Source organism: Streptomyces sp. NPDC048182, assembly GCF_043202555.1.
Lineage (GTDB): Bacteria > Actinomycetota > Actinomycetes > Streptomycetales > Streptomycetaceae > Streptomyces.
Genome location: NZ_JBIDAQ010000005.1, coordinates 397254 through 450237 on the forward strand (window position 1 = coordinate 397254; position 52984 = coordinate 450237).

The 52984-nt window shown below is 73.1% G+C and carries 56 protein-coding genes and 4 pseudogenes (1 of these 60 running past the window's edge); 25 read left to right on the forward strand and 35 right to left on the reverse strand.

The annotated features are described in order from the left end of the window. The 6 genes from ACGFZL_RS13090 to ACGFZL_RS13115 all read right to left on the reverse strand — a co-directional run. Nucleotides 1–252 carry the beginning of an amino acid adenylation domain-containing protein gene (locus tag ACGFZL_RS13090; RefSeq protein WP_393691121.1) on the reverse strand. The gene continues 7812 nt to the left of window position 1, outside the view, so only the first 252 of its 8064 coding nucleotides appear in the window; it begins with the start codon at nucleotides 250–252; the stop codon falls past the left edge of the window. A gap of 120 nt (nucleotides 253–372) precedes the next feature. After that, nucleotides 373–576, reverse strand: a complete 204-nt coding sequence (locus ACGFZL_RS13095) for an MbtH family NRPS accessory protein (RefSeq protein ID WP_355171313.1) — start codon at nucleotides 574–576, stop codon at nucleotides 373–375. A gap of 80 nt (nucleotides 577–656) precedes the next feature. Next, nucleotides 657–2180 carry an amino acid adenylation domain-containing protein gene (locus tag ACGFZL_RS13100; protein ID WP_393691124.1) on the reverse strand — a complete coding sequence of 508 codons (1524 nt, stop codon included), beginning with the start codon at nucleotides 2178–2180 and terminating at the stop codon, nucleotides 657–659. A gap of 127 nt (nucleotides 2181–2307) precedes the next feature. Then, a complete protein-coding gene (ispF, locus tag ACGFZL_RS13105; RefSeq protein WP_393691126.1) occupies nucleotides 2308–2841 on the reverse strand; it encodes a 2-C-methyl-D-erythritol 2,4-cyclodiphosphate synthase in 534 nt (177 codons plus the stop codon). Beyond that, the gene (gene ispD, locus ACGFZL_RS13110; protein ID WP_393691128.1) at nucleotides 2831–3592 is read right to left on the reverse strand and encodes a 2-C-methyl-D-erythritol 4-phosphate cytidylyltransferase; all 762 of its coding nucleotides are present in this window, start codon (nucleotides 3590–3592) and stop codon (nucleotides 2831–2833) included. The genes ispF and ispD overlap by 11 nt, the downstream gene beginning before the upstream one ends. A gap of 264 nt (nucleotides 3593–3856) precedes the next feature. Next, the gene (locus ACGFZL_RS13115; RefSeq protein ID WP_003953493.1) at nucleotides 3857–4339 is read right to left on the reverse strand and encodes a CarD family transcriptional regulator; all 483 of its coding nucleotides are present in this window, start codon (nucleotides 4337–4339) and stop codon (nucleotides 3857–3859) included. A gap of 619 nt (nucleotides 4340–4958) precedes the next feature. On the opposite strand from ACGFZL_RS13115, the gene ACGFZL_RS13120 reads away from it, so the two are divergent. After that, nucleotides 4959–5594 (forward strand): DUF461 domain-containing protein, encoded by a 636-nt coding sequence (locus ACGFZL_RS13120; protein ID WP_393691130.1) that lies wholly within the window; start codon nucleotides 4959–4961, stop codon nucleotides 5592–5594. Between the two features lie 97 nt (nucleotides 5595–5691). On the opposite strand, the gene ACGFZL_RS13125 is transcribed toward ACGFZL_RS13120, so the two are convergent. Both ACGFZL_RS13125 and ACGFZL_RS13130 read right to left on the reverse strand, forming a co-directional pair. Continuing rightward, complete coding sequence (locus ACGFZL_RS13125) at nucleotides 5692–6372, reverse strand: response regulator transcription factor (RefSeq protein WP_004929857.1); 681 nt, start codon at nucleotides 6370–6372, stop codon at nucleotides 5692–5694. Then, a complete protein-coding gene (locus ACGFZL_RS13130) occupies nucleotides 6369–7613 on the reverse strand; it encodes a sensor histidine kinase (protein WP_393691133.1) in 1245 nt (414 codons plus the stop codon). The genes ACGFZL_RS13125 and ACGFZL_RS13130 overlap by 4 nt, the downstream gene beginning before the upstream one ends. A 227-nt stretch (nucleotides 7614–7840) precedes the next feature. On the opposite strand from ACGFZL_RS13130, the gene phoU reads away from it, so the two are divergent. From phoU to ACGFZL_RS13145, 3 genes are all read left to right on the forward strand, one after another. Then, on the forward strand, nucleotides 7841–8533 hold the full coding sequence (gene phoU / locus ACGFZL_RS13135; protein WP_355172450.1) for a phosphate signaling complex protein PhoU: 693 nt from the start codon (nucleotides 7841–7843) through the stop codon (nucleotides 8531–8533). An 83-nt stretch (nucleotides 8534–8616) separates the two neighbouring features. Then, nucleotides 8617–9090 carry a hypothetical protein gene (locus ACGFZL_RS13140; RefSeq protein WP_393691136.1) on the forward strand — a complete coding sequence of 158 codons (474 nt, stop codon included), beginning with the start codon at nucleotides 8617–8619 and terminating at the stop codon, nucleotides 9088–9090. Nucleotides 9091–9104: 14 nt separating this feature from the next. Further along, on the forward strand, nucleotides 9105–9449 hold the full coding sequence (locus ACGFZL_RS13145) for a hypothetical protein (protein WP_393691138.1): 345 nt from the start codon (nucleotides 9105–9107) through the stop codon (nucleotides 9447–9449). On the opposite strand, the gene ACGFZL_RS13150 is transcribed toward ACGFZL_RS13145, so the two are convergent. Together ACGFZL_RS13150 and ACGFZL_RS13155 are read right to left on the reverse strand one after the other, a co-directional pair. Beyond that, a complete protein-coding gene (locus tag ACGFZL_RS13150; RefSeq protein ID WP_393691140.1) occupies nucleotides 9443–9904 on the reverse strand; it encodes a hypothetical protein in 462 nt (153 codons plus the stop codon). The genes ACGFZL_RS13145 and ACGFZL_RS13150 overlap by 7 nt on opposite strands. A gap of 19 nt (nucleotides 9905–9923) precedes the next feature. Beyond that, on the reverse strand, nucleotides 9924–11915 hold the full coding sequence (locus ACGFZL_RS13155; RefSeq protein ID WP_393691142.1) for a TerD family protein: 1992 nt from the start codon (nucleotides 11913–11915) through the stop codon (nucleotides 9924–9926). A 117-nt stretch (nucleotides 11916–12032) separates the two neighbouring features. Here ACGFZL_RS13155 and ACGFZL_RS13160 point away from each other — a divergent pair, with 117 nt between their 5' ends. Then, a complete protein-coding gene (locus ACGFZL_RS13160) occupies nucleotides 12033–12674 on the forward strand; it encodes an HAD family hydrolase (RefSeq protein ID WP_393691144.1) in 642 nt (213 codons plus the stop codon). A gap of 19 nt (nucleotides 12675–12693) precedes the next feature. On the opposite strand, the gene ACGFZL_RS13165 is transcribed toward ACGFZL_RS13160, so the two are convergent. Further along, nucleotides 12694–13458, reverse strand: coding sequence for a helix-turn-helix domain-containing protein (locus tag ACGFZL_RS13165; RefSeq protein WP_393691146.1), 765 nt, complete (start codon nucleotides 13456–13458; stop codon nucleotides 12694–12696). A 175-nt stretch (nucleotides 13459–13633) separates the two neighbouring features. On the opposite strand from ACGFZL_RS13165, the gene ACGFZL_RS13170 reads away from it, so the two are divergent. Continuing rightward, complete coding sequence (locus tag ACGFZL_RS13170) at nucleotides 13634–13963, forward strand: hypothetical protein (protein WP_393691148.1); 330 nt, start codon at nucleotides 13634–13636, stop codon at nucleotides 13961–13963. 2105 nt (nucleotides 13964–16068) lie between these two features. Here the strand turns inward: ACGFZL_RS13170 and ACGFZL_RS13175 are convergent. Next, nucleotides 16069–16260 (reverse strand): annotated as a pseudogene (locus tag ACGFZL_RS13175) (ATP-binding protein); the annotation flags it as partial. A gap of 54 nt (nucleotides 16261–16314) precedes the next feature. Further along, nucleotides 16315–16722, reverse strand: a complete 408-nt coding sequence (locus ACGFZL_RS13180) for an NUDIX hydrolase (protein WP_393691238.1) — start codon at nucleotides 16720–16722, stop codon at nucleotides 16315–16317. 108 nt (nucleotides 16723–16830) lie between these two features. Between ACGFZL_RS13180 and ACGFZL_RS13185 the strand changes: the two genes are divergently transcribed. Then, nucleotides 16831–17616 carry a GntR family transcriptional regulator gene (locus ACGFZL_RS13185; RefSeq protein ID WP_393691150.1) on the forward strand — a complete coding sequence of 262 codons (786 nt, stop codon included), beginning with the start codon at nucleotides 16831–16833 and terminating at the stop codon, nucleotides 17614–17616. Nucleotides 17617–17702: 86 nt separating this feature from the next. On the opposite strand, the gene ACGFZL_RS13190 is transcribed toward ACGFZL_RS13185, so the two are convergent. After that, entirely contained in the window at nucleotides 17703–18464 is a 762-nt protein-coding gene (locus ACGFZL_RS13190; protein ID WP_393691152.1) for a phosphoglyceromutase, read from the reverse strand. A 154-nt stretch (nucleotides 18465–18618) separates the two neighbouring features. Between ACGFZL_RS13190 and ACGFZL_RS13195 the strand changes: the two genes are divergently transcribed. After that, nucleotides 18619–19878 carry an MDR family MFS transporter gene (locus tag ACGFZL_RS13195; protein ID WP_393691154.1) on the forward strand — a complete coding sequence of 420 codons (1260 nt, stop codon included), beginning with the start codon at nucleotides 18619–18621 and terminating at the stop codon, nucleotides 19876–19878. Between the two features lie 8 nt (nucleotides 19879–19886). On the opposite strand, the gene ACGFZL_RS13200 is transcribed toward ACGFZL_RS13195, so the two are convergent. Then, nucleotides 19887–20354, reverse strand: a complete 468-nt coding sequence (locus tag ACGFZL_RS13200; RefSeq protein WP_393691156.1) for a DUF2000 family protein — start codon at nucleotides 20352–20354, stop codon at nucleotides 19887–19889. Nucleotides 20355–20403: 49 nt separating this feature from the next. On the opposite strand from ACGFZL_RS13200, the gene ACGFZL_RS13205 reads away from it, so the two are divergent. After that, nucleotides 20404–21219, forward strand: coding sequence for an AraC family transcriptional regulator (locus ACGFZL_RS13205; protein ID WP_393691158.1), 816 nt, complete (start codon nucleotides 20404–20406; stop codon nucleotides 21217–21219). Between the two features lie 48 nt (nucleotides 21220–21267). Here ACGFZL_RS13205 and ACGFZL_RS13210 read toward each other — a convergent pair whose 3' ends face one another. After that, nucleotides 21268–21780 carry a YbjN domain-containing protein gene (locus ACGFZL_RS13210; RefSeq protein ID WP_393691160.1) on the reverse strand — a complete coding sequence of 171 codons (513 nt, stop codon included), beginning with the start codon at nucleotides 21778–21780 and terminating at the stop codon, nucleotides 21268–21270. Then, nucleotides 21773–23110, reverse strand: a complete 1338-nt coding sequence (mshA, locus tag ACGFZL_RS13215) for a D-inositol-3-phosphate glycosyltransferase (RefSeq protein ID WP_393691162.1) — start codon at nucleotides 23108–23110, stop codon at nucleotides 21773–21775. The genes ACGFZL_RS13210 and mshA overlap by 8 nt, the downstream gene beginning before the upstream one ends. A 203-nt stretch (nucleotides 23111–23313) precedes the next feature. Here mshA and ACGFZL_RS13220 point away from each other — a divergent pair, with 203 nt between their 5' ends. The 3 genes from ACGFZL_RS13220 to ACGFZL_RS13230 all read left to right on the forward strand — a co-directional run bounded on the left by ACGFZL_RS13220 (nucleotide 23314) and on the right by ACGFZL_RS13230 (nucleotide 27389). Then, entirely contained in the window at nucleotides 23314–24129 is an 816-nt protein-coding gene (locus ACGFZL_RS13220; RefSeq protein ID WP_393691164.1) for a class I SAM-dependent methyltransferase, read from the forward strand. A gap of 139 nt (nucleotides 24130–24268) precedes the next feature. Continuing rightward, nucleotides 24269–25402, forward strand: a complete 1134-nt coding sequence (locus ACGFZL_RS13225; protein ID WP_393691166.1) for an NlpC/P60 family protein — start codon at nucleotides 24269–24271, stop codon at nucleotides 25400–25402. A gap of 622 nt (nucleotides 25403–26024) precedes the next feature. Further along, nucleotides 26025–27389 carry a PP2C family protein-serine/threonine phosphatase gene (locus tag ACGFZL_RS13230; protein WP_393691168.1) on the forward strand — a complete coding sequence of 455 codons (1365 nt, stop codon included), beginning with the start codon at nucleotides 26025–26027 and terminating at the stop codon, nucleotides 27387–27389. Between the two features lie 16 nt (nucleotides 27390–27405). Here the strand turns inward: ACGFZL_RS13230 and ACGFZL_RS13235 are convergent, their stop codons facing one another. From ACGFZL_RS13235 to ACGFZL_RS13250, 4 genes and pseudogenes are all read right to left on the reverse strand, one after another. Continuing rightward, a complete protein-coding gene (locus tag ACGFZL_RS13235; RefSeq protein WP_355172493.1) occupies nucleotides 27406–27741 on the reverse strand; it encodes a DUF2516 family protein in 336 nt (111 codons plus the stop codon). A gap of 106 nt (nucleotides 27742–27847) precedes the next feature. Beyond that, on the reverse strand, nucleotides 27848–28474 hold the full coding sequence (locus tag ACGFZL_RS13240) for a hypothetical protein (protein ID WP_393691170.1): 627 nt from the start codon (nucleotides 28472–28474) through the stop codon (nucleotides 27848–27850). 25 nt (nucleotides 28475–28499) lie between these two features. Then, nucleotides 28500–28898 carry a helix-turn-helix transcriptional regulator gene (locus tag ACGFZL_RS13245; RefSeq protein ID WP_355172497.1) on the reverse strand — a complete coding sequence of 133 codons (399 nt, stop codon included), beginning with the start codon at nucleotides 28896–28898 and terminating at the stop codon, nucleotides 28500–28502. Between the two features lie 95 nt (nucleotides 28899–28993). Further along, nucleotides 28994–29847 (reverse strand): annotated as a pseudogene (locus ACGFZL_RS13250) (transposase); the annotation flags it as partial. Nucleotides 29848–30171: 324 nt separating this feature from the next. On the opposite strand from ACGFZL_RS13250, the gene ACGFZL_RS13255 reads away from it, so the two are divergent. The 4 genes and pseudogenes from ACGFZL_RS13255 (at nucleotide 30172) to ACGFZL_RS13270 (ending at nucleotide 32416) form a co-directional block, all read left to right on the forward strand. Further along, on the forward strand, nucleotides 30172–30405 hold the full coding sequence (locus ACGFZL_RS13255) for a hypothetical protein (protein ID WP_393691172.1): 234 nt from the start codon (nucleotides 30172–30174) through the stop codon (nucleotides 30403–30405). 56 nt (nucleotides 30406–30461) lie between these two features. Next, a pseudogene (locus ACGFZL_RS13260) lies at nucleotides 30462–31103 on the forward strand (DUF6228 family protein). Nucleotides 31104–31172: 69 nt separating this feature from the next. Beyond that, nucleotides 31173–31685, forward strand: a complete 513-nt coding sequence (locus tag ACGFZL_RS13265; RefSeq protein WP_393691240.1) for an NUDIX domain-containing protein — start codon at nucleotides 31173–31175, stop codon at nucleotides 31683–31685. 125 nt (nucleotides 31686–31810) lie between these two features. Further along, the gene (locus tag ACGFZL_RS13270) at nucleotides 31811–32416 is read left to right on the forward strand and encodes a dihydrofolate reductase family protein (protein WP_393691174.1); all 606 of its coding nucleotides are present in this window, start codon (nucleotides 31811–31813) and stop codon (nucleotides 32414–32416) included. A gap of 325 nt (nucleotides 32417–32741) precedes the next feature. Here ACGFZL_RS13270 and ACGFZL_RS13275 read toward each other — a convergent pair. Together ACGFZL_RS13275 and ACGFZL_RS13280 are read right to left on the reverse strand one after the other, a co-directional pair. Beyond that, nucleotides 32742–33071 (reverse strand): annotated as a pseudogene (locus ACGFZL_RS13275) (hypothetical protein); the annotation flags it as partial. Continuing rightward, a complete protein-coding gene (locus tag ACGFZL_RS13280) occupies nucleotides 33068–34399 on the reverse strand; it encodes an MFS transporter (RefSeq protein ID WP_393691176.1) in 1332 nt (443 codons plus the stop codon). The pseudogene ACGFZL_RS13275 and the gene ACGFZL_RS13280, both read right to left, overlap by 4 nt. 59 nt (nucleotides 34400–34458) lie before the next feature. Here ACGFZL_RS13280 and ACGFZL_RS13285 point away from each other — a divergent pair, with 59 nt between their 5' ends. Continuing rightward, a complete protein-coding gene (locus ACGFZL_RS13285; RefSeq protein WP_393691178.1) occupies nucleotides 34459–35310 on the forward strand; it encodes a GNAT family N-acetyltransferase in 852 nt (283 codons plus the stop codon). 94 nt (nucleotides 35311–35404) lie between these two features. Continuing rightward, on the forward strand, nucleotides 35405–36478 hold the full coding sequence (locus tag ACGFZL_RS13290) for a MerR family transcriptional regulator (protein ID WP_393691180.1): 1074 nt from the start codon (nucleotides 35405–35407) through the stop codon (nucleotides 36476–36478). A gap of 19 nt (nucleotides 36479–36497) precedes the next feature. Here ACGFZL_RS13290 and ACGFZL_RS13295 read toward each other — a convergent pair whose 3' ends face one another. After that, the gene (locus ACGFZL_RS13295; RefSeq protein ID WP_393691182.1) at nucleotides 36498–38057 is read right to left on the reverse strand and encodes a toll/interleukin-1 receptor domain-containing protein; all 1560 of its coding nucleotides are present in this window, start codon (nucleotides 38055–38057) and stop codon (nucleotides 36498–36500) included. A 183-nt stretch (nucleotides 38058–38240) separates the two neighbouring features. Between ACGFZL_RS13295 and ACGFZL_RS13300 the strand changes: the two genes are divergently transcribed. Together ACGFZL_RS13300 and ACGFZL_RS13305 are read left to right on the forward strand one after the other, a co-directional pair. After that, a complete protein-coding gene (locus ACGFZL_RS13300) occupies nucleotides 38241–39071 on the forward strand; it encodes an inositol monophosphatase family protein (RefSeq protein WP_393691184.1) in 831 nt (276 codons plus the stop codon). Next, the gene (locus tag ACGFZL_RS13305; protein ID WP_393691186.1) at nucleotides 39068–39736 is read left to right on the forward strand and encodes a hypothetical protein; all 669 of its coding nucleotides are present in this window, start codon (nucleotides 39068–39070) and stop codon (nucleotides 39734–39736) included. Before ACGFZL_RS13300 ends, ACGFZL_RS13305 begins: the two co-directional genes overlap by 4 nt. Before the next feature lie 22 nt (nucleotides 39737–39758). Here the strand turns inward: ACGFZL_RS13305 and ACGFZL_RS13310 are convergent, their stop codons facing one another. After that, nucleotides 39759–40316 carry a YciI family protein gene (locus ACGFZL_RS13310; RefSeq protein ID WP_393691188.1) on the reverse strand — a complete coding sequence of 186 codons (558 nt, stop codon included), beginning with the start codon at nucleotides 40314–40316 and terminating at the stop codon, nucleotides 39759–39761. A gap of 147 nt (nucleotides 40317–40463) precedes the next feature. Here ACGFZL_RS13310 and ACGFZL_RS13315 point away from each other — a divergent pair, with 147 nt between their 5' ends. Continuing rightward, on the forward strand, nucleotides 40464–40847 hold the full coding sequence (locus ACGFZL_RS13315; protein ID WP_355172521.1) for a DoxX family protein: 384 nt from the start codon (nucleotides 40464–40466) through the stop codon (nucleotides 40845–40847). A gap of 114 nt (nucleotides 40848–40961) precedes the next feature. Here ACGFZL_RS13315 and ACGFZL_RS13320 read toward each other — a convergent pair whose 3' ends face one another. Then, nucleotides 40962–41303: a helix-turn-helix domain-containing protein gene (locus ACGFZL_RS13320; RefSeq protein WP_355172523.1), complete on the reverse strand. Its 342-nt coding sequence runs from the start codon at nucleotides 41301–41303 to the stop codon at nucleotides 40962–40964. A 57-nt stretch (nucleotides 41304–41360) separates the two neighbouring features. Here ACGFZL_RS13320 and ACGFZL_RS13325 point away from each other — a divergent pair, with 57 nt between their 5' ends. Next, nucleotides 41361–42248 carry an NAD(P)-dependent oxidoreductase gene (locus ACGFZL_RS13325; protein WP_393691191.1) on the forward strand — a complete coding sequence of 296 codons (888 nt, stop codon included), beginning with the start codon at nucleotides 41361–41363 and terminating at the stop codon, nucleotides 42246–42248. A gap of 7 nt (nucleotides 42249–42255) precedes the next feature. Here ACGFZL_RS13325 and ACGFZL_RS13330 read toward each other — a convergent pair whose 3' ends face one another. From ACGFZL_RS13330 to ACGFZL_RS13350, 5 genes are all read right to left on the reverse strand, one after another. Continuing rightward, complete coding sequence (locus ACGFZL_RS13330; RefSeq protein ID WP_393691193.1) at nucleotides 42256–44298, reverse strand: HelD family protein; 2043 nt, start codon at nucleotides 44296–44298, stop codon at nucleotides 42256–42258. A gap of 91 nt (nucleotides 44299–44389) precedes the next feature. Further along, nucleotides 44390–45043 (reverse strand): TetR/AcrR family transcriptional regulator, encoded by a 654-nt coding sequence (locus ACGFZL_RS13335; RefSeq protein ID WP_393691242.1) that lies wholly within the window; start codon nucleotides 45041–45043, stop codon nucleotides 44390–44392. Between the two features lie 40 nt (nucleotides 45044–45083). After that, nucleotides 45084–45692 carry a GNAT family N-acetyltransferase gene (locus ACGFZL_RS13340; RefSeq protein ID WP_355172531.1) on the reverse strand — a complete coding sequence of 203 codons (609 nt, stop codon included), beginning with the start codon at nucleotides 45690–45692 and terminating at the stop codon, nucleotides 45084–45086. A 93-nt stretch (nucleotides 45693–45785) separates the two neighbouring features. Beyond that, the gene (locus ACGFZL_RS13345) at nucleotides 45786–46079 is read right to left on the reverse strand and encodes a cupin domain-containing protein (RefSeq protein WP_393691195.1); all 294 of its coding nucleotides are present in this window, start codon (nucleotides 46077–46079) and stop codon (nucleotides 45786–45788) included. A gap of 93 nt (nucleotides 46080–46172) precedes the next feature. Next, nucleotides 46173–47213: a phosphotransferase gene (locus tag ACGFZL_RS13350; protein WP_393691197.1), complete on the reverse strand. Its 1041-nt coding sequence runs from the start codon at nucleotides 47211–47213 to the stop codon at nucleotides 46173–46175. 222 nt (nucleotides 47214–47435) lie between these two features. On the opposite strand from ACGFZL_RS13350, the gene ACGFZL_RS13355 reads away from it, so the two are divergent. After that, entirely contained in the window at nucleotides 47436–48041 is a 606-nt protein-coding gene (locus tag ACGFZL_RS13355) for an alpha/beta fold hydrolase (protein WP_393691199.1), read from the forward strand. A 6-nt stretch (nucleotides 48042–48047) separates the two neighbouring features. Here ACGFZL_RS13355 and ACGFZL_RS13360 read toward each other — a convergent pair whose 3' ends face one another. Together ACGFZL_RS13360 and ACGFZL_RS13365 are read right to left on the reverse strand one after the other, a co-directional pair. Continuing rightward, nucleotides 48048–48743 (reverse strand): HAD family hydrolase, encoded by a 696-nt coding sequence (locus ACGFZL_RS13360; protein WP_393691201.1) that lies wholly within the window; start codon nucleotides 48741–48743, stop codon nucleotides 48048–48050. Continuing rightward, a complete protein-coding gene (locus ACGFZL_RS13365; protein ID WP_393691203.1) occupies nucleotides 48743–49657 on the reverse strand; it encodes a GntR family transcriptional regulator in 915 nt (304 codons plus the stop codon). Before ACGFZL_RS13365 ends, ACGFZL_RS13360 begins: the two co-directional genes overlap by 1 nt. 144 nt (nucleotides 49658–49801) lie before the next feature. Here ACGFZL_RS13365 and ACGFZL_RS13370 point away from each other — a divergent pair, with 144 nt between their 5' ends. Next, nucleotides 49802–49996 (forward strand): hypothetical protein, encoded by a 195-nt coding sequence (locus ACGFZL_RS13370; RefSeq protein ID WP_355172543.1) that lies wholly within the window; start codon nucleotides 49802–49804, stop codon nucleotides 49994–49996. On the opposite strand, the gene ACGFZL_RS13375 is transcribed toward ACGFZL_RS13370, so the two are convergent. After that, nucleotides 49986–50921, reverse strand: coding sequence for a GntR family transcriptional regulator (locus tag ACGFZL_RS13375; RefSeq protein ID WP_393691206.1), 936 nt, complete (start codon nucleotides 50919–50921; stop codon nucleotides 49986–49988). The two genes, ACGFZL_RS13370 and ACGFZL_RS13375, sit on opposite strands and share 11 nt — an antisense overlap. A gap of 171 nt (nucleotides 50922–51092) precedes the next feature. On the opposite strand from ACGFZL_RS13375, the gene ACGFZL_RS13380 reads away from it, so the two are divergent. Beyond that, nucleotides 51093–51278, forward strand: a complete 186-nt coding sequence (locus ACGFZL_RS13380) for a hypothetical protein (RefSeq protein ID WP_355172547.1) — start codon at nucleotides 51093–51095, stop codon at nucleotides 51276–51278. Nucleotides 51279–51408: 130 nt separating this feature from the next. Here ACGFZL_RS13380 and ACGFZL_RS13385 read toward each other — a convergent pair whose 3' ends face one another. Then, nucleotides 51409–52668 (reverse strand): GNAT family N-acetyltransferase, encoded by a 1260-nt coding sequence (locus ACGFZL_RS13385; protein WP_393691209.1) that lies wholly within the window; start codon nucleotides 52666–52668, stop codon nucleotides 51409–51411. Nucleotides 52669–52984 lie beyond the last annotated feature (316 nt).

Sequence of the window (52984 nt, forward strand, 5' to 3'; positions counted from 1 at the left end):
CTCGAACACGGTGCGCAGCGCCTCGTGGCGTACGACGAGGTCCCGCAGCGCGTCCCGGAGCGCGCCCGGGTCGATCCGGCCGGAGAGCCGGGTCGCCCAGGGCAGGTTGTACGTCGCCCCGGCGCCCTCCACCTGGGACAGGAACCACAGGCGGCGCTGGGCGTACGACACCGGAAGGCGCACCGGACGGGCCCCGGAGGGCCGCGTGGTGTCGTGCGGGGGGTGGGCGAGGGAAGCGGTGTCGCGTGGCAAGGGTCGTCCTCCACACATCCGGACGGCAGCGGGCCGTCGTCTTTCGGGGCGGTGGCTTCTGTCGGGGGCTTGCGCCGGGGGCCCGGGGCGGGGCGGGATGCAGCGGGCGGGGCGGGGCGGCTAGGCGTCCATCGCCTCGCGCAGGCTGCGCGGGCGCATGTCCGTCCAGGTGGCCTCGATCCACTGGAGGCAGTCGGACTTGGGACCCCGCTGACCGGCCTCGTGCCATCCGGCCGGGCTCTCGCGGTCGGCGGGCCAGATCGAGTACTGCTCCTCGTCGTTGAGGACGACCTTGTACTCCAGGTCGAGCGCGTCGTCGAACATGTCGGCCTTCTCCTTGGTGTCGGCGTACGTGGTGTGTTCCGTGTGCGGGGTGTGCCCGGTGGACGTGGTGCGTCCGGGGCTCAGGTCCGGTCCCGGGGCCCGGCCAGGCCGGCCAGCTCCGCGACGGTGGGGTGGAGCTGGACGTCGACCGGCCTGAGGGTGAGCCCCAGCTCCCGCTGGGCGCGGAAGGCGATCTGGACCGCCCGCAGGGAGTCCCCGCCCAGGTCGAAGAAGTCGTCCTCCGTGCCCACCCGGTCGACCTTGAGGACCTCGGCCCAGATCCGGGCGAGGGTGCGTTCCGTCTCGGTGGCGGGCGGCCGGTCCGCGTCGGCGGCCGGCGGCGGGGCGTCGGCCGGGGCGGTGTGCCGGGCGGATCCGGCCAGGTCCGGCAGGGCCGCGCGGTCGGTCTTGCCGCTGGCGGTGATCGGCAGGGCCGCCAGCGGCACGAACGCCGACGGCACCATGTACGCCGGCAGCCGGGCGCCGAGCCGGGCACGGAGGTCGTCGGGCCTGGGCGCCGGGCGACCGGGGGCCGGGACCACGAAGGCGACCAGGCGCCGCTCGGCGCCCTCGCCGACGGCCGCCACCGCGCAGGCGGCGACCTCCGGGTGCTCGGTGAGGCGGGCTTCGACCTCGCCGGTCTCGATGCGGTGGCCGTGCACCTTGACCTGCTGGTCGGCGCGGCCCAGGTAGTCGAGGACGCCGTCGGGGCGGCGCCGGGCCAGGTCGCCGGTGCGGTACAGCCGCGCCCCGGGGCGGCCGTCGAACGGGTCGGGCACGAACCGGTCGGCGGTGAGGCCGGGGCGGCCCAGGTAGCCGCGGGCCACCCCGGCGCCGCCGACGCAGAGTTCGCCGCGTTCGCCGTCGGGGACGGGCCGGCCGTGCTCGTCGAGGACGTACGCCGTCGTGCCGGGCACGGCCCGGCCGATGGGGGCCTCGTCCGCGCGGTCGCAGCGGTGGCTGGTGGCGTAGACGGTGTCCTCGGTGGGCCCGTAGGCGTTGACGACCTCGGCCGTCCGGCTCCAGCGGGCCGCGAGGGCGGGCGGGAGTGCCTCACCCGCCGCGACCACCCGGCGCAGGTGCGGCAGGGCGGCGGGGTCGAGTCCGGCGAGGACGCTGGGCGGCACGGACAGCACGGTGGGGGCCAGGGCGTCCATGGCCTCGCGCAGCCCGTCGCCGACCCGGCGTTCCCCGCCCGGGGAGATCAGCAGGGTGGCGCCGCCGGTGAGGGCCGCCACCAGGTCGCCGACGGAGACGTCGAAGCCGAAGGACGCGAACTGCCACAGCCGGTCGCCGGGGCGCAGGTCCATGACCTGCCGGACGACGTCGACGAGGTTGTCCAGCGAGCGGTGTTCGACCTCGACGCCCTTGGGGGTGCCGGTGGAACCGGACGTGTAGATGACGTACGCGAGATCCTCCGGCGCCGGAGACACCGCGGCCGGCACCTCCCCCACCGCCTCGGGCCGGTCCCCCAACTCCACACACGCCCAGTCCCCCGCGGGCAGCCCCGCAAGAGCACCCGCGTCACCCAGCACCACCCGCACACCCGCGTCCCGCAGCACGAACTCCACCCGGTCCGACGGATACGACGGATCGACCGGCACATACGCCGCCCCCCCCCCCCCCCCCCCCCCCCCCCCCCCCCCCCCCCCCCCCCCCCCCCCCCCCCCCCCCCCCCCCCCCCCCCCCCCCCCCCCCCCCCAACGGCGCCGCACCCCGCCCGACCCACCGTCACCCCACCCGCACCACCAACGCCGTGGCCACCGCCATCAGCCCCTCCCCCCGCCCCGGAAACCCCAGCCCATCCGTCGTGGCCCCCGAAACGGACACCGGCGCCCCCACGGCCTCGGACAGCACCGCCTCCGCCTCGTCCCGCCGCTTCCCGACCTTGGGCCGAGCCCCGACGACCTGCACCGCGACGTTCCCCACCCGGAACCCCGCCGCCCGCACGATCCGCGCCGCCTCCGCCAGCAGCACGACACCGGGCGCCCCGGCCCACTCGGCCCGCCCCGTCCCGAAGTGCTGCCCCAGATCCCCCAGCCCCGCCGCCGAGAACAGGGCGTTGCACGCCGCGTGCGCGACGACGTCCGCGTCGGAGTGCCCGGCGAGCCCGGGCCCCTCCCCCTCCCACTTCAGCCCCCCGCACCACAGCTCCCGCCCGTCCTCGAAGGCGTGGATGTCCGTCCCGATCCCGACCCGCGGCAACAAGACCTCACCACCGGCCCCCGAAAAGCCCCCAGAACCCTCAGAACCCTCAGAACCCATCGTTCAACCTCCGCCGCGCCAGAACCGCCTCCGCCAGCACCAGGTCGAGAGGCCGCGTCACCTTGAACGCCTCCTCGTGCCCCGGCACCACCACCACCGTCACCCCGAGCCGCTCCACCATGCTCGCGTCGTCCGTGACCTCGTCCGTCACCTCCGCGTGCGCCCGCACGAGCAGCTCCCGGTCGAACCCCTGCGGCGTCTGCACCGCCCGCAGCACCGCCCGCGAGGGCGTGGCGACGACCGGCTCCGGCTCCCCGGGCACCCCGGCCGGCGCGACCTGCTTGACCGTGTCGGCCAGCGGCACCGCCGGTACGACGGCCGGCGCCCCGCCCCGTACCGCCTCGATCACCGCGTCCACCGTGTCCACCGGCACCAGCGGCCGGGCGGCGTCGTGCACGAGGACGACGCCGTACTCGGGGGGCAGCGCGTCCAGACCGAGCCGTACGGACTCCTGCCGGGTCTCGCCCCCGGGCACGACGCGGACGTCCGTCCGCTCGGGCAGCGCGTGGGCGTCGAGGATCCCCTGGACCTCGCCGGCCCCGTCGGGCGGCGCGACCACGACGACGAGGGAGACCGCGCGCGAGGCGGCCATCGACCGCACCGCGTGGACCAGCATGGGCGTGCCCCCCAGCGCGCGCAGCGCCTTGGGCGCGCCGGGTCCGAGGCGCACGCCCCGACCGGCGGCCGGGATCACCGCGGCGGTGGGCGCGGGGGTGTGGGGCGCTGGGGCGGGACGCGATTCGTCAGACATCGGTTCCTGTCAGGTTTGTGTGCTCGGCCTGGGTGGGTAGGGCATCACCGTGCCGGGCGCGACGCCCCGACCGGACCCTTCCGTGACACCGGTCGAGCCGGCAGCCCGGGCCCGGCACGCCAGGACGACGACGCGGTCAGGGCGACAAGAGCGTACGACGAAATGCCGCGGCGCCCGGCGACAGGGATGCTGTCATCGGGCACCGCGGCATTCAGTGCGCTGAACCGAGCGCCGGACCGAGAGGTTCCGGCGGCTCCGGCGGCCTCAGGAGGCGAGTACCTCGTCGAGCAGGGCCTCCGCCTTGTCCTCGTTGGTGTTCTCCGCGAGGGCCAGCTCGCTCACCAGGATCTGCCGGGCCTTGGCGAGCATGCGCTTCTCACCTGCGGAGAGTCCACGCTCACGCTCCCGGCGCCACAGGTCGCGCACCACTTCCGCGACCTTGATGACGTCGCCGGAGGCGAGCTTCTCCAGGTTTGCCTTGTAACGACGCGACCAGTTCGTGGGCTCCTCGGCATACGGCGCGCGCAGCACCTCGAAGACCCGGTCCAGCCCGTCCTGACCGACCACATCACGCACGCCGACGAACTCCGCATTGTCCGCTGGCACACGTACCGTCAGGTCGCCCTGGGCGACCTTCAGCACCAAGTAGGTCTTGTCCACGCCTTTGATCTGGCGAGTTTCGATAGCCTCGATCAGCGCGGCCCCGTGATGGGGATAGACCACGGTGTCGCCAACCTTGAACGTCATGTGACAGGTACCCCTTCCGTGGCTATCCAGGGTAACACGGATACGGCGTCTTCTGAATGGCGTTTTCGCAGGTCAGGGCATATCTCGGGGCTTGACAACAGCAACAGGAACGTGCTGCGCCGGGCGACCGCGCGACGGTATCCGCAGGTGGGAGCGGCTGTCCGGGCGGACTGAAACACGCACGTCACAGGCGCCCGACGACTACCGCGATCGGTGAAACATCCCGGTATGTCCGCTTCCGGATGTGCGACTTACGTTACTCCGTTCGATGACCGCGTCACAGTTACGGCCGAATCCGCAATTGATCACCGCTCACCCGCCCGGACGGTCGGGACCGGTCTCCGATGATCAATTTTCGCCGGGCCTCGATTTCCTTCGCGCAGAATTCGCGCATCGACGGTTCACCGGCGAGCGACGAGTTATATGAATGGCGGACCACCGTCCTCCGCCACCGCCCGGCCACCACCCCGCTACCGCCTGCCGGGCGAAGCCGGGCGGCTCGGAGGAGGGTCGGGTGCGGCGCCCCGGGAACGGCTCGGTAACCTGAGGCCGCTGACAGTCACTTAGGGCGGCTTTATCCGGCCGCCGCCTCGCTCGAGTCCTAGGAGTTGCCGCCGCCGTGAGCAGCAGCCTTCGACGCGGCGCACTCGCCGCCGCCGCCATCGCGTTCTCGATCGCCTCGCTCGCCGCGTGCGGCGCCGGTCACAACGCGGAGACCTTGGAGATCAAGCCGGACAACGCGGCGACGACGGTCGGTGACATCAAGGTCCAGAACGCGATCGTCGTCACCCAGCCCGACCTGAAGTCGACCGGCCCGGCGGTGGTCTCCGCCACCCTGTACAACAACGGCCGCACCGCCCAGACGCTGGAGGGCATCCGCGTCGACGGCATCGACAAGACCGCCGAGCTGAAGCCCGCCAAGGGCCAGCAGGGCGTCACCGTCCCGGCCGGCGGCTACCTGACGCTCGGCGGCAAGGACAACGCCGCCGCGGTGCTGCCCAGCAGCCGCATGGCCGTCAACGACGGCAACGCCCAGCGGATCACCTTCAGCTTCAGCGAGACCGGCGACGTGAGCCTGCGCGCGTTCGTCGTCCCCGCCGAGAGCTACTTCTCCTCCTGGGGCCCGAGCGAGACCCCGGCGGCGCCGGGCGCGGGCGCCCCGAAGCCGTCCGGGAAGCCGTCGGAGGAGCCCTCGGGCCAGCCGTCGGACAAGCCGTCCGAGAACGCCTCCGGCGAGGCCGCGACCGGCGAGTGAGCGCGTAGCGCACGCAGCCCACGCCGAAGGGCGGGACCTCTCTCTCGAGGTCCCGCCCTTCGGCTCGTCGTCACCGGCGTGCGGCGCCGGTCTCGGCCTACGGCTCGAACTTGTAGCCGAGACCCCGCACCGTCACCAGGTACCGCGGCGCGCCCGGGTCCGGCTCGATCTTGGCGCGCAGCCGCTTCACGTGCACGTCGAGGGTCTTGGTGTCACCGACGTAGTCGGCGCCCCACACCCGGTCGATGAGCTGCATGCGGGTCAGCACCCGGCCGGCGTTGCGCAGCAGCATCTCCAGCAGGTCGAACTCCTTCAGCGGCAGGTCGACCTTGGTGCCGCCGACGGTCACCACGTGCCGGTCGACGTCCATCCGCACCGGCCCCGCCTCCAGGGCGGCGGGCGTGACCTCCTCCGGCTCGCCGCGGCGGCGCAGTACGGCGCGGATGCGGGCGACCAGCTCGCGGGAGGAGAACGGCTTGGTGACGTAGTCGTCGGCCCCTATCTCCAGGCCCACCACCTTGTCGATCTCGCTGTCCTTGGCCGTCACCATGATGACGGGGACGTTCGACCGGCCGCGCAGCTGGCGGCAGACCTCGGTGCCCGGCAGGCCGGGCAGCATCAGGTCGAGGAGGACGAGGTCGGCGCCGTTGCGCTCGAACTCGTCGAGCCCGTCGGGCCCGGTGGTCGCGACGGCGACCTCGAAGCCCTCCTTGCGGAGCATGTACGACAGGGCGTCGGAGAAGGACTCCTCGTCCTCGACGACGAGCACACGGGTCACGGAAGGACCTCCGGAGCGGGAAGCGAAGCGTACGGGGATTCGATGGTTACGGCGGGAGGGGTGTCGGCGCCGCGTGCCGCGCGCTCGCGCGAGGCGCTGGACTCCGGCAGCCGCAGGGTGAAGGTGGAGCCCTGGTTCTCGGCGCTCCAGACGGTGACCTCGCCGCCGTGCGAGGCGACGACGTGTTTGACGATGGCGAGGCCGAGGCCGGTGCCGCCGGTGGCGCGGGAGCGGGCCGGGTCGACGCGGTAGAAGCGCTCGAAGACGCGCTCCCGGTCCTTCTCGGAGATGCCGATGCCCTGGTCGGTGACGGCGATCTCGATCGAGTCGCCCCCCGCGACGTTGATGCGGCGGGCCGCGATGCCGACGCGGGTGCGGGCGGGTGAGTAGTTGACGGCGTTCTCGACCAGGTTGCCCAGGGCGGCGGCGAGCTGGCCGCGGTTTCCGTGCACGTACAGGTCGGCGGTGCCCCCGCTGGCCATGGTGATCTGCTTGGTCCCGGCCGCGTGCCGGCACCGGTCGATGGCCTCGGCGACCAGCTCGTCCACCCGGACGGGCTCGGCGTCGTCGAGCGGGTCGTCGTTCTGTACGCGCGAGAGGTCGATCAGCTCCTGCACGAGGTTGGTGAGCCGGGTCGCCTCGATCTGCATGCGCCCGGCGAACCGCTCCACCGCCTCGGGGTCGTCGGAGGCGTCCATGACGGCCTCGGAGAGCAGGGAGAGCGCGCCGACCGGGGTCTTCAGCTCGTGGCTCACGTTGGCGACGAAGTCGCGGCGCACCGCCTCGATGCGCCGGGCCTCGGTCAGGTCCTCCACCAGGAGCAGCACCAGGCGCGACCCGAGGGGCGCGACGCGCGCGGAGACCGCCAGGGCCTCCCCGCGTCCCGTCCCCTTCCTCGGCAGGTCCAGCTCGACCTGCCGTATCTCGCCGTCCCGCCGGGTGTCCCGGGCCATCTGGAGCATCGGCTCCACGGCGAGCCGGCCGCCCCGGACCAGGCCGAGGGCGTACGCCGCCGAGCTGGCCTTGACCACGGCGTCGGCCTCGTCGAGGACGACCGCGGAGGAGCGGAGCACCGACAGGACGGTGTCCACGCCGGGTGGGAGCACCGGGTCGGTGTGCAGGGAGGTGCGGGTGGGGCGTTTCTGGTCGCGTTCGCTCCAGCGGAACGCCAGCATGGCGATGACACCGGTCAGTACCCCGGCGATCGCGGCCGATGCGGCGAGCGCCGCGTTCACGTCCATGCGACCAGGTTAGGCACGGGGCGCGGTCCCGCCCCAGCCATCCGGGTGCGACCTCGAACACTCGTCGCCCAGAGTTCACCTGGGAGCCAGGGATGGTTCATTTCGGATGCCGGAAACGGACGCGTACGAGCCGGAACGTGGCAGCGTGGGCAGCGCCCGGCTCCGGGGACCTCCCGGCACCGGCTTCCCGGCACCGCTGCCGCTCCGAACGTACGAGAGGGAACCTGATGCGGGACGCGTACCACGAGGAACTGGACTCGATCGGCGACGGTCTGGTGGAGATGGCCCGGCTGGTCGGGTCGGCGATCGGACGCGCCACGACCGCGATCCTGGACGCCGACCTGAAGCTCGCCGAGAACGTGATCGAGGCCGACCGGAAGGTGGACGAGCTCCACCACGACCTGGAGGCCCGGGCGATAGCCCTGCTGGCCCGGCAGCAGCCGGTCGCCACCGACCTGCGGATCGTCGTCACCTCGCTGCGGATGTCCGCCGACCTGGAGCGCTCGGGCGACCTGGCCCAGCACGTGGCCAAGCTGGCCCGGCTGCGCTACCCGGAGCGCGCGGTCCCCGGCGACCTGCACGCCACGATCCTGGAGATGGGCCAGCTCGCGCAGCGCCTGATGGCGAAGGCGGCGGAGGTCATCATCACCAAGGACGTCGACCTCGCCCTCCAGCTGGAGCAGGACGACGACGCGATGGACCTCCTGCACCGCGCCCTCTTCCAGCACCTGATGGACGACCGCTGGAAGCACGGCATCGAGACGGCGGTCGACGTCACCCTGCTCGGCCGCTACTACGAGCGCTACGCGGACCACGCGGTCGCGGTCGCGAAGCGCGTCGTCTACCTGGTCACCGGCGAACACGCGGACACCCTCCAGGCGGCGGACATCCAGCCGGTGTCCCCGCCGGAGGCGGGTTGACCTCACCGGCACCACCGGTACGGTGGCCGTCCTGACGCCGGTGCCGGCGTCGCGACGACCCGGGGGGACCGGTGCGCTCTTCCATGGCGCGTGGTGGGGTTCGGACGGCGCTCGCCGTCGTGCTGCTCGCGGCGGGAGGGGTCGCGTGCGGGAGCGGCACCTCCGCGCACGACTCCCCGCGACCGCCTGGGGAGACCCCCGAGGCGGCGGTGGCCGGGGCGGAGCGGTACGCCCGGGGCATCACCTCGCTGCGCTACCGGGTCACCGGCACGGTGCCCGGACAGGGAGCCGTGGCGGCGGAGGTGTCCCTGCGCACGCGGCCGTCGGCCATGGTGATGCGGCTGACCGCCCTCGGCGGGCGGGGACCGGGCGAGGTGCGGTTCGTCGACGGGGCGATGTACGCCGACGCGGGTGCCCTCGCCCCCGGGAAGGCGGCCGGCCGGACGTGGGTCCGCGCCGAGCCGGGGGTGTGGGGCCGGGGCAGCCTGGACAACAGGTCCTACGGGGTGCTGCCACGCAGCTCGAAGCGAGTCCCGTCCTCCAGTCCACGTTCCTGACCGCCTCCCGGGACGTGCGCGGGACGGGCCGGGAGACGATCGACGGCACCGGCACCTTCCACTACCGGGGGACGGTCACCGGAGACGGGCTGCGGGCCCTGAAGGGCCCCACCGTCGAAGGGGCGGCCGAGGAACACCTGGTCGATCTCCTCGACCAGCTGATCCTGCTGCGCGTGGACGAGCGACTCACCGTGGACCTCTGGACGGACGACGAGCACCGCACCAGGCGCCTGCGCCTGCGCGCCGCCACCGGCCCCCTCGATCTGACCATCACCTTCCTGGAGGTGAACCGGCCGGTGACCGTGCAGCCGCCACCGCCCGCGGACACCACCGACCTCGCCGGGGGGCGACTTCAGTAGTGGCTGAGGATCTGCCGCACCGGATGCCCCAAAACTTCCGCCACGGCGGCCAGTTCCGCGTCCGTCAGCCACGCCCGGCCGGGGTACAGCACCTCGACGCGGAAGCGCGCGAAGCCCATCGGCCAGGCGTGGGCGAGGTCGTTGAGCGAGGTGTCGACGCCGCAGCAGGGGACGGTGGCGAGGAGCGTGGGGAAGTCCCGCTCGTAGCGCTCCGAGACGGCCTCGCCCCACCAGTCGAAGGCGAGGTCCGCCTTGCAGTGCGGGCAGCGGACCCGCTCCAGGTTGGACCCGCAGTCCACCACCTGGACCACGTCGTGCCACCGCGCCTCCAGGCCGCGACGGGCGTCGTCGTCGGGAAGCATCCCGCCCAGCACACCCGCGGCACGCTCCCCCGCCTCCTCGCCGGGCTGCCAGTGGGGGTCGGTCGGTATCACCGTCAGGTAGTTGTCACTCATCGCCCGGTCCCACCAGCCGTCATCTCGCTCCGGCCTCCCTCAGCGCCTCCGCTCCCCGAGGTGCCCCCGGCCCCTCCAGGTGCGTCACCACCGACCCGTAGAACCGGTGCACCGCCTCGTCCACGCTGCGGATGAAGCCCGACTCCGCGTTGCCCCGGCTGCTGCCCATGCCCTTGAGGAGGGTGAGGCGGAAGCCGGTGATCCGGGCGCCGTTCTTGGGGAGGAGGTCGGCGGGTTCGGGGCGCAGGCGTTCCAGGGTGCCGCGGGGGCCGCCCGCCTCGTCGTCCACCAGGGTCTCGATGTGCAGGTCGGCGGGGGCCTCGGCGAGGCGGCGGACGAGGCGTTTGGCGCGGGTGAGGGGGTAGCCCTGCTCGGTGGAGGGGACCTCGATGGAGGTGCGGAGCCGCCCGGTGCGCAGGTCGGCCGTGACGGTGAGGACGCCCGGGGTGCCGTCGATGCGCAGCTCGGCCTGGAGGCGGCCCTCGTGGCAGAGCCGGTCGGCGAGGGCGGTGCGGCGGACCGCCGGCTCGGTGCCGCGCTTGGCGCGCTGCACGGGGAGCACTCGCTGGCCCAGCTCGCCGCCGAGGCGCAGGCAGACCTGGCGGATCAGGCGCTCCCAGCTCTCCACGACCTCCAGGGTGCGCGGGTCGCCCTGGCAGAGGGTCTCGTCGTCGATGCCGTTGCGTACGGGGACCCAGGCGGCGCCCATGTTCTGGAAGCCGTGGCAGCCGGAGTTCTCGTGCTGGAGGTAGTGCAGGAGTTCCTTCAGGAGCCAGGCGTGGGCGGCGTTGCCGACACCCTCGTGCCGGATGAGGAGCTGCGCCTGGTGGGCGACCTCCGCCCAGGACAGGTGCCACAGCGCGACCTTGTGCTTGCGGCGGCCGTCGGTCTTGACGTCGACCAGCGGGGTGCCCTCCAGGGCGACGTCGTTGGAGAGCGTGATGACCGCCTCGTAGCCGCGCCGGGCGGCGATGTCCATGTAGGCCTGGACCTGGTCGGGGCGCAGGGCGTTGCCGTTGGTCTTCGTCTCGACCAGGGCCGTCCACAGCTTGCCGGCCCGCTCGACGCGGATGACTCCGTCGGGGCGGCGCGGGGTGTCGCCGTGCGGGAGGGAGACCTCGGTGAAGGTCTCCGTCCGCCCGGCGGGCGCGCCGAACGCCGCGGTGAGGCGGCGGCCGAACTCCGGGACCTGCGTCATGACGGACAGCAGGACGGAGGTGGCCCGCGTCTCGCGGTCCCGGTCGCTCTTGAGCGCGGAGACGGGGAAGAGGCGGGCCTCGCGCCAGGACTCGTTCTCGGCCAGCGACTTCTTGGCGGTCTTGGGGAGGGTGACCTTCTTCTTGGCGGTACGGGGGCGGGCGGGCCGTTTCGGCACGGCCGGTTGCTCGACGGGCGGCCGGGGCGCCGGTACGGCGTCCAGCAAGGGCTCCTCGACCCGTTGGCCGGCGGTCTCCTCGGGCTCGGCGGCGTCGTCCACGTCCACGCCGAAGTCGGTGGCGAGGCCGGCCAGGCCGTTGCCGTAACCCTGCCCGACGGCCCGCAGCTTCCACTCCCCGCCCCGGCGGTACAGCTCCCCGAAGACGAGCGCGCTCACCGTCCCGGCCCCGTCGACCGCGAACCGCAGCAGCGTCTCGCCGGAGGCGTCCGCCAACGTCAGCTCCAGGTCGTCCAGTTCGCCGAAGTGAGCGTCCCCGTACCGGCTGGCGGCGATCACGACGCGGGTGATGTCCTCGGGCACGGCGGTGAGATCGAACCCGATCCGGTCCTCGTTGCCGCTGCCCGTGGGCGTCTTGCCCAGCAACTGCACGCTGCCGTCGGCGGCGACGGGGTTGTTGTAGAAGTAGAAGTCCCCGTCCCCCCGGACCTTCCCGTCCCCCGTCAGCAGCAGGACGGACACATCGGCATCCCCCTCACCACTCTGACTGCCCCACCGCAGACTCACGATGACGCTGTCGACACTCTCGCTGAGGCTCGCCAGCCCGACGTTGGCGCCCTTGCTCAGCTCGTGCATATCCCACCCCCCGGTGTGACGTGCCGCACATTCCCGGCACAGGCGGCACTCTAGCCCCTGGGTACATGGCGAGCACACGCGCTCCACGAACTCGCCCGCGCGGATACCGTCGCTCCCATGCTGCGCACCGTCGTCCTCGACATCGGCGAGACCCTGGTCCGCGACGACCGCTACTGGGCGTCGTGGGCCGACTGGCTCGACATCCCACGCCACACCGTGTCGGCGCTCGTCGGCGCGGTGGTCGCCCGGGGCCAGGACAACGCCGCCGCCCTCCACCTCGCCCGCCCCGGCATCGACATCGCCGCGGAGTACCGCGCCCGGGAGGCGGCGGGCCGCGGCGAGCACCTCAACGAGAGCGACCTGTACGACGACGTACGCCCCGCCCTGACGGAGCTGCGCGCCCTCGGGGCCCGCGTGATCGTCGCCGGAAACCAGACGGCCCGCGCGGGCGAACTCCTCCGGGCCCTCGACCTACCGGCGGACCTGGTGGCGACCTCCGGCGAGTGGGGCGTGGCGAAGCCGCAGCCGGAGTTCTTCCGAAAGGTGATCGAGGCGGCTCAGTCGACTCCGGCGGAGACCCTCTACGTAGGCGACCACCCGGCGAACGACATCTTCCCCGCAGCGGCGGCGGGCCTCCGGACGGCACACCTCCGCCGGGGCCCATGGGGGTACCTCTGGGCCGACGCACCGGACGTCACCGCGACCGCGGACTGGCGAATCGACCGGCTGACAGATCTCCCCCGCCTGCTCCGCGCATAGCCGGCACACCACCTGGGCCTCACTCAGGCGGCCGGTCGTACTCGGCAAGCGTCGCCTTCGCCGTGGAGGTGTCCATCAGGCGCAGCTCCCACGGCCCGGTGTTCACGTCGAACTCCTTCCCGAAGCCGACCCACTTGCCCGCCATACGACGGCCGGTCGGCTCGGCCAGCAACTGGAGGGCGCCGAAGTAACGGGCGCCGCGGTAGTAGCCGTCGGGGGCGGTCTGCTCCGTCCAGGTGCCGGTCACCGTGCTGCCCTCCACCTGGAGGTCGAGAGTGAGAGGGCTGTCCGGGTTCAGCGAGGCACCCGGCAGGCTGCGCCCGGTGAGCCGGTTGCCGTGCTGGAGCAGCACGACGTAGTGCTTGCCGGTGAAGACCTGGTCCCCGCGCCCGCTGGAGACGTACTCGTAGGTGGACAGCCAGACCCCGGTGTGATTGCCGCGCGGCGCGGTCTGCGGGTTGGGCGACGTGCCACCGGTGGGTGTGCCGACGGGCGAGCCCACGAGGTCGTGGCCGCCGCGTCCGTCCCCGGAGACCCGGGCGAGCGGCTGCGGCGGGAAGCCAAGGCTCTCGATCGGAAGACCGGTCACGGTCTCCAGCGCACGGGCGTAGACCGGTCGGGGCGCGGCCGTGGTGCCGGACTCCCAGCGCTGCACGAGCCGCTTCGACGCGTCGTTCGGCTGCCCGGCGCGCTGCCCGGCGTCGCGGAGCGCGCGGGCGAAGTCGTCCTGCGACATGAGCAGGCCCATGCGGACCGCTCGAAGGTTGCCGTTCGGAGTTGCCATGTGATCGACGGTAGCCGTCGCGAGCGGGGAATGACACCGAAATGACGCCCAGAGGGTCGCCCCAGCGACGCCCGAAAGGACATCGCGTGACGGTGAGCGACGGGGGGAGTGTGATCCGTAGCGGAATGTCGTGCGCTCGAAGCCTCGACAACCGCACACACGCGAGGAGTCGACGGTGACCGCAGGAGTACCACCCAGCAAAGCGACCGAGGTCAGGGCCCTCACCCTCCCGCCCTTCCCGCGCCTCACTTCGGATCAGATCCGGGGCGCCGTGTGCGTCTGGGGAACGGAGCAACTGACCAACGAGGACGCCGTCGACCTCGGCGAGCGAACCGGCCCCGCCGGCCGCTGGTGGCCGCGAGCCTGCCGCCGCCACGCCGCCGAGCACGCCCACCGCGCCCTCTTCGACCACGCCCCGCTCTGCGAGCAGTGCGCGGACGCCCCCGAGCTCTGCGAGACCAGCCGGGCCCTGTACCGACTCGTACGGGGAGGGCGCCGCGCGTGAGGTGCGACTGCTGCGGCGAGCTCATCGAGGGCGAGCCGAAGACGTACGACATCCACTCCGCCTCCGGCCCCGGGGCAACGGTGCGCGTGTGTCCCGAGCCGTGCCGATCCACTCCGGAGAGGCGGACTGCGCGGGCATACTGCCGTGGTGCTGTTGACCTGGATCGCCGAAGTGGCGGACGAACCCCTGGTACTGGAACCGGCTGACCGCCCGAAGGAATGTGAGACGAATACCCGGCGGCTGGTGCGGCGGAGGAGGGCCGACGGTCGCTGTCCTGTCCGTCTCCGACGTGGTGGCCACCCTTTGAAGGAACCGCCTCGGCCATGCGGGGCTGCATCCACACGCTGGGCTTCACCGGGGTAGCCATGTTCTACGTGTGGCACGACCCGGAGGTCGGCCAATTCCGCTGCCCCACGGGGTCGGTGACCCGCGACACGCTGCCGTTTGACGGTGCCATGCACTGTCCGACGAACTGGCGCCGGTCGTCGAAGGATTCCTGACCAGCGATGAGACAGACGCCGCCGACCGGCACGTGCTGCCCTCCCCCGGTCTGGGCGGTCAGCGTCGAGGCATCCGCGACGCCGGGTGGATGCGACCAGACCCCCTACCGGCGGCGAACCGCCGGTAGGGGGTCTGGTCGTGCAGGCTTACTTCTTCTTGCCCTGGGTCTTGCCTGGGATCTTGGAGAGCTCGGTTTATTGCTGGTCAGGGGCGGTTGGCTCGTGCGCCTGGTGGTCGTCGTTGGTCGTCATTGGCCACTGGCGAACGACCTCGGACGGCCCACGGGCGCCCGGGCGAACCAATCTCGCGCGCGTCTGCCAGAAGCCGGTCACTACTGCCCGGTACTTCCCTACTCTGTGACCACCACGCGGGGTTGGGGAGCCCACGCAACTGCAGGGGGAAAAGTGCTGATAGTTCTCGTTGGGCTGGCAGTGGGCGCCGCATATGTGTGTCACGGCACGCCACTCTTCATCCCAGCCGTCATCGTCGCGACCTGCGCCTTCTGGTCTAACGGCAATAATGTCCAACTTCCGTCGAACTGGCGAGGTCCCCCATCTTGCGACGGCAGTGAGTCTGATTTGCTTCGTCCTCACACTCGCCTTCGGCATCACAGGGCTGGTCATCAGCTAGGTGCGGGGCGCCGGCATCCGAGCTCGCGCCCTCAGCTTGGGAAGCTGCAGGCATTTGAGGGCACGCTCGCCGGCAATGTGGCACGGGAGTAGCGTCAGGCGGTTTGTTTATCATCCGGTCACAGACTGGTCAGGTTGTGATTTATGGATCAGCCCAGAGACCTCGTCGATGCGGCGTTCCCACTCATCCAATACAGCTTGACCATCCACGACCGCCTGCAGGGATGCTCGCATCTTCTTTACTAGTGCACGCATAGACTTACTCAGGCTTGACATTCCATCGAGCGATTCAGAAAATTCCCGCACACTTCGCACCATATTGCGGATTTGCCTGGCAGTGGTTTTTACCGTATCGAAGAATTCCCGCACCTGATCAGCATTCTCGGCCGTTATCCCCTCAGCCTCCACAAGTCGAATGATGCCCAGAACTCCTGGGTCGACGGCCAAGAGGTCGGCAGAGTATTGACGGCCGAGCTCCCCCATCTTGTCTACCGGTTCCTCTAATTCTTCAGCCAGTGCCTGAGCGATATGGAGTCGGCCGGCGAAGCCTGCCTCCCTGGCATCCGCCTCAGTCATCTCGTCATGTGCGAGGATAACCCGTTCGCCAATCTCCTGCGCAGTTTCCCCGAACTGCTCCATCACATTCGCCCAGCTGGGCAAAGCCGTTTCTGCGTTGGCCATCAACTCCAACATTCCTGGTTCATCATCTGGATCCGCATCTTCGGTCAGGGTGACTGGAGGGGGCTCAACGTCTGCGGTCCTTTCGAGAATTTCGACAAGGCGGACCGCTAGTCGATTCACCGCCTTCCTATAGGCCGGTGAATCCTCGTCCTCAAGTCGGAGCTTTGTCCAGTCTTCATACTGACGCTGGGCCACCAGAGCCACTACCTCGTCTGCACCGTCCGCTTCTTTGAGTTCTGGCACATTGAAGTAAAGAATTGGCAGCAGAAGTTCTTCGAGCCCCAAACTTTTCGCATGGAAGCTGCCGGACGCCTGGCCGCTTGCCGTGTGGAGGATCGCGTTCGCGCTCAGTTCGCTCACGATCAGCTCGGCGTCCTCGGCCAGGGGCGAGCCTCGCAGGACGTCGCGGGTCCAGCGGCGGGCCCGGCTCACCTCTTCCGGTAGTCCCGGGCAACTGAGACCCCAGACCGAGGTCCACTCATACACTCGTCCATACAACTACCTCCATGCTGGTGGGCCGCCATGTGCAGCGGGTTCGGGCTAGACGAGCTTCACGCCGTCGTGGGCGCGGACGGCCGGCGGGGTCGTCGCGTCGAGGGCGTCCAGGACGCGGATCGCGTAAGCCTCGTCGGCGAGTTGGGTGATCTCCTCGCGGGTGGCCCAGCGCAGGGCGCGGGTCTCGTCACCGGTGGTGGGGGTGCCGTCGACGGCTTCGCAGCGGAAGACCAGCGAGACGATCAGGCCCGTCATGTTCTTGTAGACGCCGGTCAGGGTCGCCGGGAGGGCGATCTTGAGGCCGGTTTCTTCGAGGACCTCGCGCTGGAGGGCCTCGGGGATGGTCTCCTCGCGTTCGAGGACGCCGCCCGGGGGCTCCCACTTGCCGTTGTCGCGGCGCTTGATCAGCAGGGCACGGCCGTCGTCGTCCACGATGACTCCGGCGACGCTCACGGAGTGCGGGCGTTCACTGCTCACGTTCCTCGTGACCTCTCGGCTGGCTAGGCTCTCCACCCTAGCGACAACACTCACCCACTCGTCTAGATATCTAAAGGAGTCATCGTGGGCTCTCTCTCGAACGCTCTCGGCGCTCTGGACCCCACGAGCGATCGTGCCGTCTTCCGGCAGATCGCCGACCAACTGCGCGAGGCCATCGGTCGTGGGCGCTTCAGGGAGGGCGAGAAGCTGCCCTCCGAGGCCGAGCTGGTCGAGCACTACGGGGTCTCCCGGATGACGGTCCGCAACTCCTTCTCGATCCTCACGGGCGAGGGCCTGGTGCACGCCGAGCACGGCAGGGGTGTCTTCGTCCGGCCTCGGCCGCCCGTGCGGCGGCTCGCCTCCGACCGCTTCGCCCGCCGCCACCGCGAGCAGGGCAAGTCCGCGTTCATCGCGGAGGCCGACGCCGCCGGCAGCCATCCCCAGGTCGACAGCCTGGAGGTCAAGGAGGAGAAGGCGAGCCAGGACGTCTCCACGCGGCTCGGGTCTGTGCGGCGGGTCCTCGCGCGTCGGCGCCGGTATCTGCTCGACGGGCGCCCGGTCGAGTTCGCCACCTCCTACCTGCCGCTCGACATCGCCCGCGGCACCCCGATCGCCGAGCCCGACCCCGGACCCGGCGGCATCTACGCCCGACTCGAAGAGCTGGGCCACCGCCTCGACCACTTCGAGGAGGAGATCCGCGCCCGGATGCCCTCACCGGATGAGGTCCGCACGCTCCGCCTGGCCCCCGGCGTGCCGGTCATCCATCTCGTCCGCACCGCCTACGACACCGAGGGCCGGGCCGTGGAGGTCTGCGACACGGTGATGGCAGCCGACGCCTACGTCCTCGCCTACCAGCTCCCGGCAACCTGAACGGCGCCCCAGACGCCCCAGAGGTAGCAACAAGCCCCCTACCAGCGGAGAACCCGCAGGCAAGGGGCTCGCTGAGCAGAGGTGGGCTACTTCTTCTTGCCCTGGTTCTTCACCGCCTCGATCGCCGCCTTCGCCGCGTCCGGGTCGAGGTACGTGCCGCCCGGGTTGAGGGGCTTGAAGTCGGCGTCCAGGTCGTAGGAGAGCGGGATGCCCGTGGGGATGTTCAGGCCCGCGATGTCCGCGTCGGAGATGCCGTCGAGGTGCTTCACCAGGGCGCGCAGGCTGTTGCCGTGGGCGGCGACGAGGACCGTGCGGCCGGTGAGGAGGTCGGGGACGATGCTGTCGAACCAGTACGGGAGCATGCGGACGACGACGTCCTTCAGGCACTCCGTCTGCGGGCGCAGCTCGGGCGGGAGCGTGGCGTAGCGCGGGTCGGAGAACTGGGAGTACTCCGCGTCGCGGTCCAGCGCCGGGGGCGGGGTGTCGTAGGAGCGGCGCCAGAGCATGAACTGCTCCTCGCCGAACTCCGCGAGGGTCTGCGCCTTGTCCTTGCCCTGGAGGGCGCCGTAGTGGCGCTCGTTCAGGCGCCAGCTGCGCTGGACCGGGATCCAGAGGCGGTCGGCGGACTCCAGGGCCAGCTGCGCGGTGCGGATGGCGCGCTTCTGGAGGGAGGTGTGGACCACGTCGGGGAGCAGGCCGGCGTCCTTGAGCAGCTCGCCGCCGCGCGTCGCCTCCTTCTCTCCCTTGGGGGTGAGATTGACGTCCACCCAGCCGGTGAACAGGTTCTTCTCGTTCCACTCGCTCTCGCCGTGGCGGAGGAGGATCAGCTTGTACAGTGCGTCGGCCATGGCTTCGAGCGTAATCCAAGACCGTGGCCCGCAGCGCCAGTGGTCGACCCCTGGACGATTGACGGATTGACGGGAAGTGTTAAACGAGTGGTCCCCGGAGACTCCCGACTCGTAAGTTGTGCTCGCCCGCTCAGCCACTTACCCCGGGGGTTCCATGTCCGTCACCGCCCTGCGGCGCGCCACGCGCGAGTCCGTCTCCGGGCTGCCCCGTGAGTTCTGGTGGCTGTGGACCTCCACCCTGGTCAACCGGCTCGGTGCCTTCGTCGCCACCTTCATGGCGCTGTACCTGACCCTGGACCGCGGGTACTCCGCCTCCTACGCCGGGCTCGTCGCCTCGCTGCACGGGCTCGGCGGCGTCGTCTCCTCGCTCGCGGGCGGCGTCATGGCGGACCGGCTCGGGCGCCGGCCCACGCTGCTGATCGCGCAGACCTCCACCGCCCTGTCCGTCGCGCTGCTCGGCTTCGTGCGCGACCCGGTCGCCATCGCCGCCGTCGCCTTCCTGGTCGGCATGGCCAGCAACGCCTCCCGGCCCGCCGTGCAGGCGATGATGGCGGACATCGTGCGCCCGGAAGACCGTATCCGGGCCTTCTCCCTCAACTACTGGGCGATCAACCTCGGCTTCGCCGTGTCGTCCATGGCCGCCGGCTTCATCGCCGAGTACAGCTACCTCGCCGGGTTCCTGATCGAGGCCGGGATGACGCTGGTCTGCGCCGTCGTCGTCTTCGTCAAGCTGCCCGAGTCGCGGCCCCGGCAGCAGCAGGAGAAGTCGGTCGACGAGGTGCCCGTCTCGCTCGGTACCGTGCTGCGCGACCGTCGGTACATGGGCGTGGTCGGGCTGTCCTTCCTCGTCGCCGTCGTCTTCCAGCAGGGTTCTGTCGGACTGCCGGTGGCCATGGGCTCGGCCGGGTTCGCGCCGGCCGACTACGGCCTCGCCATCGCCGTCAACGGGCTGTTGATCGTCGTGCTCCAGATCCCGGTGACCCGGTTCATCGAGCACCGCGATCCGCGCCGGCTGCTCGTCGTGTCCTCGTTGCTCGCGGGGTACGGGTTCGGGCTCACCGCGTTCGCGGGATCGGTCGGCGTCTTCGCGCTGACCGTGTGCGTGTGGACGCTGGCCGAGATCGTCAACGCGCCGACGCAGACGGGCCTGGTCGTCAGCCTCTCCCCCGTGCACGGGCGCGGGCGCTACCAGGGCGTCTACACGCTCTCCTGGTCCCTCGCCGCCCTCGTCGCCCCGCTGATGTCCGGCTTCGTCATCGACCGCTGGGGCGCGGAGTGGCTGTGGGGGCTGTGCGCGGTGGTCGGTACGGCGGCCGGGGCGGGGTACGGGGTGCTGATGCGGCGCCTCCCGGCGGAGCCGGCGCCCGCGACGCTCGCACCGGTGGTCCCCGCCGCCGAGGCCAGTACCGCCTGACGGCCCGGTCAGGGGTGCATCCGCGCCCCCTTGAGCACCTTGTCCACCGCGTTCCTCGGCCCGTACACCGCGATCCCGACCAGGTCCAGGTCGGCGGTCGGGACGGCCCGTACCGCCGCCCGGTTGTCGCGGTCGTTGCCGGTGGCGAACAGGTCGGCGGTGAAGACCGCGCGGGGCAGGGCGCGGGACAGGGCCCGGCCGTGCGCGGTCCTGACCTGCTCCTTCGTGCCCTCGAAGACCAGCACCGGCTGGCGGAACATCGGCAGGTAACCGACCGCGTCCGCGTCCGCGTAGGGCTCCCCGATCACCTCGGGGAACTCCCGGCCCAGGCCGCTGACCAGGAAGGCGGTCACGTTCAGGCGCTGCCAGGTCTCCAGGTCCTCGCGGAGCAGGACGGCGATCTTGGTGTCGAAGCGGACGGGTGCTTCAGCGGTGGGGGCGGGGGCCGCGGCGGGGGCGGGGCTCGTGTCGTTCATACGGTGAGACTGGCGGCCGGGGCCCGGAGAGGTCTTGTACGTTCTTTGCATGGCCCCCGTGCGACAGGACCAGGAGCAGGTCACCGCCTGGCGGCCCCCCGTCCCCGGCGTCGTCGAGGTCTTCCACGCCCGCTTCACCGAGTACGCCTACCCGATGCACGTCCACGACGCCTGGACGCTGCTCATCGTGGACGACGGCGCCGTGCGGTACGACCTCGACCGGCACGAGCACGGCACCCCCGGCGACACCGTCACCCTGCTCCCGCCGCACGTCCCGCACAACGGCTCCCCCGCCACCCCCGGCGGCTTCCGCAAGCGCGTCGTCTACCTGGACGACACCCGGCTCGGCGCCGACCTCATCGGCCCCGCCGTCGACGGCCCCGACCTGCGCGACCCGGTACTGCGGCGGCGCGTCGCGCAGCTGCACGCGGCGCTCGCCCGCCCCGGCGACGACCTGGAGGCGGAGAGCCGGCTGACGCTGATCGGGGAACGGCTGCGCACCCACCTGACAGCGGCGGCACCCGGCACCCCGCAGCGCCCCGCCGCCGACCCCGCCCTCGCCCGCCGCCTGCGCGAGCTGCTGGACGCGCGGGTCGTCGAGGGGCTCGGCCTCGCGGACGCCGCGGGGCTGCTCGGCGCCCATCCGGCGCATCTCGTACGGGCGTTCAGCGCCGCCTACGGCATCGCGCCGCACCAGTACCTGATGTCCCGCCGGGTGGACCGGGCCCGGCGGCTGCTCCTCGGGGGCGCCGCGCCGGCCGAGGTCGCGGGGGCGACCGGCTTCTACGACCAGGCCCATCTGACCCGGCACTTCCGGCGGCTGGTCGGCGTCACACCGGGGCGGTACCGGGCCGGCGGGGCCTGAACAGCCGTCTCGGAAACAGCCGTATCGGAACAGCCGTATCGGAAAGGGTCAGTCGGCCGAGCGCTCGATGAGGTGGCTGAACGCCTCCAGGTTCCGCGTCGACTCCCCGCGCGCCGTGCGCCACGCGTGCTCCTTGCGGATGGCGGTGGCGAAGCCCAGCTCCAGGAGGGTGTTGAAGGCGCCGTCGGCCGCCTCCAGGACCTGGCCGAGCAGGCGGTCGATCTCGTCGGGGGTGACGGAGGCCAGCGGCAGCTTGGCGGTGACGTAGACGTCGCCGAGGCGGTCGACGGCGTAACTCACGCCGTACAGCTTGAGGTTGCGCTCCAGGAGCCAGCGGTGGACGGCCGGTTCGTTCTCGTCCGGGTGGCGGACCACGAACGCGTTCAGGGAGAGGCTGTGCCGGCCGACGAGGAGGGAGACCGTGGTGGACAGCTTGCGGGTGCCGGGGAGCGTGACGACGTACGCGCCCGGGTCGGGGCTCTCCCACTCCAACTCGGCGTCCTTGAGGGCGTCCTCCAGGACGCGCGCCGCCGTCTCCTCGCTCCGCTCCGCCTCAGCCATGGTGCGAGCGTACGCGACGCCGGTGGGCCTGCACGGCGGCTGTGTATACGTCGGCCGTCGACGCCGCGGCGGCGTCCCAGCCGAAGGACTGGGCGTGCCGGGCGGCGGCGTCGCCCATGCGGGCGGTCAGCTCGGGGCGGTCGGCGAAATCGGCCAGCACGCGCGCGTAGGCGGCGGGGTCGTGGCCGTGCACCAGGCGCCCGGTGTGCCCGTCGCGCACGGCGACCGGGAGGCCGCCGACGGCGGCGGCCAGCACCGGCGTGCCCGCGGCCTGCGCCTCGATGGCGACCAGGCCGAAGGACTCGCTGTAGGACGGCATGACGAGCACGGACGCCGCCCGGAACCAGTCCGCGAGCTGCTCCTGCCCGACCGGCGGCCGGAACCGCACGACGTCGGCCACGCCGAGCCGCGCGGCGAGCTTCTGCAGCCCCTCCGGCTTGGCGAGGCCGCTGCCGCTGGGGCCGCCGACGACCGGCACGACGATGCGGGAGCGCAGCTCGGGGCGTTCGTCGAGGAGCACGGCGACGGCGCGCAGCAGCACGTCGGGGGCCTTCAGGGGTTGTATGCGGCCGGCGAAGAGCGGGATCAGCGCGTCCTGCGGCAGGCCGAGGCGGGCGCGGGCGGCGGCGCGGCCGTCGGCCGGACAGAAGCGGTCCAGGTTGACGCCGGGGTGGACGACCGCGACCTGCGCCGGGTCGGCGGCGTAGTGCCTGACCAGCTCGTCGGCCTCCTCGGCGGTGTTGGCGATCAGCCGGTCGGCGGCGGTGACGATCTGGGTCTCGCCGATGACGCGGGCGGCGGGCTCGGGGGTGTCGCCGTCGGCCAGGCTGGCGTTCTTGACCTTGGCCATGGTGTGCATGGCGTGCACCAGGGGGGCGCCCCAGCGCTGCGCGGCGAGCCAGCCGACGTGGCCGGAGAGCCAGTAGTGGGAGTGCACCAGGTCGTAGTGGCCGGGGCGGTGGCCCGCCCACGCCTGCATCACGCCGTGCGTGAAGGCGCACAGCTGGGCGGGCAGCTCCTCCTTGGCGAGGCCCTCGTAGGGGCCGGCGTCGACGTGCCGGACGAGGACGCCGGGGGACAGCTCGACGGTGGGCGGGAGGGCGCCGGTGGTGGCGCGGGTGAAGATCTCGACCTCGATGTTGATCGCGGCCAGGCGCTGCGCCAGCTCGACGATGTAGACGTTCATGCCGCCGGCGTCGCCGGTGCCGGGCTGGTGGAGCGGCGAGGTGTGCACGGAGAGCATGGCGACGCGGCGGGGCCTGCGGTGCAGCCGCAGCCGCGGGGCGGCCGTCGGTGAGCGACGCCCCAGCCTGCTGACGTACTGGCTCACGAGCCGTCCTTCCTCGCTGCGGGCATGCCGGTGGAGGACGGGTACCGCCCTCCGGACCGTTGGAACGCCGGAGTGCTTCACTCCATTTCCGCCACCCTTCCCGCTCCGCGCACCTTTGCCGAATCATTGCCGACTATCGGTCAACCGTTCGAGTTCCTGGCGCGTGGCCGGTCCGCCCCGGCCGCCCGCATACCCTCGTACCCATGACCCCCCGCCCGGCCGCCGCCCGCCCCGTGGGCACGACCACGCGCGGGACGACCCATCCGAACCGGCTGCGCCGCATGGACCGCTGGATCGCCGCCGCGCACGGCGCCGAGCTGCGCCGCGCCGCCGAGCCGGTCGCCGTCGACCTCGGCTACGGCGCCGCCCCCTGGACGGCCGTCGAGCTGCTGCACCGGCTGCGCCGGGTCGCGCCGCACGCGCGCGTGGTGGGCATCGAGATCGACCCGGCGCGGGTGGCGGCGGCGGCGCCCTACGCGCGCGAGGGGCTCGACTTCGTCCGCGGCGGCTTCGAGGTGCCGCTCGCCCGGCGCCCGCAGCTGATCCGCGCGGCGAACGTGCTGCGCCAGTACGACGAGGCGGCGGTCGCCGACGTCTGGCGGCGGCTGTGCGCGCGGCTCGCGCCGGCGACCCCGGACTCCCGGGGCGGGCTCCTGGTGGAGGGGACCTGCGACGAGATCGGGCGGCGGCACGTGTGGGTGGCGCTCGGTCCCGAGGGGCCCCGCACGGTCACCTTCGCGGCCCGGCTGGCCTCCCTGGAGCGCCCCTCCGACCTCGCCGAGCGGCTGCCCAAGGCGCTGATCCACCGCAACGTCCCGGGCGAGCCGGTGCACGCCTTCCTGCGCGACTTCGACCGGGCCTGGGCCGCCGCCGCGCCCTACGCCTCCTACGGCGCCCGGCAGCGCTGGCAGCGGGCGGTGCGGGAGCTGACGGCCGACTGGCCGGTGGTGGACGGTCCGGTGCGGTGGCGGCAGGGGGAAGTCACCGTGGCGTGGGGGGCGTTGGCGCCGCGCGGCTGAACGGGAACGATCTCCGCGCGGCATTCGTCACAACAGCGGGGGAACAGTCGGAAGTGCCTCTGTCGCTTTCGACGCCGTCGTGGCACGATCCCCTGACCGGACCATGTTACTGACAGGTTAAACAGCGGGGGGACGAGGCATGCGTACGGGCAAGCGGGCATGGACGACGGCCGCCGTGACCGTGGTCTGCGCGGTCACCCTGCTGGCGGCACCGGGCATCGCCTTCGCCGACCCCGTGTCCCCGCCGCGGATCCCCGCCGCGCCCGTCCCGACGCCCATGCCCACACCCACCCCCGCACCCACGCCCGATCCCGGCCATGGCAAGGACCTGGAGGCGGTGCGCGAGAAGCTGGAGAAGCTGTACCGCGCGGCGGCCTCGGCCACGGACGAGTACAACGCGGCGGAGGAGCGGGCCGAGCAGCAGTCCGCCGAGATCGTGGAGCTGGCCAAGAAGATCGTCCAGGGCCAGGCGAAGCTGGACGACCTCAAGGCGCGCGCCGGCGCCGCGGCCCGCGCGCAGTACCGCACGGGCGGGCTGCCCGACGAGGCCAAGCTGATGCTCAGCCAGGACCCCGAGGCGTTCCTGGACGGCAGCGGCAGGGTCATCCAGGGCCAGCGCGCCACCAAGGGCCTGCTCGGCGACCTGGCCCGCACGCAGGAGGAGTTGAAGGGGTACGCGGCGGACGCGGACGCCCGCTTCAAGAAGCTGGAGACCAACCGCAAGGCCAAGGCCGGCGCCCGGAAGAAGGTCGAGAAGCAGATCGCGGCGGCCGAGAAGCTGGAGTCCGATCTCGCGCAGGCGGAGAAGGAGCGCCTGGCCCGCCTGGAGCGTGAGGCGGCGGCGCGCGCGCAGACCGCGTGGCTGGGCACGGGCGTCCTGAAGGACCTGGACGCGGCGGCCACCGAGCGCGGCCGGAAGGCGGTCACCTGGGCCACGGCCCAGGTCGGCAAGCCGTACGTGTGGGGCGCCGAGGGCCCCGACTCCTTCGACTGCTCCGGGCTGACCTCCCAGGCGTGGATCGCGGCCGGGCAGGCGATTCCGCGCACCTCGCAGGAGCAGTGGCGGCAGCTGAAGCACGTCGAGGTCGCGGACATGCGCCCCGGCGACCTGGTCATCTACTTCGACGACGCCAGCCACGTCGGCATGTACATCGGCAACGGCTCCATCGTCCACGCCCCGCGTCCGGGCCGCACGGTGACGATCGCGGGGGCGGGCACGATGCCGATACTCGGGGTGGTCAGGCCGGACGCGGGGGGCCTGCCGGCCGGGTGAGCCGGGGGGGCGTCGGCTGGGTTGGCGGGGTCGGCGGCTGGGTTGGCGGGGTTGTCGGGCAGGTCAGCGGCGGCCTCCGGCCGGGCCGGCGGGGCTCGCCGGGCGGGGCGAGGGCGGCATCCGACTGGGTCAGCGGCGGCCTCCGGCCGGGTCAGTGGGGACAGCCGGTCGGGTGAGCGGGGCTCGTCGACCGGGTCAGTAGCGGCCTCCGGCCGGGTCAGCGGGGCAGCCGGGCAGGCCAGCGGGGCTCACCGGGCGGGTCAGCGGCAGCCTCCGGCCGGGTCAGCGCGGCCAGCCGGCCGGGACAGCGGTGGCCTCCGGCCCGGTGAGTGGGCCGTACCGAGCGGCTGCGCCGGCCCCGGCGCCCGGGTGAGCGGGGTCATGTGACGCCGCCCACCCGCACCGGCCCGGCCCACCCCCGGCCGCGTGACCTTCGTCATCCCCTCACCCCCCACGCGATGTCCAACTGCGCCGCATACGGCGGCATATGGCACGGCCTCCCGGCCGCGCGGCGTAGCGGACACCATTCCGCCGCGGCGTCCGCACCCGCTATGGTCACCCGTCGGCGGTCCGAGGCCCCTCGCTCCGCCATGCCCTCGGGGGGAGGGAAGGAACCAAGACGATGCCCGTACCCGTACCGCGGCAGAGAGCGATCCCGGCCGTGGAGTGTGGTCAGGCGCAGGCCGCGTTCCCGGGCGAAGCCCCTTCGCCCGACCAGACCCCGAACCCGACGGACCCGAACCCGACCGATCCGAAGAACCCGACCCTGAAGGACGCCATCCCGACTCAGAAGCGCGAGACCCGGACCCCCGGCACCGGCGCCCCGGCCAACCTCACCCTGCTGCTGATCGAGGACGACCCCGCCGGCTCGCCGATCGTGCCCGACCTGCTCGACCAGTCCGGCAATCCGATCCGCGTCCGCACCGCCCGCAACCTCACCGAGGCCGGCCGGCTGCTGACGGACGACGTGCACTGCATCCTGCTGGACCTGGCGCTGACGGCCGAGGGCGACGCGGACGAGCTGGCCGTGCTCAAGCACGTCCTGGCCCTCGCCCCCCGGCACGCGGTGCTCGCGCTGACCTCCGCCGGAGACGCCGAGCGCGGCGCGGAGGCCGTAGCGGTGGGCGCGCAGGACTACCTCTTCCGGGACGAGCTGGACGGCCGGCTGCTCAGCCGCGCGATCCGCTACGCCGTGGAGCGCAAGCGGTCCGACTCCGCCGAGCGCCGCCTGGCCGAGGGCAGGCTGCGCGCGCAGGAGAACCGCCGCCTGGAACGCGGCCTGCTGCCCACGCCCCTCCTCGACGGCTCCTCGCTCCGCTTCGCCGCCCGCTACCGCCCCGGCCGCTCGCGCGCCCTGCTGGGCGGCGACTTCTACGACGTGGTCCGCACGCCCGACGGCACGGTGCACGCCATGATCGGCGACGTCTGCGGGCACGGCCCCGACGAGGCGGCGCTCGGCGTGGAGCTGCGCATCGCCTGGCGGGCGCTGACCCTGGCGGGGCTCTGCGGCGACCAGCTGCTCGGCACGCTCCAGCAGGTCCTGGAGCACGAGCGGGCGGACGACGAGATCTTCGCGACGCTGTGCACGGTGGACATCGCCCCCGACGGCCGCCGCGCCGGCCTCTGCCTCGCCGGCCACCCGGCGCCCCTGGTGTCAGGACCCGGCCGCCCCGCGCGGCTGCTGCCGTACGACAACAACGGCCCGGCGCTCGGCCTGCTCCCCGGCGCGCGCTGGCCGCGCACGCAGGTGGAGCTCGGCGCCGAGTGGAGCCTGATGCTCTACACCGACGGCCTGATCGAGGGCCGGACCGGCGAGGGCAAGGAGCGGCTGGGCCAGGACGGCATGGTGGAGATGATCCGCCGCCAGCGCGCCGCGGGGCTGACCGGTGAGACGCTGCTGCGCACCGCGGTGAACGAGGTGCGCACGCTCAACGGCGGCGAGCTGACGGACGACGTGGCGGTCCTGCTCCTGGACCGGCTGCCGTAGCCCCCCCCCGGCGGGCTCAGCGCCCGCCGTTGTACGGCCCGTACGGCCCGTCGCTGCTGGAGCCGCGGCGGGTGTTGCGGCCACCGCCGGGGAGGCCGCGCAGGGCGGGGCGTACGTCGACCATGTACACGATCGTCGCGACGAGGCCGATGATCGGCAGGAACGACAGGATGCCGAAGACCAGGTTCACCACCAGGGCGAGCCCGAGGATGATCAGCCAGAACGGCTTGGTCTTCTTGTCCGCCGCGCGGTAGGCGTCCTCCCGGCGCAGCGCCGCGTCGATCAGCGCGAAGGCGCTGAAGAGGATCAGGGCGATGCTCAGCAGCCCCATGAAGCCTGCGAACCCCTGCATCAGCACAACGTCCACCCCAGTTCCGGGTCGTCCTTACGCGGTCACCGTACCCGCACAACGGACCGGACACCCCCAGGGTGCCCGGCCCGCCCTGCGCCCGCCCGCCCTACTTGGCGGGCGGCGTGGTCTTCTTCTTGGCCTGACCCTGGGCCGGGGACCTGCGGGCGGCCGGCGTCTTCTTCGCCGCGGCGGTCGCGGGGGTCACCACGGGCGCCGGGTCGGCCGGGGCCACGGGCGCGGCGGGGGTGGCCTTCGGCTTGGGCGGCTCGACGGCCACGGCCAGGTCCTCCACGCCCTCGGCGACGTCCTCGATGCCCTCGGCGGCCTGGCCGCGCCAGGTGCGTACGGCCTGCTCGCCGCGCTCGGCGACCTTCTCGTACGTCTCGCGCGCCTTCACGGCGTACTCGGCGGCGACGCCGACCCCGCGCAGGGCGAGGTCCTGGGCGGTCTCGCCGAGCTTGCGGAAGTCGGTGTCGAGGGAGCCGAACAGCTCGTTGGCCTTGGCCTGGAGGCTGCCCTGCGCCTCCTTGGCCCGGGCCGTGGCGCGCTCCTGGACGGCCTTGGGGTCGGTGTTGCGCACGGCGTCGATCCGGGCCGGGGCCTCGGCACGCAGCTGCTCCACCAGCACGGGCACCCGCTTGGCCTGCTGGAAGGCCAGGTCGGCGGTGCCGGCGGCGAAGTACAGCGGCCGGGGGTCGGTGAGCGTCTTGCGCAGGTCGTCGGTGATGGCCATGGTCGTGGTCCTCCCGGAATGCTCGCTACTGAGGGTCGGGCACCAGCTCGGGGTCGTCGGCACCGAATCCGTTCTCCTTGCGGAAGGACTCGTAGATCTGGAGCAGCACCTGCTTCTGCCGCTCGTTCAGCGAGGGGTCGGTGAGCAGGGCCGCGCGCGTCGCACCGTCCCGGCCGCCCTGCTGCCCGTCCCGCTCCGCGTCGAGGATCCCGGCCCGCACGTACAGCGTCTCGGCGGAGATGCGCAGCGCCTTGGCGACCTGCTGGAGCACCTCCGCGCTCGGCTTGCGCAGCCCGCGCTCGATCTGGCTCAGATACGGATTCGACACCCCCGCCGCCTCGGCAAGCTGCCGCAACGACAGCTGCGCGGTGCGCCGCTGCTCGCGCAGGTACTCCCCGAGATTGCCGACGTTGAGCGATGCCATGCCTTCCACCATGCCGGACCCTGCTAACTATTGCAAGCACACCGCTTGCAAGAGTGCGTGCCGGGGACACTCCCACTGACGGTGACTCCCAGCGCCAGCTGGTCGGAGGTGGTCGGTTTCTCCCAGGGCCGGCGGAGGTCTTCGGCGAGGGGCCAAGCGAGCCGGAGTTGGGTGTGGGCGACGATCAGGATCCAGGTCCAGCGGTCCACGTCGTCGGGGGTGGCACCGGTCTTGGAGGACCATGACCACAGTGGCGGAGCGTCCCGTTCCTTCGGCAGGTGGTCGACCTTAAGCCGCATCAACGTGCCCTCGACCAGGGAAAGGTCGCCGTCGCGGTCGAGCCATGAGGAGCGGTGGGTGAGCCGGGGGTGGACCCGGTCCCATGCCTGGGTCTCGGCCTTGCCGGAGCGGACTCGGCCGACCAGCTCGACGGGCAGGTCTCGCAGGACCCAGGCCAGGCGGGTGACGTCGTAGCCGGCACCGCTGACGATCACGATGTCCGGGTTCCCGGCCTGCCAACGGCCAGCGGCGATGAGTCGTTCAACGACCTCTCGGATTGGGCGGCGGTGACAGCGGTCGCGTCGTCTGCCGGGCCGAGCCGGACCGCGTCCCGGATCGCGGTCCAGGACGTGGCGCCCGGCTCCAGTGCGGCGACGAACGAGTAAGGCCGGCCCGGGATGAACTGCGAGGCCGTTTCGCGCGGCCGTAGTGGCAGAACAGACGCTCCGCCGAGCATGGCGCGTCCGAGCGGAGCCACGGCGACACGTCGACCGCCAAGACCATGCGGCCGTCGCCGAAGCGCGGCAGCGGCAGGCTGGCCGGCACCGTCCGCACGTAGCACTGCGTCAGCCAGTTCGAACAATTCGTCGCGCCGCGCGGTCAGGCACCCGTAGAACTCGCCCCGGAAGCGTGACGCTTCCCTCCGGACAGAGTCGGGCAGCAGACTCACTCTCACGGCCTTCGTCTCGGTCACGGGCACCTTGGTCGGAGCGCATGATCAGACGAAGGTCGCCCCAACGTCCGGCGAATCCCCAGGTGAGCGAATCCGTTCGAGACGCTATTCGAGGCCGTGGCACCATGTACCGCATGACGACGAACCGAAAGGTCCATGCCGCGTAGACGGCCAGGACACATCCGTGCCGGCGTCCCCGGCAGCCACCGGACCACGGGTACAAGGCCGGTCATCGACGGTCTGTCTTCGCGTGCAGTCTCCGAGATCATCCGTCTTGAGCACACCCGCAACTATCTGCAGCCAGGCGACGTCAGCGCGGCTGTGAGTCTGTGGAAGGACTACGTCCACCAGCCCGAGCGCACCCTGTGGCACGACTACGAGTGGGGCAACGTGCACTGGTACTGCTGCGGCAACCCTCTCGAAGCCCGGGCCCTCCTCGACACCGTGATGCAGGTCCTGTCGCTACGAAGCGCCCGCGAACTTCGAAAGATCGTCGCCCGGTCAGACGCCGTCTGGAACCTCCCGACCCCGCCCTACGATGCGGCCGGAAGATAAAGAACAAGCTTAGACGGTGTCTCGATTGGCTCTGGCCCTTTGCTCCCGCCATGGACATGGTTGAGCGTCTGGTGCCGGACGGGCTGTGGGAGGTCTTCGACAGCGTGGCGCCGGAGCCGCCTGTACGAGCCCAAGGTGGTGGCCGGCGGCGGTGTGATGACCGTGCGGTGTCGGCTGCGATCATCTTCGTCGCCACTTCGGGCTGCGCCTGGCGGCAGTTGCCCCCGGCCTTCGGTGCTTCCTGGCAGACGGTCCACCGGCGTTTCACAGCCTGGCCACGGGCGCGGGTGTGCTGTCGGGACAACGCCTCGGTCGGTGTGACCTTCTGCGGCCGGTTCAGCTCCGGCGCGGGCTCCGTGCGCTATGGCTTCGAGTTGCGGGCCCCCGGCCTGACCGCTCGGCTCGACGAGGTCATCGTCTGGGTCGGCGACAGTGGTCTCACCGCCTTCCTGGAAGAACTGGCCGCGGACTAGCGGGGATGGGCCGACGAACGGAGCTGGCAGACCGACGACAGAGACCTGACGGTGTCGGCCGTCTTCCGGTCCGGCGGCCATGTCGGGCTGACCTGGACCGTGCGACCCTGGCCACGGGCCGCCGGCGGCTGGAGCGCCTCGGTGACCACCTGGCTGGAAGCCGGCGAGCAGATGACCGCCCTGGCCGCCGACATCCGGCGCTTCCTCTCCGAGGAGCACCAGTGACATCCCGCCTGCGCGTCACCGGTGCTCGCAAGGCGCCGGGAGGCGGTGTTGTCGGTGGGCCCTGCCGGGGTGTGCGGCGTGGATGAGTGGGTGGAGCGTGTCGACGGCCAGGATCGTGTGACAGGGGTGGTCAGCCGTCGGCAGGCCGTCCGGGAGGGTTGGCTGCACCGGGTTGCCGTGACGGTGTGTCGTGATCAGCGGGGCCGGATCCTCGTCCACCGGCGGTCGGAGCAGTTGGCGCGCTTCCCGGGGCTCTTCGAGGCCGTGGTCGGTGGCGCGGTGCGGGTAGGCGAGTTCTATGAACAGGGCGCCGCCGAGGAGCTGGGTGTTCGTGCGCTGCCGCGCCTGCTGTTCACGTTCATCAACCGCAGCGGCCTGAGTCCTCACTGGCTCGGCGTGCACGAAGCCGTGATACGGGAGCCCGTGGAGGCCGTGGTCCCCGATCCCGAGGAGGTCGCCTGGCACGGCCGGCTGACCGAGCCGGAGCTCCGCTCGGCCCTGGTGAACTGGCGCTTCACTCCCGACAGCCGCGAAGTCTTCGGCCGGTATCTCACCTTCCGGAGCCGCCGTGAGTGCCGTTGATCCATACGATCACGGATTCGGCGCCAGCGATCCCGATGAGTTTGCGGCCCCGGGGCGGTCCAAGCTCGTGGCACGTCAGGGCTCGTGTGCATCGCAGAAAGGTGCATCGGAGAAAGGACACCGTCATGTCGGAGCTTCTCGTCGACTTCATCACCTCCCTCGACGGCTGTGCGTCCGGGGAGGGATGGCCCGGGTTCTGGGGCCTCGAAGGTCCGGAGTACCTCGCGTGGCTCGGTGAGCAGCCCGAGGTCACCTACCTGATGGGCGCGAAGACCTACCGTCTGATGTCGGGCTTCGCCGCGGGTGAGGTGCCGGAGGGCCAGGACGAGTTCCGGGCCGAGGAGGAGGCGTCCGTCGACCAGCTCTCGCGAGCGCCCAAGGTGGTGTTCTCCTCCTCGCTCGATGAGCCTCTGACCTGGGCGAACTCCACGCTCGTCCGGGATGACGCCGTCGAGGCGGTCCGCGGCTTGAAGGCGAGCGGGTCGGGGATCCTCAGCACGATCGGCAGCCTCAGCCTGTGCCGGTCCCTGCTGCGGGCCGGGCTCGTCGACCGCTTCCGGGTCGTGATGTTCCCGGTGATCACCGGCGCCACCGGTGCGGAACGCATCTACGACGGCTACCCGGACGTCGCCCTCGAGATGATCGGGCACCGGACCTTCGACGGCCGCACCCAGCTGGTCGAGTACCGGCCCCGTGTGCTCGAGCACCCGCCGCTCGGCACCCCCGGGTGACCTCGGCCCCTCCGCCGCTCCGGAGCCGAAGGGACCAGCCCTCCGAAGGGAACGCCGCGTATGGCGTAGCGGGGGTCGTTGCCGCGGTGGCGGAGCACCCGCAGGCGGTGGTCGGTGAGCAGCAGCGACGCTCGCCGTGCGCCCAGGACGGTTCGGCCGCGTCTGTATGTGACCCCGCAGCCCGCCACCAGTCGCTCACCGTCCGGCACCGACTCCGCGAGACGCTTCTCGTCCACCACCCAGTCGGCCGCCCCCACCCCTGCCCTCTCGTCCGTCGACGTTCGCGCACCCTCGGTGAGCTGTTACCCGCCGAGGGTGGGAAGACGTGCCGCCGGCCCCCTGTGGAGCCCGGGACGCCCGCGACCGGGCCGAGCCCGGGGCAGGCGAGGTCCGGGTGGCCCTGGGGCGTGCTGGTCTTCGGGGCGGGGTCCCTGTCGCGGGCGATCCGCTCCCCGGTGACCGCGTCGAAGAGCGCGTGCCCGTCGTGGGAGACCACCATGGCGAGGTCGTGGCCGCTGTCGGGGTGCACGGCGAAGCCGACGCCGAGGAGGCCCCCGACGGGGCGGGCCGCCACCGCCCGCCACGGCTCGGGCGCCGGTACGACGGGGGCGGCGGTGTAGCGCTCGCGCAGCTTCCGCTGGTACTCGGTGGTCAACTGGTCTCCTCGGTGCGGTCCGCGTCGAGGATCCCGCGCGCGGGCGCCCGCGTCGACGGCGTTTCGCTCCGCGTGCCCTCGGCGGCGCCGTCCGCCGGCCGCCGACCGGGGCGCAGGGTGCGTACCTGCGGGGAGAGCAGGGCCGCCGCGGTGGCCAGGGTCACCAGGGTCGCGCAGCCGGCCAGGGCCGGGCCCGTGCCCACCGCCGTGGCGACCGGGCCGGCGACGAGGAGGCCGAGTGGGGCGAGGGCCAGGGAGCCGAACCAGTCGTAGGAACTCACCCGGGACAGGGCCCGTTCGGGGACCTCGTGCTGGACGGTGGTGGTCCACAGCACGCCGAAGACGTCGCCCGCGACCCCCGCGCCGAACATGGCCGCGGCGGTCGGCCACAAGGGGGCGCCGGCGGCGAGCAGGGCGATCGGCACGGCGGCCGGGAAGGTGCACAGTACGGCCACCAGCAGCGGGCGCCGCACCCGTACCCGGCCGGCGAGACCCGCACCGGCGACGGTCCCCACGGCCTGCGCCGCCACCAGTACCGACCACGCCCGCGCCCCGCCGAGGCGCTGCTCGGCCATCAGGGGCCCGAGCACCCCGACGTTGGCGTTGAGCGCGGCGACGACCACCGCGTACTGCGCGACGACCACCCACAGCCACTGCCGGGAGGCGAACTCCCGCCAGCCGTCCCGCAGTTCGGCCCAGCCCGACGCCTTGCGGCGCGGCCGTGCGGCCAGGTCGAGGCGGGCCGTCAGCGCCGCGCTGACGACGAAGGAGGCCGCGTTGAGCGCGAGGGCCCAGCCGGCGCCCACCAGGGCCACGGTCACGCCGGACAGCGCCAGGCCCAGCAGCATGGCGGTGTTGGTGCCGACCCGGAGCAGGCCGTTGGCCCGCTGCAGGCGGCCGGCGGGCACGATCAGCGGGATCAGGCCGTCCATCGCCGGGGCGAACAGCGCCGTCGCCGTGCCGGCGGCCACCGCGAGGAGGCACATCGCCGCCACCGGTGCGTGTCCGGTCAGGACCATGGCGGCCAGGCCCCCGTACGCCCCCGCGCCCAGCACGTCGGCCAGGACCATCAGCCGCGCACGGGAGACGCGGTCCGCGATCACCCCGCCCGCCAGGACGAACACCAGCTGCGGCACCGCCTGGCAGGCCAGCACCAGCGACAGCCGGCCCGCGCCGGCGCCCGGCAGCGCGAGCACCGCGAACGCCAGCGCCACCCGTGCGAAGCCGTTGCCCAGGACGGAGACGCTCCGCGCCGAGGCGAGCAGCACGCACTTCCGGTCACGCCACAGCGGCGCCCCGGCTGCCTGGGACCTCGGTCCGTCGGTCACTGTGCAGGGGATCCTAGGGCCCGATCCTGCGCGGCGCGTCCGGTGGGATGCTCGGACGTATGCCGAGCGATGACTGGTATCTCACCGACGACGTCCACGACTTCCTCGCCCGCGCCGGCGGCTTCCTGCACTCGCGGCCCGGTGCGCACGTGATGCAGTCGACCTGGGCCGAGCGGGTGCGGGCCGGGGCGCCCGGCACCGGGGCCGCCCGGTTCGGCGTGCTGGAGCGGGGCGGTGCGGTGCACGGCACCTTCTACCGGCTGCCGCCCCGCGGGTTGGGGCTCTCCCCGCTCACGGCGGAGCAGGCCGACTCGCTCGCCGCCCGGCTGGCCGACGACGGGGACGCCCCGCCGTCCGTGAGCGCCGACCACCGCACCGCCACCGCCTTCGCCGAGGCGTGGGAGCGGCGGACCGGGGCGCGGGCGAGGCTCCGGGACACGCGGCTGCGGCTGTACCGCCTCGGCACGCTGACCCCGCCGGAGCCGATGCCGGCGGGGCGGGGACGGCTGCTGGGGGACGACGATCTCGACCAGGCCATCCACTGGTGCGGCGAGTTCGCGAAGGCCGTCGGCGAGGACGTCACCGTCGACGCCCGCACCTGGGGCGGCACCCGGTACGCCGACAAGCGGTACACGCTCTGGGAGGCCCCCGACGGCACCCCCGTCTCCGTCGCCGGGATGAATCCGCTGATCGGCGGCCAGGTGCAGGTGGACGTCGTCTACACCCCGGCCCACCTGCGCGGCCGAGGCTACGCGGGGGCCGCCGCCGCGGAGGTGAGCCGGGCCGCCCTTGCCGCGGGGGCCAGGGACGTCGTCCTCTTCGCCGACCTGGCCAACCCGGCCAGCAACGCCCTCTACCAGCGCCTCGGTTACCGCACGCTGGCCGACTGGTCCGCGTACGACCTGTCGTAGCCTCCGCTGCACGTCAGGGGTTGACCTTGCCCTTCGGGCAGAGCCCAGCATCGGTGGGGCCGGGCGCCGTGCCCGGCACGAGGAGGGATGGTTCATGGAGTTGCTGGGCATCGGCGCGTTCGCCAAGGCGTCGCGGCTGTCGCCGAAGGCGCTGCGGCTGTACGACGCGCTCGGGCTGCTGACACCGGCCGAGGTCGACCCCGCGACCGGCTACCGGCGCTACGCCCCGGCGCAGTTGGAACAGGCCCGCATGGTGGCCTGGCTGCGCCGGCTCGGCATGCCGCTGGCCCGCATCCGGCAGGTCTGCGCCCTTGAGGCGGCCCCGGCGGCCCGGGAGATCCGCGCCTACTGGGCGCGGGTCGAGGCCGACACCGCCGCCCGGCGCGACTTGGCCGCCTTCCTCGTCGACCACCTGTCACGGAAGGACCCCGCCATGACCCACCACCCGGCCACCGACACCCCCGGACTCGCGCTGCGCTACGCCGCCCTGTCCGACCGCGGCCTGGTCCGCGAGACCAACCAGGACACCGCCTACGCCGGCGACCGCCTGCTCGCCGTCGCCGACGGCTTCGGCGGCCGGGGCGAGCGGGCCGGCGCCGTCGCCGTCGAGGCGCTGCGGCGCCTGGAGAGCGGGGACGTCCCGGCGGACGGCCTCCTCAACGTCCTCCAGGACGCCTACGAACTGGCCGAACACGCCGTGCACGGTGTCGGCGGGGCGACCGGCACGACGCTCACCGCGCTGCTGCTGACCGGGTCGCAGCTCGCCCTCGTCCACGTCGGCGACTCGCGCGTGTACCTCCTGCGCGGCGGGGAGCTGTTCCGGATCACCCACGACCACACCCTGGTGCAGTCGCTGATCGACGAGGGCCGGCTGACCGAGGAGGAGGCCGTCTCCCACCCTCAGCGGTCCCTGCTCGTACGGGCGTTGGGCGAGGGCGCGGACGGCACCCCCGAACTGCGCCTGCACGACGCCCACCCCGGCGACCGGTACCTGCTCTGCTCCGACGGCCTCTCCGCGGTCGTCCCGGACGACGACGTACGCCGTGTCCTCTCCGGAGGCACCGAACCCGCGCCGGCCGTGGAGGAGTTGATCAGCCTCGCCAACGGCCGCGGCGGTCCCGACAACGTCAGCTGCGTCGTCGCCGACGTGGTGGAGCGCGGTCGGTGAGGCCGTACCCCCTGGGGAGCTACGGCGCCGCCGGCGGGAACGGTGGTCGGCCGCCGAGGTCGAGGCGACGCAGCAGCGCCGCGGTGCGGCGCTGCACCGTCCGTTTGCCGAAGCGGTTGACCAGAGCGAAGTAGAAGAGCCCCGGGGCACCCGGGGTCCAGAGGCCGCGCCGGTCCTCGCTCAGCAGGTGGCCGAGGACGGTGTCGACGTCGAACGGGACGTACTCGTGGTGATCGTGCTCCCAGCGGTCCGGCACGCCCTGTGTGCGCCGCTCCCCGAGCTGTGCCGCGGACAGCCGGCTGAGCTCGGCGATGAAGAAGGCGCCCCACTGCTGCAGTTCCACGTCGATCCCGAAGGTGAGAAGCCGGATGCGGTACTCGTCCGGCTGGATGTTCAGCTCCTCCGCGAGGCCGCGTTTCGCCACGTCGTAGAGGTCGGGCGGGGTGCGCCCGCGGGCGTCGAGGTCCCTGGAGAGCGCCTCGTTGGCGGAGGAGCTCCACAGGCCGGGCAGCGACCCCACCCGGTTGCTGCGGCGGGAGAACACCACCTGGTGATCGTGCGTCACGACGGCGACGTTCGTGCCGAAGCTGCAGCTCATGAAGGCGGGGGCGTCCTCCGGGTCCTCGGCGGACAGATAGCGGCCACGGGGTGTCGTGCCGTCCGCGAAGGGGCGGTCCAGCTGCTGCGTGGCCAGGAAGGTGTAGTAGTCGGCGTGCCGGAGCCGCAGGCACACCTCGGGGGCCTCCTCGCCGACCGTACGGCTGACGCCGAGGCCCTCGACGGCGTAGCACTTGCCGTTCCACAGGGCGTGCAGGCCCTTCGCCCGGCGCTCCGCCTGCTCGGCCGCGATCTCGTCGCGCCAGGCCGCCATCTCCTCGGGCAGCTCGACGAACTCGGGGGTGATGGAGAGCCGGACGTTCTCCCGGGTGATGGCCTCCTCGCCGTCGCCCTCGACCAGCCGCCAGGTGGTGCGCAGGGGGCCGATCCGGAAGCACTCTGCACGACGGCGGTCGGCCCGGGGGTCCGGCCGGCCGCCCTGGTCACCACCACTCCCCTGGCCAGTAAGGAAACCCTGGTCACCACCGATCTCCTGGCCACCACGGAAGCCCTGGCCACCGCCGAACCCCGGATACCTCGCCGCGCGGCTGCTCTCCAGCCGGGCGACGAGCTCCGTCCTCGCCCGGCCCTCCGGCAGGCCGGTCAGGCGGAGCGGGGTCAGGTGGCCGAGCAGGGGGTGCTCGGCCAGCTCGGCCTCGCACTCCTCGACCACGACCGGGACGATCCTGCCGTCCCAGCGCCGCCGGTCGCTGAAGGCCGTGGGCCACTCCGCCCCGACGAAGGACCGGCGGTCGAAGTAGTGCGGGCTGATGACCGCGAGGATCCGCTCGCTACGGGCGATGGCGTCGTCCATCCACTGCACCGCAGACCGCCCGGCCGGAAGGTCGCGCAGATCGAAGGCCACCGCGAAACCGGCCGTGTCCAGCACGCCGGCGATCCACTCGGCCCACCGCTCGTCGGCCCGGGCGTAGCTGATGAAGAAGTCCTTGTCGGGCGAGTCCTGAGCATGTGGATGAGCCATCGCCATGAATCTCCGAGCGGCTACGTATGGCAGGCGGCGGGCGTCGGACAACGGCGTTCTCTCAGCGGGGACTTCGCCCGCACCCGATGATACGTTCCGCGAAGCCGGTGGGTATGTGTTCTTCGTCAGGAGACCGGTGGACCGCGGGACGGCCGGGCGGGAAGACGGAAGGACGTGGGGGACGTGGGGGAAGCGACGGAAGCGGCACCTTCGGGGACGTCCTCGTACGCCGCCGATCTGGAACTGGCGCACGAGATGGCCGACATCGCGGCCGACATCGCCATGGCCCACTTCCTGAAGGCCCGCACCCGCGTCAAGGCGGACCGCAGCCTCGTCACCGAGGCCGACCTCGCCGTGGAGCGGGCGCTGGCCGACCTGCTCGGGCGGGAACGCCCCGACGACGGTCTGCTGGCCGAGGAACTGCACCAGGACACCGCCGGGCCGCGCAGGATGTGGGTCGTCGACCCCATCGACCACACCAACAACTACGCCCGGGGCCACCGCGCGTTCGCCACCCTCATCGCGCTGGTGGAGGAGGGACGGCCGGTGGTCGGTGTCATCGCGGCTCCCGCCCTCCGGCAGCGGTGGTGGGGGGCCCGCGGGCTCGGGGCCTGGGCGGACGGGGAGCCGATGCGGGTCTCGTCGGTGGACGACGTGGCCGACGCGCACCTGAGCTTCTCCCAGATCGAGGCGTGGCGGGAGCTGGGACGGCTCGAGCAGCTCGCCGACCTGGCGGGCGCGGTGCGCTGGACGTTCGGCTCCGGTGGCTGGCTGGGCCAGATGGGCGTGGCCGACGGCACCTTCGACATCGCCCTGGACTCCACCGGCCACGTCTGGGACCTGGCCGCGAGCCAGATCATCGTGGAGGAGGCCGGCGGGGTGTTCTCCGACGTCGAGGGGCGGCCGTCACCGGACCGGGGGACGGCGGTGGTCTGCAACCCGCGCCTCCACGGCGAGGTGCTGCGCCGCCTGGCCCGCCCGGCCCCGGCCCCGGCCTCGCCGGAGGCCCGGTGACCCGGGTCGTCCGGGGCCGCCCCGGGCGCGCGTTACGCGTCGTGGTCGCCGCGCTGGCGGGCTGTGGCGCGGGGGTCGCCCTGTACGGGCTCAGCCAGGTCAACAGCGGGTACGCCTTCGCGATCGGCGGGGCCGTGCTGGGCGTGTTCGTCGTCCTGGGCCTCGACCTCTACCGGCGCACGGCGCGGCTGACCGAGGTGCGCATCACCGTGCCGCAGCTGAGCGAGCTGACCTTCGTGGTCAACAACGACGCCCAGCAGGTGGCCTGGCAGCTGTTCGTGGAGACGGTCACCCGGACCTCCACGCAGCAGCTCCACGACGACGAGGGGCGGATACGGGAGTCGCTGACCTCGCTGTACGGGTTGTTCGCCACCACCCGGGAGATCCTCAAGGCGAGCCGCCCCTCGACCGGCGCGGAGGGGCTCACGGTCGAGAGCCTGGCGGTGACGCTGCTCAACCGGGAGATACGGCCCTTCCTGTCCAAGTGGCACCCGGACCTCGGCGAGTTCGAGAAGACCGCACCCGAGCTGCCCGAGTCCGCCTGGCCGCGGGCGGCCGAGTGCCGTGCCGACCTGCGCCGGGTGCAGGCGAACACCCGGGAGTACGTCCTGGCCTTCGCCCGGCTCGCCGGGGTGGAGAACCCGCACATCATGCTGGGGGTCTGAGGGGAGCGCAGGCCGGACCCGCTCAGGTCGGACGGCCGCCGAAGCACCAGTCGTGGACCTCGACGTCCGCGTAGCGCTCCGCGGTGAGGACGGAGCGCGCCCCGGCCGGGTCCGGGGCGCGCAGCAGGGCCGCCGTGCCCAGCCAGGCCGTGCCGTCGTCCGAGAGGAGGGGGCCGTAGGCGATCAGGTCGTCCCCGGCCGGGGGCGGGGTGAGGTCGGCGGGCTCGCCCGAGCCGAGGCCGAGCACCAGGTAGCGGTTGCCGCCGGTACGGCCGCCGGGGAAGTCCCACATGGTGCGGCCCAGCGCGTTGCGCCACCGGCGCAGCAGCACGTCCCGGTAGACGCCGGCCTGGTAGCCGGGCTCGTCGAAGGCGAACGCGCGGGCCGCGGCGGCGTCCGGCAGGTCGAGGACGTGCACGCTGCCCGTCGCCGGGTCGTCGTCGCCGAGGCCGGCCAGGGTCGGGCCGCGGGCGATCATCTCCGCCGCGTACCCGTCCATGTAGGACCAGTGCGCCTCCAGCAGTTTGTCGCGCAGCGGCATCGAGCCGGGGCGGTCGCGGTGGTAGCAGAAGAACTCCATGACCCCGGAGCCTTCCGGCATCGGGACCTGGGCTCAACCGGGTTTCGGCTGTCACAGCCGGGGCCGCCGCGGTGTCCCGGGGGCACGTCCCGAGTTAAGGGGGCGTGCCCCGATGAGACGGGGCGCGCCTCGAGCATGGAGTGAACGATGAACATCGCGTTGTGGATCGTGACCGGACTGCTGGCCGCGGTGGCGCTGGCCGCCGGCACCATCAAGACGTTCCTGCCCCTGGAGAAGCTCGCCTCGACCCACGGCGGGGCCTGGGTCGGCGACGTGAGCACCGGCCTGGTCCGGTCCATCGGCGTGCTGGAACTCCTCGCCGTGGCCGGCCTGATCCTGCCCGCGGTGCTCGGGGTGGCGCCGGCGCTGGTGGCGGTGACCGCGGTGTGCTGGGTGCTGCTGATGGTCGGCGCGATGGTCACGCACGGCCGCCGGGGCGAGCTGGCGTTCGCCGGGCTGAACCTCTGCTATCTGGTGCTGGCGGCCTTCGTGGCCTGGGGGCGGCTCGGCCCCGAGCCCTTCACCGGCTGAGCCGTACTCCCCCGCCGTACCCACCTTTTTGTGCGTACTTGGCACCACCCGCCGCCCACCCCAAGCTGGTGTGGCGGGTGGACGTCAGGAGACAGCGGGAGACAGCAGGAGGCATCAGGAGACGGCGGCGGACATCCGGTCCAGCCGCCGGTGGCCCCAGTCGGAGAGAGGAGCGAGGGCCTCGGCGAGTTCGCGGCCGAAGGCGGTCAGCGAGTACTCCGTCCGCAGCGGCAGGACGTCGAACACCCGCCGGTCCACCAGGCCGTCCGACTCCATCTCGCGCAGCGCCTGCGTCAGCACCTTCTCGGTGAGGCCGGGCAGCCGGCGGCGCAGTTCCGCCGGGCGGTGCGGGCCGGACTCCAGCAGCCACAGCAGTGAGGTCTTCCACTTGCCCTCGATCACGGAGATCGCGGCGGTGACGCCGCAGACGTTCGGATCGTGACGGCGCTGCGCCATGTCGGACCCCACCCCGGTTCTTCGCTCGACTCACCCTCAATCTACGGGAGTTCACGCATGTCCGAGAACAGCGGCTACCCCGCCGCCGTGACCGTCCTGGGCCTCGGCCCGATGGGCCGGGCGCTGGCCGGCGCGTTCCTCGCGGCGGGGCTGCGCACCACCGTCTGGAACCGCACCCCCGGCCACGCCGACGACCTCACCGCGCGGGGCGCCCGCGCGGCGGCCTCGGCCGGCGAGGCGGTGGCCGCCTCCCCGCTGACCGTGGTCTGCGTGGTGAACTACGACGCCTCCGACGCCGTACTGCGCCAGGACGCCGTCAGCACCGCCCTGAAGGGCCGCACGCTCGTCAACCTCAGCGCCGACACCCCCGACCGGGCCCGCGACACCGCCGACTGGGCCGCCGCGCACGGCATCCGCTACCTGGACGGCGCGATCATGACGCCGGCGCCCAGCATCGGCACCGAGTCGGCGGTGTTCCTCTACAGCGGCCCGGAGGAGCTGTACGAGGAGCACCGCCCGGCCCTCGCGGCGCTCGGCGGCACGCACACCCGCCTCGGCGCCGAGGCCGGCCGCGCCGCCGCCTTCGACCTCGCGCTGCTGGACGTCTTCTGGACGGCGATGGCGGGCTTCACGCACGCCGTCGCGCTGGCCCGCGCGGAGGGCGTGACCGCGTCCGAACTGGCCCCGTTCGCCGCCGGCATCGCCGCGATCCTGCCGCCGCTGTTCACCGAGTTCGCGGCCGACATCGACGCGGGCACCTACGCGGGCGGCATCAACCCCATCACCTCGGCCGCCTCCACCATGTCCCACATCGTGCACGCCGCCGAGGCGCACGGCGTCGACGCGGGCGTGATGCGCCTGATCGAGGGCCACGCGCGGCGTGTCATCGCCGCCGGGCACGGGGGCGATGGCTTCAGCCGGGTCGCCGAACTGCTGGCCGATTAGCGCGAGTTCAGAACGGCAGGGGCCGGGCGTGGACCACGTCCAGACGGGACACCGCCCGGGTCAGCACCACGTACAGCCGGTGCGGCCCCCGCGCCTCCGCCTCCGCGATCGCCGCCGGTTCGACGGCCACGACATGGTCGTACTCGAGGCCCTTGACCAGGCTCGCCGGCATCACGGCCACCCGGGCGCCCGGCTCCCCGGGCCCGGTCGCCGCGACGCCGGCCGCGGCGAGGGCGGCGCGCAGGGCGGGCACGGCCGCGTCGGCGGCGATCACGCCGACCGAGCCGTCCCGGCCCAGCGCCCGCCGCACGGCCTCGACCACGGCTTCCCGCAGGGCGCCGGGCGCCACCGGGAGCAGCCTCAACTCGCCGTCCGCGCGCGGGGACCGGGGCGCCGGCACGTCGACGTCCAGCCGGGCGAGCAGCCGGCCGGCGAGGGCGGCGACCGCCGCGGGCACCCGGTATCCGTTGGTCAGCGCGGTCACGGCGGCGCCCGGCCGGCCCAGGTGCCCGAGCGCCGCCTCCCAGGAGCGCGCCGCCCACGGCGTGGTCCCCTGGGCCAGGTCGCCGAGCACGGTCAGCGAACCGTGGGCGGACCGGCGCGCGACGGCCCGGCACTCCATCGGGGAGAGGTCCTGCGCCTCGTCCACGACGACGTGCCCGTAGCCGGCGGGGTGCTCCAGGAACCCGGCGACCTCGTCGAGGAGCACCTGGTCGGCGGCCGACCAGCGCGCGGTGCGCCAGGAGCGGGGCGCCGCCCACAGCAGCGCCTGCCGCTCGCCGGCGTCGTACAACCCCTCCGCCGCGCACGCCAGTTCGTCCGCGTCACCGAGCAGCGCGGCGACCACCTCCTCCGGACGCACCCGGGGCCACAGGGCGTCGAGGCAGGCGCCGACGGGGCGGGCCCGCTCGACCCGGCGGGTCCAGGCGGCCGTGCGGGGCCCGCCGCGCCGCTCGGCCTCCCGCCGGAGGTGCCGCACGATGCGGGCCCGCACCCGTTCCCGGCCCACCGCGTACGGCGGCTCCTCGGCCAGCACCCCGACCACGATCTCGGCCAGCGTCTCGGCGGGCACCCGCAGGCGGGCGGAGCCGTCCGGCACGACGAGGCCGGCGGCGGCGTCGGCGCGTACGCGCGCGTACAGGGTGCGGCGCAGCAGCTCGGCCGCCCGGGCGTCGTGCTTGAGCGCGGCGGCGCGATCGTCGTCGGTGCCGGTGACCGGGTGCCGGGCGATCTCCGCGGCGAGCGTGGACTGCCGTACGCCGCTCTCGCCGAGGGCGGGCAGCACCTCGGCGATGTGGGCGAGGAAGGCGGGGTTGGGCCCGAGGACCAGCAGCCCGGCGCGGGTGAGCCGCCGGGGGTGGGTGTAGAGGAGGTACGCCGCGCGGTGCAGGCCGACGGCGGTCTTGCCGGTGCCGGGGGCGCCCTGCACGCAGACGGTGTCGGACAGGGCGGCGCGGACCAGGTCGTCCTGCTCGGGCTGGATGGTGGCGGCGATGTCCCGCATGGGCCCGACGCGGGGGCGCTCGATCTCGCGGGCCACGATGTCGCTCGCCCGGGACTCGCCCCGCGCGAGGTGCTCGTCCTCCAGACCGGTCAGGTCGGCCGCGTCACCGCGGGCGCCGGGCGCCCAGCCGAACCGGCGGCGGATCGCGACACCGTGCGGGTCGCTCGCGCTCGCCTGGTAGAAGGCCCGGGCGACGGGTGCGCGCCAGTCCACCACGAGGGGCGGGGCACCGGGGTCCTCGGTGATCCGCAGCCGGCCCAGGTGGTAGCACTGCCCGGCATGCTCCCCGGCCGCCGCGCCACCCGGCGCGAAGTCGAGCCGCCCGAAGAACAGCGGCCCCTCGGGCAGTTCGCGCATCTCCCGGTCCCGGGTACGCAGGGCCCGGCCGAGCACCTCGGCGTCGGCCCCGGAGGCGGACACGTCAACGCCGACGACGACCCGCTCCCGGGCCCCGTCGGCCATGGCGGCGAGGGCGGCACGGCAGCGCACGTGATGGGCGCGCTCCTCGGCGAGGGCGCGCTGGAGGGCGGGGCGGGGTGGGGTCATTCCGCTGAGCGTACCCGAACTAACGTAACTGAGTAACGTTATTAACCCAGTCACCTATCGGTACACGAGGCCCGCTTCCGCTGGTGTCATGTCACCGCCCAGCCTGGGGCGGCACCTCGCTGGACCCGTCACCCTCCACGCCCGCCAGCCCCGGCCACCCCGCCGCCAGTCGCCCGAACGCCCCCTCCGCCGACGCGACCGCGTCCGCCCGTACCGACCCCACCGCCTCCCCCGCCGCGACCCGGCGCCAGTTCTCCAGGGCGAGGATTCGCTGGACCGCGATGATCTGCCCCGCCGCAAGGCGGGCGTCCAGGTTGCCGCCGAGGGCGGCCGCGAGGGCGGTCTCGGAGCGGTCCAGGTGGTGGTGGAGGCGGGCGGCGAGGGCGGGGGTGCCGTAGAGCAGGGCGTGGAAGGCGAGGACGTCCGGGTCGTCGCTGAGGCCGGTCACCGGGTCGCCGCGGTCGAGGCCGGCCAGGAAGTGCCGGCGCAGCGCGGCCAGCGGTGCGGGGTCGTCGCCCGCCACCCGGGCCGCCTCGTCCTCGTGGTCGGCGATCCGGTGCAGGACGAGGTCCTCCTTGGCCGGGAAGTACCGAAACAGCGTCGGCTTGGACACCTCGGCCGCGGCGGCGATCTCGGCGACGGACACCGCGTCGAAGCCCTTCTCCAGGAAGAGCCCGATGGCGACGTCCGACAGCACCCGCACGGTCCGGCGCCGCTTCCGCTCCCGCAGCCCGGTCCCGCTCATCCCGGTCTCGCTCATGGGGCGAGCCTACGCAACCCTCCGGTCAGCGGGCCGGGCGCCACATGGTGGTGACCTCGTGGCCGGTGGCGACGGTGACCGTGTCGCGGGGGACGAAGCCGACGCTCGCGTAGCGGGCCAGGTTCGCCGGGTTGGACGACTCCAGGTACGCGGGGGCGCCGAGCGCGTCGGCGCGGTCGAGGCCGTGGGCGAGCAGGCCCATGCCCAGGCCCCTGCCGCGGTGGTCGCCGTGGACGCCCAGCAGGGTGAGGTAGCAGAACGGCTCGTCGGGGCGGGCCGCCGCGAGCTGTTCGCCGATCTCCAGGACGGCGTCCGCCACCTCGGGGCCGGCGGCCCGGGTGAGCAGGTCGCCCATGCCGTCCTCCTCCTCGGGGGTGAGTTCGAGGCCGCCCGGCGGGATCCACACGGAGACGGCCTCGGCGCCGGGGGTCACGAGCGTCCAGTCGTAACGCAGCGCGGAGGTGACGTACCGGCGCCACATCGCCGCGGCCTGCTCGGCACGCCGCCCCTCGTCGGGGAAGGCGGGGCCCCACAGCGGGTCGTGGAAGAAGGCGTCGGTCAAGGTGTCGACCATCGCGTCGACGTCCGCGGCGGTGGCCTCCCGGGCGGGGACGGGCCGGTCGTTGCTGGTCATCGGCGTACCGTAACCGGACACGGCCGTCTCGCGCCCGACGGAATCCGTCGCGGGGCGTCGTGAGGCGTCGCGGGGCCGGCCGCCGCCGGCCCGCTAGCGGCCCTTGACCTCGATCTCCACGAAGGCCAGCGGCGCCGTGCCCGCGTTGACGACCTCGTGCTCGCCGCCGGCCTGGCGGGCGTAGGACTCGCCGGCCCTGAGCAGCGACGGGGTGACCGTGCCGTCGGGGGAGACGACGTCGGTGCGGCCGTCGGTGAGGGGGACGACGACGTAGTCGTACTCGTGGACATGGCGGCCGGTGCTCTCGCCGGGCTGGAAGTCCCAACGGGTGACCCGCGTCCGCTCGTCGTCGTGCTGCACGCTCGCGTGGGCCGTGGTCGTCGTCATCGAGCTTCTCCTCGTTCTTCTCGTTCGGGGGGCGACGGGCCGCCCCATCAGCCCATTCTCATCCTGGGGATGCGCCGGCCCGACTCCGGCCCCTCAGGCTCCGCCCCGTCCGGCCGCGTCCGCCCGGCACCAGCGGGCCAGGGCGTCGCCGATCCGCTGCGGTTCCGGTACGTCCGTCAGCCCCATCGGTACGGCCGCGGCGGCCAGGGCGCGGTGCAGGCGGCCCGCCGCGCGGGGCAGGGACGGCCAGCGCGGGGCGGCGCCGCGGTCGCGGAGGGAGAGGGCGACGCGGACCACGTCCGTGTAGACGGACTGCGCGCGTTTGAAGTCCAGCAGCGGGCCCAGGTCGTGGTCCAGTCCGCGCGCGCTGCCCGGACGGACCGCCTCCACCGTGTCGCGCCAGTCGGCGATCACGCGGTCGCGCTGCCCGGCGGGGTAGCGCATCAGGTAGAGGTGGGTGGCCAGGTCGTAGAGCGGGTCGCCGACCATCGCCAGCTCCCAGTCGATGGTCCACAGCCGGCCGCGCGGGTCGATGACGAAGTTCTCCCGGTGCAGGTCGGCGTGGAGCAGGCAGAACGGGCGCGGGGCGAGGCCCAGCACGTTCTTGCGCAGGTGGGCGAACGATTCGTCACCCACGCCCAGTTCGCCGAACAGCGTCCCGAAGCGGTCCCGGTACCGTCCCCAGACCTGCTCCTCGGCGAAGGCGACCAGGCGCTCCAGGAACCCGTCGGTGTCCTTGTCGTCGGGGGCGTCCAGCGGGGAGCAGCGCCGGTCCACGTGCAGGGTCTCGGCGGTGATCGGCACCAGCTGGCCGAACAGCCGGACGATCTGCGCGAGGACCGGCTCGGGCACCCGCCGGCCCCACCACCAGTGCGCGCCGAGCGTGCGGCCCTCGATGAACCGCTGCATCCCGAGGCCCTCCACGTCCACGACCTCGGGCACCTGCTCCACCCGGCCCCCGAGGCCGCGCAGCAGCTCCTCCTCGGAGGCGAAGCACCGGCGGTCGAACCACTCGGCGGTCGCGCGCGGGCTGCGCAGCTTGACCCGGCCGATGCCGCCGGGGGGCGAGAGCACGTACGTCTCGTGGTGGTACCCCTTGAGGGGGCCCCGGACCGCGGACGAGTCCCCGCTCATCGCCTCGGCCCGCCCCCTGGGGGAGGCGGACGGCGCCAACTCCGGTGTCATTGCGTGCGTTCAGCCGATCCGGTGGTGCTCGTGGGACAGGAGAAGGGCACGCTATCCCACGGTGGTCGAGGCGGGCCGGGGAATCACCGGAAGCCCCCCGCACGGCTCCCCGGCCCTGGGACCATGCGCGGCCCGCGCGCCCCTCACCCGAGCCGCCGCAAGAGCCTCCCGTTGCCAGAGCTTCCCGTTGCCACCGGCCAGGGCGACGGCACCTCCTCCGCGACGCTCGACGACCAGCTGGCGGCGGTGGTCGCCGCCGTCGACGCGGCGCCGGGCAGGCCGCTGGTGGTGGGCCACTCCGCCGCGTCGAGCCTGGCCTGGCCGGCCGCCGACCGGCGCCCGGAGAAGGTGGCCGGGGTGGCACTGGTCGGCGGCTTCCCCGCCCCCGACGGGCGGGCCTACGCCGACTTCTTCGCGGTCGAGGACGGCGTCATGCCCTTCCCGGGCTGGGGCCCCTTCGCGGGAGCGGACTCCGCCGACCTGGACGAGGAGACGCGGCACCGCCTCGCCTCCGTCGCCGTTCCCGTGCCCGAAGGGGTCGCCCGGGGAGTCGTACGCCTGGCCGACGAGCGGCGCTTCGAGGTCCCCGTCGTGGTCGTCTGCCCCGAGTTCACCCCCGCCGAGGCCAAGGCGTGGATAGCCGGCGGCGACAGCCCCGAACTCGCCCGCGCCGCCCGCCTCGAGTACGTGGACCTCGACTCGGGCCACTGGCCGATGGCCACCCGCCCGCGCGAACTGGCCCGCGTGCTGGCGGAGGCCGCGAGGTCGGTCGCCTGAGGCGCCCTACCCGCGCAGCAGGTTCAGCGGCTCCTCCAGCGACCCGACCACCACCCCCGCCCCCGCCTCCCGCAGGGCCGCCTCCCTGCCCGCGTCGCGGGCGTAGCCGAGGAAGGGGACGCCGGCCCGGCGGGCGGCCTCGCAGTCGGTGGGGGCGTCGCCGATGAAGAGGGCGGTGCCGGGCGCCGCCGCCAGGTCGTCGAGGGCGCGCAGCAGGGTGTGCGGGTCGGGCTTGAGCTGACGGAGCTGTCGGGTGCGGCCGTAGACGTGCGGGCCGAAGCAGTCGAGCAGGCCCCGGCCGGCGAGGTAGGCGCGCGCCACCCGGGGCGCGTTGTTCGTCGCGACGGCCGGGCGGACGCCCAGCGCCGTCCAGGTCCGGATCAGCGGGTCGGCCCAGGCGGTCGGCATGGCGGAGGCGGCGGCGCGCAGCTCCTCCTCGGTGAGCCGCTCCTCCAGCTCCGCGACCAGCCCGCCCCCGGGGCGGGCCCGGTCCACCGCGCGCAGCACCGCGTGCGGGTCGCCCGAGGCCCGCTCCCGCTCGGTGAGCAGCCCGGCCAGGCCGTGCTGCTCCAGCACACCGACCAGGACGGCCGCCACCTTCTCGGCCGGGTGGCCGGCGAAGAGCCGGCAGACGGGGCCGTCCAAGTCCCACAGCACGCAGCGGGCGCCGCGCACCAGGCGCCCTAACTCGTCAGAAGTCATCAGGAAAGTGTCATGCTCGTGGTGATGGTTTCCCAGAGGGCGTCGAACCACTTCTGGGACTCCGCCACGAACGCCGCGTCCCGGCTGCCGACCGGACTGCCTGCCGGACTGCCTGCCGGACCGCCGGGCCGCTTGGCGGCGAAGGAGAACAGCAGCGACTGCGAGCCGAGCGCGTCGTACATCTCCAGCGTCCGGCTCTCGTACTCCTCCTCCCGCCGCGTGAGCAGGTAGTAACCGAGCAGCGCCTCCTCGCCGTTGAGCAGGTACAGCTTCATCGGCGCGGTGAAGGGCAGCGCGCGGAAGGCGATCCGCACGTCGATGTTCTGGGTGGAGCGCACGGCGTGCAGGTTGTGCTGGAGCACCCGGGCCTGGGCGTTGCGCATCTGGAGCCAGCGCTGGTGGACCGGGTCGTCCTCGGCGCGCTCGACCAGGACCGGGAAGGCCAGCGGGATGTCCCGGGAGGGCATCAGGACCCGGAAGTCGATCGACTCCGGGCGGATGCGGCCCTCGTGGATCAGCCGGAGCGGCTCGCTCAGGGCCAGCATCAGCGTCTCGGAAGTGTGGCAGACGACGTCCACCCGGACCCGGGGCGCGGCGAAGGCGGCGGTGAGGCGGGGGCCGAGCGCCACCATCGTCGGCTGCGGCTCGCCCCGGGTGGGGGCGGGCTCGGCGATGCGCGGGGGGCTGCCCTTGCTGACGTTGCTCAGCAGGCCGTCCTCCTGGAGCGCCCGCAGCGCCTGGCGCACGGTGCCGCGCTCCACCCCGAACTCCTCGGCCAGTTCGGCCTGGGTGGGCAGGCGGTCGCCCGCCTTGAGGTCACCGCCGCGGATGCGTTCCCGCAGGATGTCGGCGATCTCCTGGGACGAGAGCCTTCTGCCGCCGTTCACGGACACGTTCTCCTGAGTCACGACCAAACGCTACAACTGCGTTCTATCTAAGGGGAGTTGTTTGAAAGTTGTTTTGAGATAGCCGCCAAGTGGGCACAAGTTAAGCATAGTTGGTTGCCAACTTGGCTCAGTTGGTGGAGGTGTCACCGCCCGGTACCGCAAGGGGGAGTCATGCCCGTCCTCGTCCTCTTCTCCACGGTCTTCGTCATCGGTTTCGAGCAGCTCGTGCAGTGGCGGTACGGCGTCACGGGGCTGGTCGGCCTGCTCCTGCTCACCATCGGCATCAAGGCCAAGAGCCCGGCCGTCAGCTCCGCGGGCGCCGTGCTGCTCGCGCTGCTCGTCGCCGGGGCGCCGCTCATGGCGTGAGCCGGAGTTCCGTGCTGATCGTGCCCCACAGCGCGTCGAACCAGAGCCGCGACTGCCGCACGAACGCGGCGTCGCGCTCGCCCGCCTCACCCACCTCGCCCGCCTGCCCCGTCCCGCTCGCGAAGGCGAACAGCGGCGCGTGGATGCCCTCGGCGTCGTACACCTCGGTCGGCCGCCGGTCGATCTCCTGCTCGCGCCGGCCGACGGTGTAGTACGCGAAGAGCGCCTCGGCGTCGTTGAGCAGGTACAGCTTCACCGGCGGGGTGAAGGGCAGCGCCCGGAAGGACACGCTGACGTCCACGCCGTGGGTGGCGCGCAGCGAGAGCAGGTTGTGCCGCAGGACCTGCCCCTGGGCGTTGCGCATGGCCAGCCACCGCTCGTGCACCGCGTCCCGGTCCCCGTCGAGGCCGGCCACCGGCACCGGGAAGGCCAGCGCGATGTCCCGGGCCGGCAGCAGCACGCGCACGTCGACCTTGGCCGGTTTCAGCCGCCCCTCGTGGACCAGGCGCAGGGGCTCGCCGATGGCGAGGGTCAGGGAGACCGCCGTGAGGCACAGCGCGTCCACCCGCACCTCGCGGGCGGCGAAGGCGTGCCCGACCCGGTGGGCGAGGGCCGCCGTGGTGGGCCGGGGCGCCGCGCCGGGGCCCGGCCGGTCCCGCCCCGGGTCGGGCGCGACCGTCGCGGGGCTCCCCTTGGACACGTTGGTCAGCAGCCGTTCCGACTGCAGTATGCGCAGGGCCTGCCGGACGGCGCCGCGCTCCACCCCGAACTCGTCGGCGAGCTGCGCCTGCGTGGGCATGCGCCGGCCCGGCCGGAGCGCCCCCGACCTGATCCGGGCGCGCAGCTCGTCGGCGACCTCCACCGGGCTCGGCTGGGGCCGCGGCGGCGTCTTGCGCCCGTTGACAGGGGCAGGTTCCGGCTCCACGACCGCACCCTACAACTTCCCGCCATCTTCCGGCAGTTCTGTCGAAGGTGGTTATGAGTCGCGTCCAAGTGGCTATAACTAGAGTGAAGTTGGCAGCCAACTTGAGCAGCCTCAAGCAACGTGGTCGCGCCATCGAGGTGTTGGCCACCAGGTGACAGGGGGACCACCGACATGCCGCTCATCGCCATCGTCCTCGCCGCTCTGGCCATCGGCTTCGAGCAGCTCGTGCAGTGGAAGTACGGGCCGATGGGCATCATCGCCTTCGTCGCGCTCTCCGTCGGCATCAAGGCGAAGAACACCGCGATCGGCGGGGTGGGCGCGGTGATCCTCGTGATGCTGCTCGCCCAGTCCGGCTGACCCACCTCACCCGCGTGCCGGGCCCCCTCCTGGAGGGGAGCCGGGAGCCCGGCGGGCGGCGGTACGACACGCTACGGAAACCCGTCCCGACCAGCGGAAGGAGGCGTCAGAACAGGCGTCGGAACAGGCGTCAGAACATGTCCGGGCACCAAGGACGCCTGGACGTACGCAGCAGGGCGTCGGCCAGCCGGGCGGCGCCCGCTCGTTCTTCCCGCACCCGGCCGAGCGCGGCCAGCCGCACGGCCGACTCGTCGCCCAGCCACAGCGTCGCGAGGTCGGCGACGTCCAGCGCGAGGTCCGCGTCCTGGGTGGCCGGGGTGACGGAGGCCGCCCCGTCCGCGCCGGCCTCGATCCGCCAGCGCCCGCCCGCGGTCCCCGTCCGGTCGGCGACCTCGAGCACCAGGGTGCCCTCCCCCTCGTATGTCCGCGCCTCCAGCGCCGCCACGACGTCCAGGACGCGCACCCACAGCCAGTCGGCCCGCGTGGTGATCCTGGCCGCGCGCGGGTCGGGCAGGAGGTGCGGGAGCAGGTCGTCGGGGGCCCGCCAGCCGCTCTTGACCGTGGTGACCCAGTCGACCGAGCACAGGTAGTGCCACAGGGCGCGCTCGGCGTCCGGGGTGACGGCGAGCAGCCAGTCCACGGTCGCCGTGTTGAGCGGCTGCTTGGCGTCGCCCCAGTGGTCGTCGGCGCGGTAGGCCGCCATGCCGTCGACCTCGCCGGACGCCGAGCGGTACACCGCGAAGAACGGCGCGACCCAGGGGCCGCTGTCCCGGCGCAGCTGCCCGGTCCTGCCCTGCCACCACCGGTCGGTACGGCTGACCGCGCCGGGTTGCCGCCGGCGCAGCCGCTCGTGCAGCTCGGGGCCGAGCTTGCGGACGTCCTCCCCGTCGACCAGGTCGATCCGCCCGCCGCACTCCGGGGCCGCCCAGCGGGGGTCGAGGCCGGCGCGGGGGACGTCGACCGACCACTCGGTCATGGTGGTGGCGGGGCCGAAGCCGTGCCGGCGGTAGATCGGGTACTCGGCCGCGATGAGGGTCGCGACGGCGTCCCCGCGCTCGCGGGCCGCCGCGAGGTCCTGGTCCATCATGCGGGTGAGCAGGCCGCGGCGGCGGTGGGTCGGGGTGACGGTGACGTTGGAGACGGCGTCGGCCCGCACGGCCGCGCCGCCGACGGCGGTCAGCTCCTGGTCGAAGGACCGGAAGGTCGCGACGCAGCGGGCGCCGTCGAAGCCGCCGAGCAGCCGGCCCGGGACGAAGTCCCCGCGCCGCGCGGCCAGCTGCTCCTCCCCCACCTCGGGGTTCTGGAGGAACCCGGTGGCCAAGGCCCGGTTCCAGTCGGCGAACTCGTCCTCGGTGATGGGTCGTACGTCGATGTCGTCACGGCGGCTCATACGCCCACCCTAGGTCTGCGCCGCGGCCCCCGTCGCGGGCATTTACCCGTCGCAACGGGACGCCGGCGGGACTGCACCCCCCAGGGGCGCGGGGCTGTATCGATCTGCGGCTCCGCCGCGCGGTGGTCCGACGTGACGGCAACGCCCCAGGGGCGCGGGGAACTGCGCGACCAGCCACGACGCACCCGCACCCGGCATCGTTGCGCAACCCGGCACTACGGGGGGGGCGTGGCGCAGCCCGGCGCTGCGGGGTGCCGCTGCGCCCACCCGTGCCGCCCCAGCGGCACGACTGCCCGCAGCTACGCGGGAGGGGTGG

Excerpts from the sequence above, each read along its gene's own strand:
- ACGFZL_RS13095 (WP_355171313.1), bottom strand. The coding sequence starts at position 576 with ATGTTCGACGACGCGCTCGACCTGGAGTACAAGGTCGTCCTCAACGAC.
- ispF (WP_393691126.1), bottom strand. The coding sequence starts at position 2,841 with ATGGGTTCTGAGGGTTCTGAGGGTTCTGGGGGCTTTTCGGGGGCCGGT.
- ispD (WP_393691128.1), bottom strand. The coding sequence starts at position 3,592 with ATGTCTGACGAATCGCGTCCCGCCCCAGCGCCCCACACCCCCGCGCCC.
- ACGFZL_RS13115 (WP_003953493.1), bottom strand. The coding sequence starts at position 4,339 with ATGACGTTCAAGGTTGGCGACACCGTGGTCTATCCCCATCACGGGGCC.
- ACGFZL_RS13130 (WP_393691133.1), bottom strand. The coding sequence starts at position 7,613 with ATGGACGTGAACGCGGCGCTCGCCGCATCGGCCGCGATCGCCGGGGTA.
- phoU (WP_355172450.1), top strand. The coding sequence starts at position 7,841 with ATGCGGGACGCGTACCACGAGGAACTGGACTCGATCGGCGACGGTCTG.
- ACGFZL_RS13140 (WP_393691136.1), top strand. The coding sequence starts at position 8,617 with ATGGCGCGTGGTGGGGTTCGGACGGCGCTCGCCGTCGTGCTGCTCGCG.
- ACGFZL_RS13150 (WP_393691140.1), bottom strand. The coding sequence starts at position 9,904 with ATGAGTGACAACTACCTGACGGTGATACCGACCGACCCCCACTGGCAG.
- ACGFZL_RS13155 (WP_393691142.1), bottom strand. The coding sequence starts at position 11,915 with ATGCACGAGCTGAGCAAGGGCGCCAACGTCGGGCTGGCGAGCCTCAGC.
- ACGFZL_RS13160 (WP_393691144.1), top strand. The coding sequence starts at position 12,033 with ATGCTGCGCACCGTCGTCCTCGACATCGGCGAGACCCTGGTCCGCGAC.
- ACGFZL_RS13165 (WP_393691146.1), bottom strand. The coding sequence starts at position 13,458 with ATGGCAACTCCGAACGGCAACCTTCGAGCGGTCCGCATGGGCCTGCTC.
- ACGFZL_RS13190 (WP_393691152.1), bottom strand. The coding sequence starts at position 18,464 with ATGGCCGACGCACTGTACAAGCTGATCCTCCTCCGCCACGGCGAGAGC.
- ACGFZL_RS13195 (WP_393691154.1), top strand. The coding sequence starts at position 18,619 with ATGTCCGTCACCGCCCTGCGGCGCGCCACGCGCGAGTCCGTCTCCGGG.
- ACGFZL_RS13200 (WP_393691156.1), bottom strand. The coding sequence starts at position 20,354 with ATGAACGACACGAGCCCCGCCCCCGCCGCGGCCCCCGCCCCCACCGCT.
- ACGFZL_RS13205 (WP_393691158.1), top strand. The coding sequence starts at position 20,404 with ATGGCCCCCGTGCGACAGGACCAGGAGCAGGTCACCGCCTGGCGGCCC.
- ACGFZL_RS13210 (WP_393691160.1), bottom strand. The coding sequence starts at position 21,780 with ATGGCTGAGGCGGAGCGGAGCGAGGAGACGGCGGCGCGCGTCCTGGAG.
- ACGFZL_RS13220 (WP_393691164.1), top strand. The coding sequence starts at position 23,314 with ATGACCCCCCGCCCGGCCGCCGCCCGCCCCGTGGGCACGACCACGCGC.
- ACGFZL_RS13225 (WP_393691166.1), top strand. The coding sequence starts at position 24,269 with ATGCGTACGGGCAAGCGGGCATGGACGACGGCCGCCGTGACCGTGGTC.
- ACGFZL_RS13230 (WP_393691168.1), top strand. The coding sequence starts at position 26,025 with ATGCCCGTACCCGTACCGCGGCAGAGAGCGATCCCGGCCGTGGAGTGT.
- ACGFZL_RS13235 (WP_355172493.1), bottom strand. The coding sequence starts at position 27,741 with ATGCAGGGGTTCGCAGGCTTCATGGGGCTGCTGAGCATCGCCCTGATC.
- ACGFZL_RS13240 (WP_393691170.1), bottom strand. The coding sequence starts at position 28,474 with ATGGCCATCACCGACGACCTGCGCAAGACGCTCACCGACCCCCGGCCG.
- ACGFZL_RS13245 (WP_355172497.1), bottom strand. The coding sequence starts at position 28,898 with ATGGCATCGCTCAACGTCGGCAATCTCGGGGAGTACCTGCGCGAGCAG.
- ACGFZL_RS13270 (WP_393691174.1), top strand. The coding sequence starts at position 31,811 with ATGTCGGAGCTTCTCGTCGACTTCATCACCTCCCTCGACGGCTGTGCG.
- ACGFZL_RS13285 (WP_393691178.1), top strand. The coding sequence starts at position 34,459 with ATGCCGAGCGATGACTGGTATCTCACCGACGACGTCCACGACTTCCTC.
- ACGFZL_RS13290 (WP_393691180.1), top strand. The coding sequence starts at position 35,405 with ATGGAGTTGCTGGGCATCGGCGCGTTCGCCAAGGCGTCGCGGCTGTCG.
- ACGFZL_RS13295 (WP_393691182.1), bottom strand. The coding sequence starts at position 38,057 with ATGGCTCATCCACATGCTCAGGACTCGCCCGACAAGGACTTCTTCATC.
- ACGFZL_RS13310 (WP_393691188.1), bottom strand. The coding sequence starts at position 40,316 with ATGGAGTTCTTCTGCTACCACCGCGACCGCCCCGGCTCGATGCCGCTG.
- ACGFZL_RS13315 (WP_355172521.1), top strand. The coding sequence starts at position 40,464 with ATGAACATCGCGTTGTGGATCGTGACCGGACTGCTGGCCGCGGTGGCG.
- ACGFZL_RS13320 (WP_355172523.1), bottom strand. The coding sequence starts at position 41,303 with ATGGCGCAGCGCCGTCACGATCCGAACGTCTGCGGCGTCACCGCCGCG.
- ACGFZL_RS13325 (WP_393691191.1), top strand. The coding sequence starts at position 41,361 with ATGTCCGAGAACAGCGGCTACCCCGCCGCCGTGACCGTCCTGGGCCTC.
- ACGFZL_RS13330 (WP_393691193.1), bottom strand. The coding sequence starts at position 44,298 with ATGACCCCACCCCGCCCCGCCCTCCAGCGCGCCCTCGCCGAGGAGCGC.
- ACGFZL_RS13335 (WP_393691242.1), bottom strand. The coding sequence starts at position 45,043 with ATGAGCGGGACCGGGCTGCGGGAGCGGAAGCGGCGCCGGACCGTGCGG.
- ACGFZL_RS13340 (WP_355172531.1), bottom strand. The coding sequence starts at position 45,692 with ATGACCAGCAACGACCGGCCCGTCCCCGCCCGGGAGGCCACCGCCGCG.
- ACGFZL_RS13345 (WP_393691195.1), bottom strand. The coding sequence starts at position 46,079 with ATGACGACGACCACGGCCCACGCGAGCGTGCAGCACGACGACGAGCGG.
- ACGFZL_RS13350 (WP_393691197.1), bottom strand. The coding sequence starts at position 47,213 with ATGAGCGGGGACTCGTCCGCGGTCCGGGGCCCCCTCAAGGGGTACCAC.
- ACGFZL_RS13360 (WP_393691201.1), bottom strand. The coding sequence starts at position 48,743 with ATGACTTCTGACGAGTTAGGGCGCCTGGTGCGCGGCGCCCGCTGCGTG.
- ACGFZL_RS13370 (WP_355172543.1), top strand. The coding sequence starts at position 49,802 with ATGCCCGTCCTCGTCCTCTTCTCCACGGTCTTCGTCATCGGTTTCGAG.
- ACGFZL_RS13380 (WP_355172547.1), top strand. The coding sequence starts at position 51,093 with ATGCCGCTCATCGCCATCGTCCTCGCCGCTCTGGCCATCGGCTTCGAG.
- ACGFZL_RS13385 (WP_393691209.1), bottom strand. The coding sequence starts at position 52,668 with ATGAGCCGCCGTGACGACATCGACGTACGACCCATCACCGAGGACGAG.